A 57,671-nucleotide genomic window follows, 5' to 3' on the forward strand; every position below is an offset into this window, starting at 1 on the left:
CCCTTGTCTCCCCCTAACTATACGATTATCATTCTTACAACTCATTTCTCAAGTATGAAGTATATCTTGTCCTAAGTGTTTTTGAAGTATTTCGTGACCGTTTGGCTAAATTATCGTTCAAATCACAAGTTGCGACGTGACTCCTTCTAGCAAAATCAGGACTTACGCAAACAATAGCCGAAACCCTTATTTCACGTAGGGGCAATTCATGAATTGCCCCTGAGCGCGTGTACTTTTGCGTAAGTCCTAAAAATGTAGAAAATCGCGTTGAGGACTCCTTAGCGCTGTGCTATCCACCAGTCGCGCAGAATTTAATTCTAAATTCTGGCTCCTAAATTCTTTCTTGTTAAAGTAAAAAATATTGCCCATTTACTAACTACCTCTTTCTATGACACCTTCCACAAACCAGGTTTATCCCGTCATTTGGCACAACGACTCAGTGTCACTAATTGACCAAACCCGCTTACCCAACGAATATACATTTGTGAAAATTCACCGCAGTGAAGATATGGCGCGGGCGATTAAAACCATGATTGTTCGAGGTGCGCCTGCAATTGGTGTGGCTGCGGGGTATGGAATGTATCTTGGCGCAAGGGAAATTAAAACAAGCGATCGCCACGAATTTTTGCAACACTTAGATAAAGTAGCCCAGTTGTTGCGTTCTACTCGTCCAACGGCGGTGAATTTATTTTGGGCAATTAGCCGGATGATGAAAGCCGCCTACGAAACACTGGGAACGGTAGAAGATATCAAGCAAACCCTTTTCCAAACAGCCCAAGCAATTAACGCTGAAGATTTACAAACCTGTCACGCGATCGGCGACAATGGTTTAGCAGTCTTGCCCAATACTCCACAAAAGCTGACTTTACTTACTCACTGTAATGCTGGGGCGTTAGCTACGGCTGGTTATGGCACTGCCTTGGGTGTGGTGCGTTCCGCTTGGAGGGAAGGACGTTTAGAACGTTTATTTGCCGACGAAACCCGTCCCCGTTTGCAAGGCGCAAAACTCACCACTTGGGAATGTGTGCAAGAAGGTATTCCAGTTACATTAATTACTGATAATATGGCAGCCCATTGCATGAAACAGGGTTTGATTCATGCTGTAGTTGTGGGTGCTGATCGAATTGCTGCTAATGGCGACACTGCTAATAAAATTGGTACATATAGTGTTGCGATCGCCGCTAAAGCACATAATATCCCCTTCTTTGTAGCTGCACCCCTTTCCACCGTTGATTTTGAATTAGCCGATGGCAGCAAAATTCCCATTGAAGAACGCGATTCAACAGAAATCTATCAAGTTGGCGATACCATTCTCACACCTGCGGGTGTAGATTTTTACAACCCAGCTTTTGATGTGACTCCGGCAGAGTTGATTACAGCCATCATTACAGAGAATGGAGCGATCGCACCTGATAAATTAGCAAAATCACAGTTAAAGCAATTAGTGTAATTGAGTTCGACGAACCCCTCCCTGTTTTTAACTCTAACTTTTCACAGGATTTGGAAAAGGGAGCGGTTCAAATAATAGTTTAGCGGCTTGATTATTTGGGAACCTTCGGCGTTAGTTGGAATAGGGACTTCCAAGAAATAAATTACCCAAATAAACGAACCACAGAGACACAGAGAAGCCAGTGCGCCCTTGCGGTTCCCCGACTTGAAGCAACTGGCGCGACACAGAGGAATGAGGAGGAGAGAGCTTTTTCGTTAATTTTTGAGTATTTTTTTATTTGGAAGTCCCATATGGCAATGCGGATTGAACCTTACGAAACTCATCAACTTGATGCAGTCATTTGTCTTTCGCTTCGAGCATGGACTCCGGTCTTTGATTCGATTCAGAAAGTGATGGACTTTGAAGTTTACCGAGAATTCTATCCCGATTGGCGTGTGAGCCAGCAAAATGCTGTCAAGGGTGTCTGCGGTGCAGAGGACACAAATGTATGGGTTGCTATCAATGCTGATTCAATCGTGGGCTTTGTAGCCGTGAAACTAGACTCGGAGACGAGCATGGGTGAAATCTACATGGTCGCTGTCGATCCAGACTTTCAAGGTCACGGAATTGGCAGCGCTTTGACACAATTTGCTCTTGATTGGATGAAAGATGCTGGGATGTCTGTTGCTATGGTCGAGACCGGAGGCGATCCGGGTCATGCTCCAGCACGTCACACCTATGAAAAGCTCGGCTTCAGGTTGTTACCGATCGCCAGATACTTCAAGAAGCTCTAGGTACGCAGGGATTGAAACTGTCTAAGAGATTGTTTGAAAAGTGTTTCGCTGTGACTTTAGGCACTTTTAGATCCCCCTAACCCATGCCAATCGCTCATGGGGAGCCACTGCGGTGGACGGGTTCCCCGGCATAAAGCAAGTGGCGTGGAAACCCCCTTGGCGCTAGGGACTGTTTTCAAACTCGAAGATCCCCCCAACCCCCCTTAAAAAGGGGGGCTTTTAGAGTTTCTTTTCCCCCCTTTTTAAGGGGGGTAAGGGGGGATCTCCAAGACTCAGGTGCTTCAAGAAAGGTTTGAAAATACGCCCTAGCCTCTCCCAATGTGAGAAGACCGCGCTTAAAAAGGGGAGAAACGGAATCAAAAGTAAAAACTAAACAGCATTTATCAGCAATTTTTTCAATAATTTTATCTAAACTTCATATTTGGACTAAATTCAATAAGCAAAGTCCGCAATTACTTACTCAAAAGAAGCTTTGACTTATTCAAAACAAGCTTTTGCTTTCTCATTTTGGTGTTTTCCGCAAGTAAAAGAAGCTTTGACTTACTCAAAATAAGCTTTTGCTTTCTCATTTTGGTGTTTTCCGCAAGTAAAAGAAGCTTTGACTTATTCAAAACAAGCTTTTGCTTTCTCATTTTGGTGTTTTCCGCAAGTAAAAGAAGCTTTGACTTACTCAAAATGCCATTTGACTTTCTCAAACCCCAGTTTGCTTTCTGATTTTGGTGTTTTTTGCAATTGAAGAAGAATTCAGAAGTCAGAATTCAGGAGCGGAGCCGGAGACGCTCCGCCTCCGGTCAGAATAGCTGAATTCTTCTTCAATCGACTAATTAACCCTAGTAAACTTAACCAAAATGCTGAATAATCGCCTCGGCAAATTCAGAACATTTTAAGGGTTCAACAGGCGGTTCTAACAACCGGGCTAAATCGTAGGTGACTTGACTACTCGCGATCGCATCGCTTAAACCTTTCTTAACTAGGTCTGCGGCTTCTTGCCAACCCAGAAATTCCAGCATCATCACACCAGACAAAATCACTGAACCAGGATTAATCCGATCTAAACCGGCGTGTTTGGGTGCAGTGCCGTGGGTAGCTTCAAATATGGCACTAGAATCACCAATATTTGCCCCTGGCCCCATTCCCAAGCCCCCAACAATCGCAGCCGCCGCATCAGACAAATAATCGCCGTTCAAGTTCATCGTCGCCAAAATCGAATACTCATCCGGTCTGGTTTGGATTTGTTGAAAAATACTGTCAGCAATCCGGTCATTTACCAAAACTTTCTCTTTCCATTTGCCATCGCCGTGGGTTGCCCAAATTGTGTTAAGAACAGTTTCAACTTCCTTGACAATTTGCGATTTTTTCTCTTCGGTGAGAGCATCAAACCCAGGATCAATCTCGCGGGCGTTTTCTTCTAAGGAAATATTGGGATTTTTCTCCTTGTTACTCAAAATCCAAGATTCCCGTTCGGTGACAGTACAGGCGCGAAATTCACTGATTGCTAATTCATAACCCCAATCGCGGAAAGCGCCTTCGGTGTACTTCATAATGTTGCCCTTATGCACTAAAGTCACCTGTTGCTTGTGTTTGGGCAATAGCAAAGCGTGTTTGATAGCCCGTCTGACTAGGCGCTGGGAACCAGTTTTGCTGATGGGTTTGATGCCAATACCAGAATCAAGAGGAATGCGTTTTTTCCCATGTTCTGGGGTGGCGGGGATCAGTTCTTCATTGAGAATTTTAATTAAGCGATCGCCGATTTCGCTACCTTGTCGCCACTCAATGCCTAAATAAATATCTTCTGTATTCTCCCGATAAACAATTACATCCAGCTTTTCGGGATTTTTGTGGGGTGAGGGCGTACCTGCATAGTAACGGCAAGGACGCACGCAGGCATACAAGTCAAAAATTTGTCGCAATGCTACATTTAAAGAACGAATTCCCCCCCCAACGGGAGTAGTCAAAGGCCCTTTAATAGCTACACCATATTCTTCAATTGCCGTCAGAGTGTCTTGAGGTAAATACTGGTATGTGCCGTATAAATCACAAGCTTCGTCCCCAGCGTAAACCTTGAACCAACTAATTTGACGCTGACCCTTATATGCTTTGGCTACCGCAGCATCTAGCACCTTTTGGGTAGCAGGCCAGATGTCTATACCTGTACCATCGCCACGAATAAAGGGGATAATTGGATTGTCCGGTACGATTGGTTCACCATTTTTGAAGGTAATTTTTGCTCCGGCTGCGGGGGGGGTAATCTTTTCGTACATACTTCACACACTCCTAATCGATACGCTGCTATTCAAAAAAACCTTATGTGGCAGGCTTGTATATTTTGCTGTGTTTTTTGTTCACCAAGCCATAAGGCACAGATTTTCCCCCTATTCCCCTTGTACATTATTTGGGGATTAAGTGTGGGATTCAGTGAAGCGATCGCAATTTTGTACGATCAAAAATAGTAAACTACTTTTCGCTATCAATGCTTCACCTTGGAGAATGCCCGATAGCTTACCGCTCTTTCACTGACCGTTAACACAAGAATGGCATGACAGACCCAATGATTTTATCAGTCCCTGCAAATGACATCGACTCCCTCCGACAACCGTTAATCGCTGGGTCTGAAAAAGTCCAACAACAGATAATCCCACAATTAGCTGAGTTGGGTAATGAGGGATTAGACGTGTTGATGGAATTTTTACTGAAACGACGCGAAAACCCAGCTACTTGGATCGATGGCAAAGCTTACCAAGTCCTCTATAACTCCGATGCACCTCAAGCCAAAGAATTTCTGCGCTCTTGTTTTCCTGAAGGAATTGTACCTCTAAAATCAGAGTGCGGGATTAACTACAATTCTTTGCAACAGCTACTAGCTGTTCAAGACTTCCAAGCAGCCGATCGCGTCACCATAGAAAAAATGTGTGAACTATCAGGGCCAACGGCTGTACAACGAAAATGGTTGTACTTTACTGAGGTTGGAAATACCTCGACTGTTGACTTGCAAACCATTAATAACCTCTGGTTAGTCCACTCCGAAGGTAAATTTGGCTTTTCAGTGCAGCGAGAAATCTGGTTAAGTTTGGGTAAAAATTGGGAGAATTTCTGGCCGAAAATTGGCTGGAAAGCAGGTAATAACTGGACGCGATACCCTAACGAGTTTACCTGGGATTTGAGTGCGCCTAGAGGTCACTTACCCCTCTCTAATCAACTTCGGGGGGTACGAGTCTTTGCTTCTTTACTTTCTCATCCAGCTTGGTCGAAGAATCCAGAAAAATGATTTTGAGCCTACGTACAAATAAATTATGATCAATCCCAAGCCAAAACTATTTTCGATGATCCGCTCTATGTTGACTTCTATGATCCAGACCACTCTGATGATGAGGAGCGTTACCTTATTATTGGAGAGTCAAATCGGGGACGCTTACTAATCATGTCGTATACAGAGAGAGGAAATTCGATTCGTCTCATTAGCGCAAGAGAAGTAACGCCATCGGAGCGAAAAGCATATAAAGAAGGGTAAGCCAGAAATGGAAGACGAACTGCGATCAGAGTATGACTTAAACAGCCTAAGGGTCAGAAAGTTCGGCCCTGAACGAAAGAGCTTTGGGAAGACAACAATTCGTTTAGAACCTGATGTTGCAGAGGTTTTTCCCAATGCTGATGCCGTCAATGAGGCTCTAAGATTTCTGATTAGAGTTGTGCAGAACAACCAAGTTTCTGCACTTGCAAAGCAGCCTCACAGTTCCTCTGAGGAGGCGGATCAAACCTCCTAGTGCTTAGTTGGAAGTGCCGCAGATCCCAAACTGAAAATATCAAATCAGATAATGGCAAACGTTCGTCTAGAAGATATTAAACGTAGATTCAATAACGTCACCGCTATTGAGGATATTACCTTTGAAATTCCTGATGGCGAGTTTTGGGTTTTAGTTGGGCCATCGGGTTGTGGAAAGTCTACAATTTTGCGAACGATCGCTGGTTTAGAAACCGCTACATCTGGCAAACTCTTTATTGGCGATCGCTTGGTGAATAATATCCCAGCCAGACAACGGGATGTAGCGATGGTATTCCAAAATTACGCTCTCTATCCTCACATGAGTGTGGCGCAAAACATCGGCTTTGGCTTGCAAATGCGAAAGGTTGACTCGAAAATCATTCAAGAACGGGTGATGAATGTGGCGCGATCGCTTTCTCTGGATCATTTGCTGGATCGCAAGCCGAAACAACTTTCCGGGGGACAGCAACAACGAGTAGCATTAGGGAGAGCGATCGCTCGTGAACCACAAGTGTTTTTACTTGACGAACCTTTATCTAATTTAGATGCCCAATTGCGCGATGATACAAGGGCTGAATTGAAACAGTTACATCAACAGCTAGGCATTACAACTATTTACGTCACCCACGATCAAGTTGAAGCGATGACTTTGGCTGATAAAATCGTCGTGCTAAATCGCGGGCGGATTCAACAAATTGGCGATCCCCAAACTATTTATGCAAGTCCTGCTAATCAGATGGTGGCAAGTTTTTTAGGCAGTCCACCAATGAATATTTTGCCTGCAATCTATGAAAATAACGGTTTTGATGTAAGTGGACAGTTATTAAAAATTCCAGCAGTTGTGAAAGAAAAATTACAGTTGCGTCAGGGACACAGTTATGATTTGGGGATTCGTCCAGAGCATATTTTTATTAACGAACCGCCATCGCGTAGCGTCTCGCAGAGAAGTCACCAAGAAGGAAATGAGAGTCAGCTGATTGTAGAAGTTAAAGTGGTGGAACCTTTGGGAAGGGAAACTTTGATTCGTGCTGGTTTACCTGGTTCGCCGGTAGTGTTGAATATTCAGGTGGGCGGGGATGTGCGTCCGCGTCCAGGCGATCGCCTTTCTCTACAACTTGATTTAAATCAGTTATTTGTATTTGATCCCAAAACAGGGGACAGAATTTTATAAAGAGTTTCTTAAACTGCCAGAAATAATTGCAAATTCCCAATTTTTTGTAGCCAGAATCTAAGAGAATATAAACTGCAATAGAGACTTAATGGATTCCCTGCAAAAACTTATATGACTATTAATCGACGGTATTTCTTGTTTTTACTCACATCAGGTGCGGGTACTTTTGCATTAGATGCTTGTGCATTAGCAGAGAAATCTCCTGACGGAAACGCTGCAACACCAAATACAACAGCAAATACAACAGGGGTTATCCAACTACCGCCTTTACCTTACGCCTACGAAGCACTGGAACCACACATCGATGCCAAAACGATGCAATTTCACCACGATAAACACCACGCAACTTATGTAAAAAACCTGAATGCAGCGTTAGCTAAACATCCAGAACTCAAAGGTAAAAGCGTTGAAGAACTGTTGCAGAAACTTGACAATGTACCACAAGATATTCGCAATACAGTACGCAATAATGGCGGTGGTCATGTGAACCACTCAATGTTCTGGCAAATTATGAAGCCGAAAGGTGGGGGAGAACCAACAGGAAATATAGCCTCCGCGATTAATCAAAATTTTGGCTCTTTTGCAGCTTTCAAAAAACAGTTTAACGAAGCTGGTGCTGGTCGTTTTGGTAGTGGTTGGGTTTGGCTAGTGCGTAACAAAGGTGGCAAGTTGGAAGTGACAACTACAGCTAACCAAGATAGTCCCTTAAGTGCAGGTAAATATCCCATCCTGGGTAATGACGTATGGGAACATGCATATTATCTCAATTACCAAAATCGCCGCGCCGATTATTTAGATGCTTGGTGGAACGTAGTTAATTGGGATGAGATTAACAAGCGCTTTGCAGCAGCAACTAAATTTGCCTGAGCGAGGCAACAATTTAGAGTTATAGGCACTTATAAACTGGCAACAGAAACAATATTCTGCTGCCAGTTTTTTGATACCAGTCGTGTTGTCTAAAAGCCAATACAGTTCAGTTAAGCGTTTCTTTCTTCTCTCAGTGCCGCGCCAGTTGCTTCTCCCAAGGGGAGACGCTGCGCGAACAAGTCGGGGAACCGCAAGGGCGCACTGGCAACTCTATTGCCTCTGTGGTTCGTTAAAAAAATTAACTATGACAAAGAGTTTTAGCCTTAACCCAAGCGTATTGAGGTATAGCCCATTATCTCAGAAACTTAATATATTGTTACTCCCAAGCAGTAGAAATAATATTGGATTAAAAGATTAATCACCGAGATTAATTTGGGAATCCTATAAATAACAAATGATAATCGTCAGGATGTAAGGGGAGCCAATCTGAGGTGATGCTATCAAATAACAAAAATTCTCCTCCCAAGGGGAATCTACCGCTACGCTTAGTGCTTGTGCTTCCTTTCGTTTTGCAAATCTTCGCCGCAGTAGGACTGACAGGCTATTTATCTCTTCGCAACGGACAACAAGCAGTAAATGATTTAGCCAATCGATTGCAAAATGAAGTTAGCGATCGCATCGACCAGGATCTAGATAGTTACCTGAATACAGGTCGTCATCTAGCTGAAATTAACGGTGGTGCGATGGATATGGGATTACTTGACCCTAACAATCCACAGCAACTTGGGCAGTTTTTCTGGAAGCAACTCCAACTGCATAATATTGGCTATATTACTTTTTGCTTGAAGACCGGAGATTTTGCAGGTGCTGGACGCTTCTTTGAGGATGGTCGCGTTACAGTCGATGTTTCCCACAAGCGCAATGGCAACCAACATTGGTATCTCTACAACACAGATAAACAAGGGAATCGGGCTAACCTGGCGCTCGATAATGGCCCTTACATTCCTATGGAAGAAGCTTGGTGTGAGGAACCAGCAAAGACAGGCAAATCGATGTGGACGCTTTATCAATGGCAATCGCCACCTTACACGCTATCCGTATCTGCTAATCGCCCAGTCTATGACAAAAACAAGAATTTGATCGGTGTTATTGGAGTTGACCAGCGACTGACGCAGATTAGTGATTTTCTCCAGCAGTTAAAAGTCAGTCCATCTGGAAAAACTTTTATTTTGGAACGCAATGGATTGTTAATTGCAACTTCCAACAAAGAACAACCTTTTACACTTGTTAATGGCAAAGCTAAACGGCTTCAAGGTTCTGACAGTAAAGATCCACTGATTCAAGCTACTGCAAAACATTTAACTGAGTATTTTAATAATTTGTCAAACATCAAAGACAATCAGTCGCTGGAATTTCAACTCAACAATCAGCGCCATTTTATTCAGGTGGCACCTTGGCGGGATGAATGGGGTTTAGATTGGCTTGTGGTTGTAACGGTTCCAGAATCTGACTTTATGGGACAAATTAACGCCAACACGCACACGACAATTTTGTTGTGTTTGGGTGCATTAATATTAGCGACTATTTTAGGCTTCTACACCTCTGGCTGGATTGCTCGTCCAATTTTGCGCTTGAGTCAAGCATCAGAAGCAATTGCCGCAGGTGAGTTAAATCAACAGGTAGAAGTACCGTCAGTGCATGAATTGGGTAGATTGGCGCAGTCCTTTAACCGCATGGCGCAGCAGTTACGGGATTCTTTCACCACTATTGAGCAAACCAATCAACAATTAGCTAAAACCAACGAGGAATTAGAAAGTCGGGTAGAAGAACGCACCCACGAGTTAAAGGAAGCGAAACTTACCGCCGATGCTGCTAATCATGCCAAGAGCGATTTTCTCGCAAACATGAGCCACGAATTGCGAACACCGCTCAACGGAATTTTAGGCTATGCCCAAATTCTTGCCCGTACTGCATCTGACGAAAAACAACAGCGTGGCATTGATATTATCTATCAATGTGGTTCGCATTTACTGACTTTAATTAACGATATTCTCGACTTATCTAAAATCGAAGCTGGCAAACTAGAACTACATCTCGTCCCATTCTATCTACCTGCACTTCTACAAAGTGTTGTGGAAATCTGCCGCATTAAAGCCGAACAAAAGGGTATTGAGTTTATTTATCAGCCGCCGGAGAATTCAGCAATGGGTATTGTTGCTGATGAGAAGCGTCTGCGACAAGTTCTGATTAACTTACTGGGAAATGCCATTAAGTTTACCGACAAAGGCAGTGTCACATTTAAGGTGGAAGTGGTGTTAGGGGATATAACTAATCTTCGCTTCTATATTCAGGATACGGGCATCGGTATGAGTCCCCAGCAATTAGAGAAAATTTTCCTCCCCTTTGAGCAAGTCGGGGATAGCAAACGCCAAAGTGAAGGAACAGGATTAGGACTTGCTATCAGCCGGCGATTTGTTGAGTTGATGGCTAGTCAAATCCAGGTTGAAAGCCAATTAGGGGTTGGTAGTAAGTTTTTCTTTAATATTGACTGTGCGATCGCAACTGATTGGGTACAAGCAAATTCCGTTACACCATCTGGCAGAATTGTTGGATATTCTGGCGTTGGCGCAACCTCTGTGAAAGAGCATCGCAAAAAAATCCTAATTGTCGATGACCGTTGGGAAAATCGGTCAGTAATTGTCAATCTTTTGCAACCCCTTGGTTTTGAGGTTATCGAAGCCAACAACGGAGAAGAGGGTTTAGAAAAAATCACACGCGATCGCCCCGATATGATCATTTGTGATTTAGCCATGCCCATAATGGATGGCTGGGAAATGCTCAAACAATTGCGTCAGTCTGAAACTTTACGTGATGCCATTGTGATTGTCTCTTCTGCTAGCGTCTTTGAGATTGACCGCCAAAAGAGTTTAGCTGCTGGTGGTAACGATTTCTTGGCAAAACCCGTGCAAGCAGATGAACTTTATGCTGCATTAGCCAAGCAATTACAACTAAATTGGGTATATACAGATACTAATATAAAATATCCAATCGATATAGCCGCAAGCGCCAAAACCATTGTAATTCCAAGTATTTATGATTTAAAAAGGTTATTAGAACATGTGGAAACTGGGTACTTTAGAGGTATCCGAGAAGAATTGGATCAATTAGCTCAATTAGATGAACAATATCAACCCTTTATTCAAGAACTCAGGCAATTGGTTAAAGGCTTCAATATTCAGACAGTTCGTCATTTTCTCCAAGAGTCGATAAACCAATCTCAGGAATCAACAAAGATTTAGGTAGGAGATTGAAAAGTGATGGCAACTGATGGTAAAGGTCAAACAATTCTGATTATTGACGATCATCCAACTAATATCGAAGTGCTATATGATGCACTTGACCGAGCCGGTTATAAAGTCCTAGTAGAAATGGATGGTTGGCACGGCATCGAGACGGTAAAAAACTATCCCCCAGATTTAATTTTACTAGATGTAATGATGCCAGGAATTGATGGCTTTGAAACCTGTCGTCAATTAAAATCTCAACAGAATACCTGCGAAATTCCGATTATTTTCATGACTGCTCTTAATGATACAACCGATAAAGTCAAAGGTTTAGCATTAGGGGCTGTAGATTATATTACAAAACCATTTCAACAAGAAGAAGTACTTGCACGCATTGGGATTCATCTGAAACTGCGACAAGCAAATTTAGAATTAGCGCAACAAAAGCATATCTTAGAGCAACGGGTACAAGAACGCACCGCAGAGCTTTCGCAAGCGCTAGATAATTTTAAAAACGCACAATTGCAATTAGTCCAAAGTGAAAAAATGGCAACCTTGGGTAACTTAGTTGCAGGGGTAGCACACGAAATTAACAACCCCCTTGGATTTCTCAAAGGTAGCCTGAATAATACTGAAGAGTATATCCAAGATTTATTTAAGTATGTGCAATGCGTGCAGCAACATCATCCCCAGCTTGCACCTGCTGTCACCAACCTTGCCGAGAAAATTGACTTAGAATTCCTCAGTGAGGACTTACTAAAGCTGCTAGGTTCAATGAAAGTAGCGACAGAACGCATTACGGGCATTAGCACTAGTCTCCGTACCTTTTCTAGAGCCGATACATCTGAAAAAGTTGCTTGCAATCTGCATGAAGGAATTGAGAGTACACTGTTAATTTTGAAGTATCGCCTCAAACCGTCAGAGAAACGTCCGACAATTGAGGTAATTACAGATTATGGTAAATTACCGCCTGTTAAGTGCTTTTTAGGACAGTTAAATCAAGTATTTATGAACATTCTTGCTAATGCAATTGATGTATTAGATACAGAAAGCGTTGGGCGAACATTTGCCCAATTACAAGCTAATTCTCAGCAAATTATAATTCACACTGAAGTATCCAGCGACCAGAATACGGTAGTAATTCAAATCAAAGATAACGGACCGGGAATGCCAGAGGGTATTAAAGCACATATTTTTGACCACTTGTTTACCACTAAAGAGGTTGGCAAGGGAACGGGATTAGGATTAGCGATCGCTCGTCAAATTGTTGAAGAAACGCATAATGGTAAGTTGATCTGCAACTCCGTTTTGGGTAAGGGTACAGAATTTATCATTAAAATTCCAGTGTCTTAATAATAAATTATGTTCTTAATTACGAATTACGTTAGCGTAGCGTTAGCGACGTAGGAGCGTCATTACGAATTACGAATTACGAATTACGAATTACAATGACTTTTGAGTAGGTATACCAACAGCACGAGGAAAATTAGCTGGTGTGTTTGCTACCTTACGTAAATAAAGGCAATGACGGATGCTGTGACTCAAAGGTGTTGTAAATTTTTCGATTGATTCAATGACCCCACCCAACTGGTTAACAGCATTTTGCAAAGCAGTTGTTTCATCCTCCGTCCAATTACCGCGATAGATTATGGCTAAACCTCCCTGTTTGAGCAGTGGTAGGGTATATTCTGCACAGACAGAGGCTGCACCTACAGCACGGATCAATCCAATATCGTAAGCTTGTCGATGCTGCAGGTGATGACCGATTTCTTCAGCCCTACCAACAAGAGTTTTGGCATTGGTAAGGGCAAGTTCAGTTAATATATTGTCGAGAAAAGTAATTTTTTTCCGAGTGGAATCCAGAAGAGTAATTGTGCAATTAGGTACAGTAATTGTCACTGGAATACCCGGAAAACCCGCACCTGTACCAATATCGATGAGAGTAGGGGAAGTAGGGGAGAAATTTGTTGATAACAAGGGCGCAATTCCTCGCAAAGAATCCCAGAGATGTTTTTCCCAAAACTCTTGGGGGTCGGTGATCCGAGTTAAATTGAGTTGGCGATTACCTTCTAGGATTAACTCATAAAGCCTTTGGAATTGCGCTTGCTGTTGGACAGTTGGTTGCCAATTGAGAGTTTGCTGCCAGATTTCTGCCATCTCAGGCAATAGGTTTGTCATTTGTCATTTGTCATTAGTCATTAGTCATTGGTCATTGATCATTGGTCAAAAATCAATACTTCTTCTTCCCCTGCCTCCCCTGCCTCCCCTGCCTCCCCTGCCTCCCCTGCTCCCCTTGTCTCCTTGTCCCCTTGCTCTTTTCTTACACCGATGGTAGAGGTTCTTTGACTTTGGATTCTAGTGTTTTTGGGTCTACTGATTCTAATTCACCGTGGTTGAGTGTCCAGCAACGATCTGCGATCGCTAACAGATCCCCAGCATCGTGTGTCACTACCAACAGCGTCCAATCTTGTTTCAGTTTCGCTAATAAATTTACCAGTTGCCGACGCATTGACCAATCTAACCCAGCTGTGGGTTCATCCAATAACAGTAAATTTGGCTGGCGAATCAATTGCACAGCCAAAGCTAAACGTCGTTGCTGACCACCACTCAAAGCATGGGGGGCGGCAAAGAGCGATAAATGCTCTAATCCCACCTCAGTAAGGGCCTGTTTAACTCGTTCTGACCCTAACTCAGGATGTCCTAAACGCAATTCTTCTAAAATTGAACCACCGCAAAAGTGCCGTTCTGGAAACTGAAATACCAACCCAGCTAATTGTTGCAGCTGTTCGGCTATAAGTTCTTGTTCCCGCCAGAAGAGTGCGCCGCTAGTGGGTTCGGCTAGTCCCGACAAAATTTCTAGTAAGGTACTTTTACCCGAACCACTCGCGCCAATAATCAGACCTAGCTGCTGGGGTGCTAATTCCAAGTTAATCGATTTGAGAATCGCTGTTGGGCACGCTGTGGGATGATAATTTAGATTTCGGAGATAGAGCATTTGTTAAGATTACCAAAAAGTCAGCAAATTACTGATTAGCTACACTAAGAGCATCTGGAAAATTCCAAGAAAGGATTAACACCTTAATCTAGCAGCAAGAATCATCCACTTTTTCTCCATTGTGACAGACCCACCATTAAAACTTTGGCTATAACCAGCCTGGGAACATGGAAAAATTACCAAAGTCAACCTTTATATAAGAAAATTTTGGTTGAAGCAGAGGCAAGTTAACACTTCGACTTCGCTCAGTGTAAAAATTAACCATTTTTGCATTCTAAGTAACACATACAACTATTTCAACCGCAAATATTCTGAGGGTTAAAATGACTAAAAGGTTTTCTTCGCCTCGATTAGTAGTGTCTGCTAGACTCACTAACCTTGCTCAGACTGCTTTTGGCGCTGCGATCGCACTTAATTTGTGGGTAAATCCCTCCTTGGCTGGCGATCCGTTTCGCAATCGTGAACCTCATCAAATTGGCGACCAAACAGAAGCCGCTTTTAAAGCGATTTTCCAACAAGGCAACTATCCAGCCGCAGAGCGTTATCTGGAACAAGCAGTATCCAAAGAGCCAAATGAACCTCTAGCTTATGCTATGAAGGCATCTTTAGCATACGGAAATAAAGATTGGGCTAAATTAGACACCTACAGTCAGAAAACTCTAGAAGCCGGACAAAAATTAATTCCTAGCGATCCATTGCGTGGTAATTTATACACTGCTGTTGGTCATTTTTTAGAGGGTGCAGTAGTTCTCACCCGTGAGGGTACAGTCAACGGTGTACCCCAAGCTTTTAGTCGGTTGCGGCAAGTTTATGAATATTTAGACAAAGCCGAAGCAATTTCTGCCAACGACCCAGAACTGAATTTAATCAAGGGTTATATGGATTTATTATTGGCGGTTAATTTGCCTTTTGCTAGCCCAGATCAGGCAATTGGACGCTTAGAAAAAAATGCTGCTCCTGGGTATCTCGTGGATCGGGGTATTGCTCTTGCTTACCGCGATTTAAAACGGTATCCACAAGCACTAGAGTATGTAAACCGGGCGATCAAAACCACATCCGATAATCCAGAAATTTATTATCTAAAAGCCCAAATCCTGAAAGAACTGGGGCAAAAAGAAAAAAGCCAGCAGATGATCAAGGAAGCGATCGCTAATTTTGACAAAGCATTAACTAAAAAATCCCAACTCCCAGGCGATTTAGTCAAACAAATTGAGAGTGAACGCAAAAATGCTGTTACCCTAAAGAATCCTTAGCCCCCACTCCCCATTCCCCATTCCCCACTCCCTACTTTGATATGCTTATTTGCAGAACAGTAATTGAGATACTAGACCAAAATGGAGATTCAGTTCCGCGAAATTAATCCTTTTGATGTGTGGATTTGGCTGAAATTCAGCACAAATCCTTCTGCGCGTGAAAAGCAGTATGTAGAAGAAGTTTTCAATTCCTGGTTTTATCTGGGTAAATTGGGTGCATTTAATGCAGAGAATCTTCAGGTGCAGGACACTGGACTCGATATCAGCTACATGAATTATGATGAGCAAGGGTATGACAAAAGCCTGCTAGCACTGATGCACAACATTGGTGAGTTTGAATATGAGGGTCAGTGGGGGCGTTGTTGGTTTGACTTAGGAACCAGTGATGCGATCGCTCTGGATATTTTAATCAACGCCCTTAGCCAGCTAAGTCAGGAATATGTCACCATTGAAGAATTGTACATCGGTGGCGAAAATCCAGATTGGCCTATTGAGGGTAGCGAAAGTCGTCCTCAGTCTATTTACGATAATTAGTTACAAAAATGAATAAAGCAGGCGAAATTCGGGTAATAGCCTTGGGGCTAATTCGGGATGGCGAACGCATATTTCTTTCTGAAGGCTACGATCCCGTAAAGCAAGAAACATTTTATCGCGCTTTAGGCGGTGGTGTTGAATTTGGCGAAACCAGCCGCGCCGCCTTAGAACGGGAGTTTCAAGAGGAAATTCAGGCAGAGTTAACGAATATTAAATATCTAGGTTGTATAGAAAACCTGTTTACATTTAGTGGTAGGCAAGGTCATGAAATTATTCAGCTTTATCAATGTGACTTTGTTGATTCCAAATTTTATCAACTGGAAAGTTTAGTTTTTTCAGAATCACAAACTCATAAACATAGAGCCTTATGGATAGATATTTCTCGCTTGAAATCTGGGGAATTAAGATTAGTACCTGAAGTATTTTTTGAATATTTATAAAATCTCTGGCGATTTACTAAGATTGCTTTGCTCTTAATTATGTTACCGCACTCAGCAAAGACACAATATACTGGTTGAGACTAACGCCCTCCCGTTCAGAAGTCTCAGCTAAACGTTGATGTAAAGATTTTGGCATCCGTAGTAGTAGTTTACCGCTATAGCTATCATTATTACTTGGTAAGGGGATATCATCGCCGGCTTCATAAGCTGTTTCAATCCACAATTCCCGCGCCTCATTGAGATTTGCCATTGTCTCTTCAAGGGTTTCGCCTTGGGTAAGACATCCAGGTAAATCTTTAATTTGACCTACGTAACCTTCCTCTGGATCGGGGTAAAGTGTTAAAGGGTACTGAAGATTTAAATAATATTCTAAGGACGGCTTCTCAATCTGCTGGTTCTTCTGGTTCAGTGTCTTCATCAATCCACTCTTCTAAATTTAATAGTTCAACTATTTGCTGTACATAAACTCCTTTAACTTTTTGTCCTCCTGTTTTGGGTACAGTGATGGTTTTACCTTGGGAGTCTCGGAAGCTATGATGGCTACCCTTAGACCTTTTCTCTTGAAAGCCAAAAGCTTCCAATAGATAGTAAACTTCCTGAAACCGCACTTCTGGAGGTCGCTTTAGGAACTGATCTACTAATTTTCTTAACTTGCTCATTGAGAGATGATACTATATATGATATCAAAATTTTGAGATATAAAAAAGCGATCGCTCTAATTAACAGCAATCTACGTTAATTCTGCTTTAGATTTTGCCACCCTTCTTGCACGGTATTCAGCCATTGCCTCGGCTGCAAGTTTGGCAAGTATGTCTGGAGAACGGGCAAAAGCTTCATCCCAAAATTGTTCATCTTCTAGTTCTGCCAAAATCATCGCTGCTATCGCATCTTGTTCATTGGCAGGTAAATTTTTTAGTTTAGCGATCGCTTGTTCAAGTAGCTCAGTCATGGCTGTTAATCGTTACGAAAGTCATACTATAAATTATCTCTGCTTGCACTCTGTTGGGTGCGATCGCTTGGGGTGGAAGCAAAGCGCGATCGCTCTCAATAGCAGAACTAGTAGAGTTTGAGACAGTTCTACAATAAAAGCAAAGACGTTGAGGTTGAACTAACTTAATGGGTGTACCTGAAACAAACCCAAAGATACCAATGCTTTCACCAAGCCTCTACAAAACTGATTTTTACGCTTGGACACAGGAACAAGTAACTTTACTTCGCAATCAGCAGTGGAGTCAGATTGATCTGCAAAATCTGATTGAAGAGATTCAATCTTTGGGTAAACAGCAACGTCAATGATGACTGCCACTAATTCTTTGCAAAACCCAACCTTTTTGCTCCAAAATCTTACAAAGTTGCTTGCCAGAAATCGATTTCATACAGCAATTTCGACAACTTGATCTGTTGACTCAATTGCATTACGACTGTTGGCAACTTCAAGCCAACCTTCAATAGCGTCCTTTAAGTTAGTCATTACCTCTTCTATGGTGTCTCCTTCGGTAATACAACCGGGAAGCGCGGGAACCTCTGCCCAATAGCCGCCTTCTTCTGCTGGATGAATAATTGCTCTAATTTTCATAAACTTGTTGAGCTAGTTTGTGAGAATATGCTAACAAGCATAGCTGCCTCTGGAATCGCACCCTGCATTCTCCTAAAAGCATCAATCAAATTCTGTAATTGTTGAGCTGCCTTAAAAACTCCCAACCCGCGCACCGTAACTTTTCCAGGATAATACACAAAGCGCGTCTTGAGATTGTGGACTATGACTTCTACCCTGGTGAACCAAGCAAGTTAGTAGATGAATCAGAGCAGCAAATTGATGCTGAACACTGACAGATAAACTGTATCGTCCTTACCTACTCTCTGAAAGAGCTTTTTGTAAACTTTCATTTCTGCGATTGAGTTAGGTATCTAATGGCTGGCATAAGTAAGTCGGCATGATAAAACCCATGTATGTTTAGTTTTATAAAAACTCTGGAATGACCAATTTATAAGCTGTTTTCTGATTTTATATTTCGTCACATAGGTTGATTTTTTAAAACCGACTTACTTAGCAGTAGATAGACGAGTTTATCTAATTTAAATTTGCAAATTAGATGTGGAACAGCTTACTGGCAAAGATATCTTTACAGGTGGTGCGGGTGGCGTTGGCGTAGCCCACCGTACCCCTACGGGGAAGCAAGCTACGCGTAGCGTCTCGCAGAGAAGGTATCGCTTTGTTTTCAATACATACACAATCAAAATTTTTAAAAGTGATAAATAGTTGACTAGTATCCTAATATGCTGTAACTTGATGTCTTGTAAGTTAATCTGTGAAGTAAACAAGAAATCAACAAGCAAGACTCTCAATATTACTAGAGTTTCGATGAGATTTTCTTGCAATTCCAGCATTAACGATAAATGAAATATTTAAATTCGGAGAGTTGCGTTGACTACAGCATCTAAGCTTGCGTTAAAGACTTGTTTGCTCCCTCTCACACTCAGTGCTGCCCTCTTGCCAGCTATCATAGGCAAAGCCCAAAACCCTCCTCCACCGGAGGCTGCAAGTGGTCGAGTTGAGCGTGAAGCTGTTCGCACAAATAAGTATGTGGTAGTAGCTGCAAATCCACTAGCATCAGCAGCCGGACGCGATGTTCTACGTCGTGGAGGTAGTGCGATCGATGCTGCTATTGCAGTCCAAATGGTACTGACGTTGGTAGAGCCGCAATCTTCAGGTATTGGTGGTGGTGCTTTCCTTGTTCACTACGATGCCAAAACGAAGAAGTTGGTCACTTATGACGGTCGAGAAACTGCACCGGCTGCGGCGAAACCAGATCGCTTTCTCGATGCCAATGGCAAACCATTACAGTTTTATGATGCTGTTGTCGGAGGTAAATCTGTAGGTGTGCCTGGGGTGTTACGAATGCTAGAGTTGGCACACAAAAAATATGGCAAGTTACCTTGGTCGCAACTGTTTCAAGGAGCTATCCAACTGTCTGAACAAGGTTTCCCACTTTCACCACGTTTGTACACTCTGCTAAGTAGGGATCAATATCTATCTCGCAACGAGCCAGCTAAGAGCTATTTCTATCAACCCGATGGTACACCCAAGCCAGTTGGTACAAGATTGGTCAATCAGTCTTTGGCAGAGGTATTGCGTCAGATTGCCAAAGGAGGCGCTGATGCCTTTTATCAAGGAAATATTGCTAAAGACATAGTAGCTACGGTGAGCCAAGCTGCTGTATCAGGTGACTTAACCACCACTGATCTAGTGCAATATCAAGCTAAACTGCGAGAACCAGTTTGTGGCACTTATCGAATTTACAAAGTTTGCGGTATGGGGCCTCCAAGTTCTGGTGGTTTAACCGTACTGCAAATTTTAGGTATTCTTCAACAATTTAATCTGGCAGCTTTAAAGCCAGCTTCTTTAGAAGCAGTCCATTTATTTTCTGAAGCTGGACGTTTAGCCTATGCTGACAGAAATTTATATATAGCTGACACAGATTTTGTTTCAGTACCAGTCAAAGAATTAATTAACCCTAACTACCTGAAGTTACGGGCAGCAATAATCAATCCTGAACGTTCAATCGGTCAAGCCCAAGCAGGCAATCCATTGTTACAGCAAGTAAATCCCTTGGGTAAAGATCAATCTAGGGATTTGCCATCTACTAGTCATGTTTCAATTGTCGATGCGGCAGGTAACGCTATTTCAATGACTACTAGCATTGAAGATGCCTTTGGCTCAAGATTAATGGTACGAGGCTTTTTACTTAACAACCAACTGACAGATTTCTCTTTTTCGCCGACATCAGAAGGAAAGCCCGTTGCTAATCGCATAGAAGCCAAGAAACGCCCTAGAAGCTCAATGGCTCCCATGATGGTCTTTGATCGCAATGGCAAGCTAGTAATGGTAATTGGTTCAGCTGGTGGGCCGCAAATCATTAATTATGTCGCTAAAGCAATAGTAGCCCATCTGGACTGGGGATTGGACATTCAGCAAGCGCTATCTTTGCCAAATTTTGGTAGTCGTAATGGCCCAACTGAACTAGAAGAAAATACAGATGTTGCCAACCTCAAATCTGCTTTAGAAGCTAGGGGTCATACAATCAGCGTTATACAATTAACCAGTGGTTCCACCGGAATTGTACTGACTAATCAGGGGCTAGTTAGTGGTGCTGACCCACGTCGTGAAGGAGCGCCTTTGGGTGAATAACAGCTAGTGTTGAGCAAGTATTTTCTCTTTTTCAATATCAAAAATCCCTCAACAATTCTCTGGCACAAAACTATGAAATGGTTCCCAAAAATAGCACTTACAACTACTATTAGTATTTTCAGCTTGCTAGGAAGCTCAGTTAACCAAGTACAAGCTGCATTTCTGGACTACGCCTTTACACAATCAGGCTGGGAAGGAGGAGGTATCTTGTCTGGTTCATTTTCTGGTGTGGATCAGAATAATGATGGGTTAATTTACACAAGTGAGTTAAATACGTTTGATTTGATATTTTCTGGCAACTCCAAAGTTCCGCAAGAGAAATGGTTGGGTGTATCTAGTTTAAGTTCTTTTGGATTTAACTCTAGTAATTCTAAATTAACTTTCTCAACTTATGAAAATTTAGATGAGTATACTGCTAATATTGTTGGTTTGCCTTATCTTAATTATATTGGCAAGCCTTTTCTCACCAACTATATTACCTCTTCTGAAATTCAACCGCTTGTAGTTGCAAAATCGATTCCCGAACCTACCTTTGGATTTGCTAGTTTAGCTGTCTTGAGTTTTGGCCTATTACTTAAATTGAGCAACTCCAAATGATGGTTAACATCTGCGACTGTGCGAGATATCGTCATGACTTAGGCAAAAATTGCTAAAAAGCTTAATTTATCTAACCCCCTTTTCTGCGAGTTTCTAAAACGACGTGCAGCTTGTTTTCTGGTTTAATGCGACTAAATCCGAGTTTTTTCGCTAGCTGTTTGAGTTCCATGACTCGCAAAAGTTGATTTGCAGAGACTGGTAAAGTACCATAGCGATCGCCTTTAAATCCTAAACTCCACCTTCTAACTCCTCTAGAGCATCTACTGTCAGTGGTGCTTGGCCACTGTGGCGCACATACAATACATTAACTGTAGTACCTCGAATCGTAAAAAGTACTCGGTATACATTTTTGGCTTTCCCATAAAGGAGTTGACATACTTCTTCTGGAAAAATTTCATGTTCGACTGCTAAAGCACAACGTTGGGGCTTCTTTTGTAAGGTAGCAATAGCATTCATCAATCCTCGAAACCAACGATCAGCAAATTCAGGATTCCGCTCTCGATACCAGCGATAAGCTTGCTCAATCTGAGTTTCTGCGATTGGGGTAATCTCAACCTGAAATGCCATACTTTTGCTGCATTTCTTGGACGAAATCCCCAATGGGGCGAGTTTGACCAGCGTTGAGTTCCTCGAAACCTTGTCCAATACCAGCAATTGTCTCCAATTGATCAATCAGTTGGCGTAATTTGGTGGGGTCGATTTTGGCAGTGTCTAGAAAGGTGACAAGAACTTGAGAGCGATCGCTAATATCTTGCGGTAACTGGGTGAGGTGAATTTCTCCATCCTGATAAATGCCTTCGATAGTTTTTATCATGAGTTGAAGTTGGGTTAGTATTTCCTTTAATTCTACTAACTAGACTCAAAGGGCTGGGTCTAGAATTCCCGCCTGCTCAAAATGACATAGGTTTTCACTTGATGACTAATCTTTTTCTACTGATCAAACAATAGCCGCCTCTGGAATCGCACCTTGCATTTTCCCGAAAGCATCAATCAAATTCTGCAATTGTTGATCTGCTTTAAAAACTCCTAACCCGCGCACTGTAACTTTCCCAGGAGAATAGACAAAGCGCGTCTTTAGATTGTCTGGTAAATTCGCCGCCAATAAATTCCAAGCGGGTTCTTCCATTGGTGTTTCTAAAACGACGTGCTGCTTGTTTTCTGGTTTAATGCGGCTAAATCCGAGTTTTTTCGCTAGCTGTTTGAGTTCCATGACTCGCAAAAGTTGATTTGCAGAGACTGGTAAAGTACCATAGCGATCGCTCCACTCAGCAGCAATCTGCTTTAATTCTGATTTAGATTTAGCTGTCGCCACCGCCCGGTATGCACTCATCTTTTGATCCAAATCGGTAATGTAATCTGCTGGGATAAACGCCGTCAGGTTGAGGTCAATCTGGGTATCCTCCACTTGCGGAATTTCTTGTCCTCGGATTTCCCGAATTGCTTCTTCTAGCATTTCCATGTATAAATCAAAACCGATGGCATCCATTTGACCGGATTGTTCTGCACCTAGCAAGTTACCCACGCCTCTGATTTCCATATCGCGCATCGCTAGCTGATATCCAGAACCCAACTGAGTAAATTCCTGAATTGCTCGTAATCGTTGCCGTGCGGCATCAGATAATGCCCGTTGCTTCGGATAAAATAACCAAGCATGAGCTTGGATACCTGCACGTCCCACACGACCGCGTAATTGATACAGTTGTGCCAATCCAAAGCGATGAGCATCTTCAATCAAAATGGTGTTGACTCGCGGAATATCTAAGCCAGATTCAATAATTGTCGTACAAACGAGGATGTCTGCATCGCCATTACTGAAGGTGAGCATGGTTGATTCTAACTCGCTTTCATCCATTTGACCGTGAGCGATCACAAACCTAGCTCCCGGTATCACTTCTCGTAAATTGGCTGTTGTCTCTTCAATTCCGTCTACTCGTGGAACTACGTAAAATACCTGTCCGCCTCTATCTAATTCTTGCCGAATTGCAGTGCGGATACTTTCGGAATTTATTGGTGATAGATGGGTTTTAATCGGTCGTCTGGTTGGGGGTGGCGTGGTAATCAAACTCATTTCCCGAATTCCCGACAAGGACATATACAAAGTCCGGGGAATGGGAGTGGCGGAGAGGGTAAGCACATCAACCTGAGTTCTCAGGCTTTTAATTTTCTCTTTTTGATTCACCCCAAATCGCTGTTCTTCATCCACCACCAACAGTCCTAAATCCCGGAATGTCACGCCTTTACCTAAAAGTTGGTGCGTACCAACTACTACATCTAATTCACCCGTTGCCAATCGCTTTTGAATATCGCGGCGTTCTTCAGCCGAACGAAAACGGTTGAGCAAACCGACATTTACTGGGTAGGGAGCAAAACGTTCTTTGAGTGTATGGTAATGCTGCTGTGTTAAAATAGTCGTTGGCGCAAGGAGTGCCACTTGTTTACCGGCGGTGACTGCTTTAAAAACAGCACGAATCGCCACTTCCGTCTTCCCGAAACCGACATCGCCACAAACTAAGCGATCCATTGGGCGATCGCTTTCCATGTCGCGTTTCACATCTTGTACAGCTTTGAGTTGATCCGTCGTGGGTTGGTAGGGGAAAGAATCTTCCAATTCTTCCTGCCAAGGCATATCACCTGGGAAGCTGAAACCTTGTTGTTGCGATCGCGCTGCATACAGTTTCAACAAGTCCACTGCCAATTTTTTGATCGCTTTGCGGACTTTATTCTTGGTATTTTCCCAAGCTTTACCAGTCATCCTGTTGAGTTCCGGTGCTTTATCACCTGCGGCGCGGAACCGGGATAAAGCACCTACTTGATCGGCTGCAACTCTTAATAACCCATCAGCATACTGCACCACCAAATAATCACGGGTTTCATTATTAATCGTCAAACTTTCCAGCTTGACAAATTTGCCAACACCATGATTTCTATGAACCACATAATCGCCTGGACGCAGCTTATTGGGATCAACTTGTTTAGAAGTAGCTTTGTGGCGCTTGCGGATATAGCCGGGAGTCGCCAAAGAATGCTGCCCAAAAAATTCCCGATCTGTAACGATTACCACTCGATATGTCGGCAGAATAAAACCTTCTAGTTCCGCCAGACCAGAATATTTTAGGGCTATGGGAGTATGGTTGATTTGCAGCTTATCAATCGCTTGGTAGTCGCGGGGATTGGGGATAAACTGAGCCGGACAGTCATGTTCTTGCAACAGCGAGACAGAACGGGAAGGTTGAGCAGAAAGCAACCAGATAGAGAAATTGCGATCGCGTTCTTGGCGGATGGTTTCAGCTAGTTTAGCAAACTGGTGCGGCGTGACTGGAACAGGTCGGCTGGCAAGATTAATCCCATCATTTTCTTCTGACAGTTCCGATAAATATAAGGTTTTAAATTTGGCAACGTCAGCCAAACACTCATCAAACGACCGGTGAATTTTCGGCAATGTTAGGGGAATGGGGAGTAGGGAATGGGGAGTAGGGAATGGGGAAGAATCTACCCCCACTCCCCACTCCTTATTCCCTATTCCCCACTGTTCCTGGGCATTTTCTACCCAGCGATCGCTATGAGCATGACACTGTTCTGGCTCATCAATGGCAATCAGGGTATTTTCTGATAAATAGTTTAGCAGGGACGCTGGTTGCTCGAAAGCCAACCCCAAAAAGCGACGACTACCCTCCAAGAGTGATGAGTTCTCAGTGCTAAGTTCTGAGTCAGAATTTAACTCATAACTCATAACTCCTAACTCACCACTATTCTTCAGTGCCGCCATGACGATGGGAGCAAAGCTAGTGGGGGTAAGAATTAACTGATCAACTTTGTCGAGGGCGGAACGTTGGGTTGCTGGGTCAAATTCCCGCATTTGCTCGATTTCATCACCAAACCATTCCAGCCGGACTGGAAACTCAGATGAAACTGGGTACACATCAACAATATCGCCCCGTCGGCTCCACTGTCCTTCTGTTTCCACCAGAGGTACTCGTTCGTATCCCAGAATAGTTATTTTCTCACTGAAGGCATTCAAGTCTAATTCCATCCCCCGCTTTAAGGTAAGACAGAATTGCCCAAAAGCTTCTGGTGGTGGTAAGTGGGGTTGCAGTGCCCCTTGAGTAGCTACAATTGCCAAATTTGTCCTTTGTCCTTTGTCCTTTGTCATTTGTTCTTGGTTTGTTTCTAATGACATAGGCGCTTCGCCTTCCCGCAGGGTATGACTAATGACCAATGACTCTTGAACGGCAGTTGCTCCACTTGGGGAGACCCCAAGACCGCACTGCCTCCTCTTGAGCAAATCTGCCAATACCTGCATTTGCCCCCAACTCATCTCAGTTTCCGGGTCAAAAGGTTCGTAGGGAGAAGCCTCGGAGGTGGGGTAAAAATGTACTGTTTGCCATCCCATTGCCTCCAGTTGTGCGTAAACGCGTCCAGCTTCTTCCAGGGTGGCACAAACCACAAACAAATCCTTGCCCGTAGCCTGCGCCAATGCCGAAGCCACTAAACCCTTGGGTAGTCGAGGAATGCCATTTAACCGCAATTCTTGTTGTCGGTTTAACTTAGAAATAAATTCAGTGGTGAGCGGCGATCGCGCTAAGGCACGCACAATAGAAGAAAATGACATAAGTACTACTAGCGGTGGGAGTCTTTGTGGATTAGAAAATTTTGAGGCAGTTTATGTCAACTATTTTAAAAGGTTGACGGTTGACGGTTAACAGTCAACAGTCAACAGTCAACGTGAAAATAACTATTACTTTGTCTACAGTAAAAGCATTTATAGAAGCACCTTTAATACTAGATACTAGGTATTGAGCTACGTTCGCTCTGATAAGCGGCAATTTTAAACATGTCCTCCATAACTTTTGAAATTTTAATCATTTTGGTGCTAATTATTGCCAACGGTGTGTTTTCTATGTCTGAGATGGCGATTGTCTCAGCCCGGAAAGTTAGGCTACAACAGCTTGCTAATCAAGGAGATGTCAAGGCAAAGGCAGCACTGAAACTAGCTGAGTCTCCAAATCATTTTCTGTCAACTGTTCAAGTAGGTATTTCCCTGATCGGTATCCTGACTGGTGCTTTTGGAGGAGCAACAATTGCCAACCGATTGGCAATCTATGTAAAACTTATGCCCTTGTTAGCACCTTATAGTGAACCGCTATCTTTCGGAATAGTGGTTTTGCTTATTACCTATTTGTCACTCATTGTTGGCGAATTGGTACCGAAGCGTCTGGCATTAAACAACCCAGAAAGGATTGCATCGATTGTAGCGATTCCTATGCAAGCCTTGGCGGCGATCGGTTCTCCAGTAGTCTATCTCTTAAGCGCTTCTACAGATTTGATCCTGCGAGTGCTGGGAATTACAGCTTCTACCGAGCCGCAAGTTACCGAAGAAGAAATTAAAATTTTAATTGAGCAAGGCACCGAGGCGGGAACCTTTGAGGAAGCTGAACAGGATATGGTGGAGCGAGTCTTTCGTTTAGGCGATCGCCCTGTGAGCTACTTAATGACACCCCGTCCCGATATTGTCTGGCTGGACTTAGACGACTCTGCCGAAGAAAATCGCCAAAAAATGGTTGATAGTGCCTATTCTCGGTATCCAGTTTGTCAGGGGGGACTTGACAATGTGCTGGGTGTTATGCCAGTTACCGACTTATTAGCCAGGAGTTTCCGAGGAGAACCGCTAGATTTAACAGTGGGATTGCGACAGCCCGTATTCGTGCCAGAAAGCACCCGTGGTTTGAAAGTTTTGGAATTGTTTAAGCAAACCATCACTCACATGGCGCTAGTAGTCGATGAATATGGCGTAATTCAAGGATTAGTCACTCTCAACGACATTATGAGCGAAATCGTGGGTGATGTTCCTTCAACAGATGGGCAGGATCAACCACAAGCTGTGCAACGCGAAGATGGTTCCTGGCTTTTGGATGGGATGTTGCCTGTAGAGGAGTTTTTGGAACTTTTCGGTATGGAAGAGTGGAAATCTCAGGAGAGCGGCAGTTATCAAACCTTAGGTGGTTTTGTGATCACGCATTTAGGTCGTATTCCTGCCGCAGCAGATCATTTTGAATGGCAAAGTATGCGAATTGAAGTGATGGATATGGATGGTAACCGCGTTGATAAGGTGCTAGTCGTACCAAAGGGAAGTAAATCACCCGATACGGCAAAATCTGATTAGTATTGGGCATCGGAAATAGGGCATTGGGCATTGAAAATTATTGTTTACTATTTCCCATGCACCATTCCCCATGCCCCATTCCTACAATTTGTCAAGTCTTCGATAGACGTTGGATGGCCTCACCTGCCAACATTTGATGTGTTTGTTCCAAAACTTGAGGGATTTTATCGGCGTGGGGATTGCGGGCGAGACATTGCCGCAAGTCTAATTCGTTTAGCCGATCAGCTTTGTTACCAGGAAACCAATGGCTGGCATTACCAAGCAGGTTGTAACGCATTTTAGCGTAGTCTACCAGATCATAGGCGATCGCTAGATTTCGCAGCCACAAAATTACCCGAATATTTACCTGACCAGGGGTTTGGTCAAAGGTTGGTAGATTTGTCTGCCAGGATTTTACCCAATCTTCTCCCAAAGTAGCGATCGCTTCTTCTTCCAACCTTGCTAAAATCGGCGGTAAAATTTCTGATGCCCGATCTACTAATTCTAAAGTCTTCAGGTGTTCATCAAAATCTTCTGGTTTTGCTGCTCCCAAACTCAGAGTATGCACCTCTTGATGACTCAAACAAAACAAATCATTAAACACCATTGGACTCAAAGGGGCGCAAAGACTTACTAATTTTTGCGGTGGTTTATATAATAAACCTCCTTTATCAGATGGGCTAATAATAAATACCCCCATATCGTGGCGTTTAGCTGCTTCAATTGCTGCCCAATTCCATTGATTAATGTAGTACCAGTGCAGATTCACGTAATCAAATAAATTGGTATTAATTGTCTGCACAATCATATCTGTTGATCCGTGTGTGGAAAAGCCAATAAATCTAACTTTTCCCTCTGCTTGCAACTGCTGCGCTACTTCCAAACATCCACCGGGACGGATGCTGTCATTTAACGACTCAGCATGATTGATGCCATGCAACCCTAAAAGGTCAACATAATCTAGTTGGAGATTTTGCAATGATTGTTCAAATGTCTCGCGGAATTCTTTCGCATCTGCCTTTGGGCTGACTTTGGTCTGAACAATCAATTTTTCGCGGGGAAACTTGGGCAATATTCTCCCTAATTGCATTTCGGAAGTGCCATAACCACGAGCAGTTTCAATATGATTAATCCCAACCTCAACTGCCCTTCTAATAGTCGCTTCCAGATTCGCCTGGTTATCAGCAGGAATTTCATTATTGGGAACATCTTCCCATTTGAACTGATATCTCATGCCACCGCAGGAAAACACTGGCATCTGTAATTCTGTGCGTCCAAATCGTCTATATAGCATCAGTAAATTGTGGATTGCTTACCAACTTAAAATCTAAAACAACAGCCATTCAAGGCTACAGTGCCACAATAACTACCTCTGTTCAATCTGTGACACTAGCATGATTCATCGCATATTAAATTGGTCAGGTCTTTTGGTTATTGGACTGCGACCAGTATTCCAGTTCCACAAAATAATTATCTCATCCTAGTTAGCATTAGCAAGCATTTCTCTATTATTCTCCCAATTGGTGTTTAGGCTAAGTACAGCTTTGCGTAAATTCGTAGCGATTTGAGGGTTAAAATTTAAACGCAGAGGGGAGGCAGCGCGTTGCGGGGGTTCCCACGGCAGTCGCTCATGGGGGAAACCCCCAAGACCCAATACAGTTCAGTTAAGCATTTTTTCCTTCTCTCTGTGTTCTCTGCGCCTCTGTGGTTCGTTAAAAAATTTGATTTCACAAAGGGTTTTAGCCTTAACCCAAGCGTATTGCCCCAAAACCCGGCGAATAAATTCGCCTGCGGCTTGCCCCCATAAATAAATTTAGTTGCTCTGCACGCCGCGACTTATTTGGTCAGATTAATTCTTTGGAGACTGCGCTTGGATTAAGCAATTTCTCAATGTTTCGGCTAACACCTGTACATGCGGTTCATTAAGTTGGCCAAGGTGAGATCCAGGAACGTAATGGATATCTAATCCTCCAGCAACTACTTCGCCCCAGCCGAATTGAGGATCGTATTGTGTGCCTATAGCTTCGTCCCGATTTTGATCTTCTGTTCGCAAGAGGATAGCTCGACCAGGGTAAACTGGGAAAATATATTCATTAACGGCTTGAGTGTTAGCATCTATAATTTTTAAGTGCTTGTCACTTACAGGTATATCTAGTGCCACTTCCAAGTAACGGTCGTATGTATTCTGGAGATGAGACTTACGCCAATAACTCCATCTCACAACCCTTTGCCAAAGGTAGGCTGGCCCTTGTTGAACAATATTATTTAAATGCAAGAAAACTCGCTTGAGAAATGACGCCCGCCAGCTATAACCTCGACGACAACTATCAAGCATAATTAGAATACCAACTTGTTCGCCTTGCTCTTGGAGTTGCCGAGCCATCTCGAAAGCAACTACACCCCCAAAAGAATAACCTCCCAGAAAATAAGGGCCATTGGGTTGAAGGGTCTGAATTTCTTGAATGTAATGAGTTGCCATGTCTTCAACCCGTGTATGGAAAGGATGTTTTCCATCTAACCCTTGTGGTTGTAGTCCGTAGAATGGTTGGTCTGGCCCCAGATGCTGTGCCAATTCACGGAAACACAAGACTTCTCCACCTAGTCCGTGAATACAGAAAAAAGGTGGCTTGGAACCATTGGGTTGAATTTCTACCAAGGATGACCAAGTAGTTATTGATTCGTCTAAGGTATTTACTAAAGCCTTGTTTGCTGCTAAATCTTCTTGACAAATTATTTTGGCTAGAGCCTCTACAGTTCCTGACTGGAAGAGAATGGCAAGAGGCAGATTTTTATTAAATGTCTTCTCAATCTGCCAAAACAGTTTTACTGCTAAGATGGAGTGCCCTCCTAGCTCAAAGAAGTTATCGTTGACGCCAATGGGCTGGACACCTAAAGTTTGTTCCCAAATCTCTGTTAACTGGCGTTCCACCTCATTGCGGGGAGCAACAAACGTAGCTTCCGACCCTTGCCTTGATGAGTCGGGTGCAGGTAAGGCGCGGCGGTCTACCTTGCCGTTGGGGGTTAGAGGCATGGTGTCTAGCAAGACGAAAGCCGAAGGGAGCATGTACTGTGGGAGCTTTGTCAAGAGGAAGCTCCGTATCTCACTAATTGTGGATGCCCAGTCTTGATTCGGGATAATGTAAGCCACTAAACGTTTATCCCCAGGAACATCTTCACGGGCAATTACTACAGTTTGAAGTACATCTGGGTGTTGGGCTAACACCGTCTCAATTTCCCCTGGCTCAATGCGTATCCCACGGATCTTAACTTGATGATCTCGGCGACCGAGAATTGCTAGAGAGCCATCTGGACGATAGCATCCGCGATCGCCTGTATAATAAAGCCAATCTCGTTCGTCATTCCGATAAAGGTTTTTGACAAATCGAGAACGGTTTTCTTCTTGAGTATTTATATAACCCAAAGTGCGGAATGGCGTTCGTATAACGATCTCGCCTGGTTCACCTATGCCACACAGTTGGTTATTTGGTGTTAAAACTAGTGCTTGGGTTTCAGGAAGCGGCAATCCTACTGGCTGTACCCCAGGTTTACACTCAACAGGTATTTTGTAATAACACTTCGCCAAAGTTGTCTCTGTCGGCCCATAGAGATTGACAATTTCACCTGATTCGGGAAAAGCATCGCGCCACCGATATACCAGTGTCTCTTTGAGAGGTTCTCCAGCAAAGAACAACCAGCGTAAGTTACGTAGATAGACTCCTGACGGCACATTAGCTAACCATGATTGCGCCAGCGATGGAACTGTATGCAGCACAGAAATTTGCTCATGTTCCAAGTAATTTAGAATTTTAGTTGGTTCTAGGTTATGCCCTTCCTCTGGCAAACACAGGGTTGCACCACTAGTCAAAGGTAAGAAAATATCTCTGAGAACTACATCAAAGGAAAGACCTGTCAATTGGGCAACCCGGTCTTGCTGACCAATTTCAAATGTTTGCCTCTGCCAGTTGAGAAAATGCGCCATCCCTTTGTGACATCCCAGCACCCCTTTAGGTACGCCAGTGGTGCCAGAAGTAAAGAAAATATAAGCTGGATCATCGGCAGCGATTTCAGGCAATTTTATTGCTTTACTGCTATTTTGGGGTGAATTTATCGCTTCTCCTGTGTCTGGGTTTACACGTATAATAATTAAAGATTTGTATATTTCTTCATCTTCTGGATACTGACTATCAATATATAATATATATTTAGCTTTAGCTTCCTTTAACATGATCTGGTGGCGTTGGCATAGCCCACTAAAGGTATCGCTGGGAAGTTTCGGATCGAGAGTCAGTAGAACACCGCCACTCAAAAGTACAGCGTTCATACTCGAAATCAGTGCAAAGCTTCGTGTCCCGAACACGGCTACAACATCTCCCCGTTCCACTCCGTGAGACAACATCACCCGTGCTAAAGCTTGAGCGCTTTTGCCCAATTCGCCATAGTTCCAAGTGCGATATCCTTGACGAAGTGCCGAATGTTCTGGGGTGCCATTTACCCAAGAGGTAAACATTGTTGTTACTAATTCGTACCTCGGTTCTGGCAAAACCGCCCTTGCTTCTGGTAGCAAAGTTCGGGCTTCTAGTGTGACAAGAGAATACAAACTAATCTGGCATTCCGTTGCAGCAACAATTTGATTCAACAAATGATGGAATTGATGCAGCATTTCCATCATCCGCTCTGAAGTAAACAGATCAGTGTTGTAGACTAAATCAAGTTGGATTCCCTGGTTTTTTTCTGTTACATACAAAGTTAAGTCGAATTTGGAAGCTGTTTCTAACATCGAGATTGGTTCTACAGCCACCCCAGGTAGTTCCAGTTGGATATCTCTTAAGTTGAGCATATTAAACCACACTTGAAACAGTGGGTTACGGCTGGTATCTCGCTTTGGTTGCAGTTCTTCTACCAGTTTCTCGAAGGGCATGTCTTGATGGGCATAAGCACCTAATGCCATCTGGCGAACTCGACTCAGCACTGAACGAAAACTGGGGCTGCCGGAAAAATCAGCCCGTAAAACGACAGTATTAATAAAAAATCCGATTAACCCTTCAATTTCAGAACGGTTACGTCCAGCAATGGGAGAACCGATGAGAATATCTTCTTGCCCAGTGTAGCGGTGCAAGATTGTCCCAAAGGCTGCCAGCAAGGTCATGAATAGGGTGACACCTTCCTGACGCGAGAGTTCTAGAAGCGATGCACTCAGAGTCTGCGGTAGCATGAGGGATTCGGCCGCCCCCTGGTAAGTTTGCACTGGTGGACGTGGCCGGTCGGTAGGCAATTCCAGTACAGTATTAGCACCTGCTAACTGGGTTTTCCAGTAGTTTATTTGGCTGGAGAGGACTTCACCCGATAGGCATTGGTGCTGCCAAACAGCAAAATCGGCATACTGAATGGGTAATTTTGCCAGGGGAGAAGGCTTACCGCTCAATAAGGCTTCATAAAGGGATGCTAACTGCTGCCAGAGAATGCCCATTGACCAGCCATCTGAAGCGATGTGGTGCATCACTAACAAAAGTATCTGCTCCTGTTCGTCTATCTGGAGCAAGCTAGCTCGCAGCATTAAGTCAGATTCTAAGTTGAAGGGGCGTTGCGCCTCTTGATTTAGGAGAGATTGTACCTGCTCCTGGGTTACTTTAATTATCTTGAGTTCAACTGGCCGAGGCTTACGAATAACTTGTATGGGGCTACCATCCGGCGATGTAATAAAGTTTGTTCGCAGTGCCTCGTGATGAATAACGATCGCATCTAGTGCCTGTTGCAATATACTCGTGTTGAACTCGCCCGTTAAGCGCAGTGCATTGGAGATGATATAAGCTGGGCTGTTAGGTTCCAACTGCTCCAAAAACCACACTCGCTGCTGGGCAAAGGATAAAGGGATTGACTCCCGGTTGGCTATTGGGGAAATAATCTGGTTGTGGGGATCATTTTCTTGAATCTGGGTTTGAGCTATCGCTTGAGCTAAACTAGCGATCGTTGGATTTTCAAATAAGATTTGCAACGGCATTTCTATCTGAAAGGCTTGGCGAACCCTAGACATGACTTGAGTCGCCAGCAGTGAATGGCCTCCCAATTCAAAAAAATTGTTGTGAATGCCTACTTGTTCCAAACGCAAAACTTTTACCCAGATGTTAGCTAAGACCTCTTCTGTAGCATTTTGGGGTGGGACAAAGTTAGTTGACACAAGATCAGATGTATGCAGTGCAGGTAAAGCGTAGCGGTCTATTTTGCCGTTGGGGTTTAATGGCAAGGTGTCTAAAAATACAAAAGAGGCAGGCACCATATATTCAGGCAACCGACCTTGCAAAAAGCGACGCAATTCAACCTGACTAGGAATTTGCTCTGGGTTGGCAACAATATAGGCTACTAGTTGCTTGTTACCAGGAACATCCTCTCTAGCTATGACTAGAGTCTGTGTTAGTGACGGATGTTGTCCTAATATCGCTTCAATTTCTCCTAATTCAATTCGGAAGCCACGAATTTTCACTTGGTGGTCAATCCGACTAAGGAACTCGATATTACCGTCTGGTAGAAAACGTGCCAAATCCCCAGTTTTGTAAAGACGTGCCCCAACTTCAGAGCTAAAAGGGTTGAAAATGAACTTCTCTGTGGTTAATTCAGGACGGTTAAGATAGCCTCGCGCTAGACCAATGCCGCCAATGTGCAGTTCACCTGATTCACCAACAGGCACAGGCTGCAAATTTTCATCAAGGATGTAAATCTCTGCATTAGCAATAGGGCGACCAATGGGAGCAATGGTATAACTAGTGCCGCGCTGACAAGTCCAGAAGGTGGCATCAATAGAAGCTTCTGTGGGGCCATAGCAATTATGGAAAACATTGTCCAAATTCAGTTGGGCAAAGAAGTGGTCTATGAGTTCGCTAGGTAAAGCTTCACCACCGCAGGTAATATGCCTGAGAAATCGACAATTCTCAATTCCCTTCTCTTCCAGTAAGACACGCAGTATAGAAGGTACTAAGGCCAAGACAGTGATTTGCTGCTCAATAATCGCCTTCACAAGGTAAGCAGTATCTTGCTGTCCACCAGGGCGAGCCAGGATCAATTGCCCCCCAAAGCACAATGGCCAGAATATTTGCCACACTGAGGGGTCAAAGCTAAAAGAAATAGTCAGTAAAACTTTATCTGCTGGAGTTAATCTAAAGGTTGTTTGCCGCCAGTATAGTTGATTGCAGATACCACGATGAGGGATCATTACACCCTTGGGTTGTCCTGTAGAACCAGATGTGTAGATTACGTAGATGAGGTTATCAGCCATCGTTTGATTTACAGGATTTTCTTGATTGTTTTGGGTGTTACCTTGCCAGTTTGAGTCTAGACAAACCACTTGCGTCTGATGCGGTGGTAGGTTCTTGACCAATTTCTCTTGCGTTAATAACACTGGTATCTGGGTATCTGATAAGATGAAGGCTAAACGCTCTGGGGGATATGCCGGATCTAAAGGCACATAAGCACCTCCAGCTTTGAGAATACCCAGTATTCCTACGATCATCTCCAAGGAGCGCTCCAGGCAAATGCCCACAAGTACTTCAGGCCCAACTCCCAAAGTACGTAGGTAGTGCGCTAGTTGATTCGCCCGCTTATTTAACTGCTGATAAGTAAGTTGTATATCTTCAAATACTACAGCAATTGCATAAGGCGATCGCTCTACTTGCATCTCAAACATCTGATGGATGCACAGATCGTGATCAACTACTTGAGTGTCATTACATGCCTCTAGAATTTGAGTGCCGATGATGTGAGTTAAAGTATTTAACGGAATATTTTGCTTATACTCTGGAGTCTGGCTATTTATCTGCATTTTTTATATATCAACTCCATCAACAAATACGTTTGTTTTAATTTATTATTTATTGTAAATGTTTTTATACAAATTTTCTGTTAGTTTGCACATTAATGAATGCCCTCAGGATACAAGCCTAGCTAGGCTTAAGGGCAGTCTGGTGCGCGAAATGCTTCTGGTTTACAGTACCCAGGCTAATTATATGCATTTTCAAAGATAATTGATACTTAAAACTCTAGCTACTCGATTTTTCTCTAATATAATAATCACCAACTTTTTACCAAGCATTTTATTTTTAAACTAAAATTTTAAAAATGCATTTAAATTTAAAAAATTGCCTGATTGCATTGTTGAGGTACAGTCAGGGAGAAGGATTTAGTTTCCGAATTTACGTTTACTTTACAAATATTTTTTTTGCTTTTTTGTATAAATATATGGTTCAAACACAATCACTGAAAAGACTTTATCTTTTTTTCCGAAAATTTGCTGAAGGAAAAAATAATTATTACCGAATCTTCATTGTGTTTATTCAAATGTAAAAATACTGTAAAGCTAAAAAATTGATTCTCTCTCAGTAGGTAAAAATGTCTATAATGCAGAGATGACAAGGCTCACAGATATCAAACAGTGTTGATATTACTTTCTTTATAACCAAATTCTCTGGAGATGCCCATGAAACTTACTCAAGCTCAATCACGACAACAAGTTTTGTAAAGTTTTGTAACAATAATCAAATTTTTGATGCATTTTGTTCTATCTTATGTGTGTAAGTTTTATTAATCAGTAATTATGCGTAAACAAACAGAGAAGTTTTAAGCAAAGCTGAATTAGTCTAGCTAAACATGCTACAGTAATTTCCGAAGGCATATCATCTATATAGAAGTGGAAATCTGCAATCAAACTGTAGTAAATCAGTTCAAGTGTTACGCACCTTAAACATCCTTTCTAGTATTTTTACCTGACCTACTTGATTATTTACGTCAGGGATTTTATTCAACTATTAAGTTAACTCACCAAAAAATCCTTTTTTTGGCATCAAAGCTCAAAATTTCCAGCCTAAATTGGATTCTAGCCTGCAACAAAAGCTAAGTATCTGGGTAGTAACCGCACTCAAACCGACCCTGGAAGATGCTTTTGATCAAGAATTTAAAGAAAGTTAGTGCGAAGAAAATAAATGGTTAATAGTAGGCTACAAAGTCCAGGTTTTTTTGAAAAAAAAATGTGAGATACCCCATTTTTCTTACTTAAATATAAGCTTCCATCAAAGAAATTTTAACTACACCAAGTGTTTCTAAACTATGAGTAATCAAAGCATTACAACAAGTAAATTTAATGAAGTGCCTCTAGATTTACGTGCATCTTCATTTGCCAGGGTACGCAAGGGTTCGTGGTGGTTGAGATTAACAACATTATTTTTAGTAGACTATACTCTTTTATCCTTGGCTTGGGTTTTAGCTGGATATCAATCTTCTTATGGGCATTTGACTTCGTATATACAGAGTCATTATTTGCCGATTTTAATAACTATTGGGATTCAAATAGGCTCATTAGCTATCGAGGGTATTTATCGAGAAGGTCAAAAACGCTATGACTATTTCAACATTATAAAATCGCTAACTTTTGCTCATGGATTAATACTCCTAGTTTGTCTTTTATATAAGCCAGTTATTGATATTACACGTCCAAGATTAATATTATTATCTTGGTTGCTAAGTATATTATTTATTTGTACTGGTAGGTACACTATAAATATTACTTTGGAATATCTGCGGAAGCAGAAAAAAATAGTTCGTTCTTCTGTCTTCATTATTTGCGATCCTCAAGACCATGAGCAAATAGCTAGCTTTATAAAAAAAGAAAAACATTATATTGTATCTGGAACGGCTAATGCTAGCTCATTAGATAGATATAAACGTCAACAAACATTGAATCAACTTAATGAATTAGGTGTAACAGAAGTTTTTATATCTTGGGATGCTCTAAAAAATAGAATGTTTTTATGCTGGTTATTTCAAGCATCTGGCATCCAAGTACATATTTTGCCGATGGAATTAAAACCAATTTATAAAAACATAGAATTTAATAAAATAGGGGGAATGCCTTGTTTGAGTTTGGATTGTCCGATAATTACAGGGAAAGATTTTTGGATAAAGCGCAGTTCTGATTTTTTCTTCGCGACTTTATTTGTAATGTTATCATTTCCTATTTATATAGCTATAGCTATAGCTATCAAATTGGACTCTCCCGGCACAGTATTTTACAGACAAACTCGCATAGGTTTACATGGGCAACAGTTTAAAGTATGGAAATTCAGAACGATGAGGTCTGATGCAGAAAAATTCCAGAAAGAATTAGAAGCATTAAATGAAACTAAAGATGGGATTATCTTTAAAATTAAAGACGATCCTCGCATTACCCGTGTTGGAAAATTCCTTCGACGTTACAGCTTAGACGAATTACCTCAACTATTTAACGTTATCCTTGGAGAAATGAGTATAGTAGGACCTCGCCCTTTACCTATTAGAGATGTAGATAAGTTTTCTGAACATCATTTTATTCGCCATGAAGTTCTACCTGGTATTACAGGTCTTTGGCAAGTCTCAGGTCGCTCGGATATTTTAGATTTTGAGCAAGTGATAAATCTTGATCTTAACTACATCGAAAATTGGTCGCTTCGGTTAGACTTTGAAATTCTCCTCAAAACAGTTATGGTAGTTTTGAAAAAAGAAGGTGCCTACTAATTAGATTTTCTACTTTGCTGAGTGATTAACTACCTACTTAAGGGCGATAAAAGGTTTTGCGTTAACTACTCAAGCTTCTAACGATATATCCGAAAAAAATTCCAGTTATGAGATATATAGGTATTGGCGATTCAAAATGAGCGAATTAAGGTGAATTAATAATTTAAGAATGGTAGAAAAGTACAAATTCATAAGTAATTCTCTCTCAATGATAGTCAATCGGTTAGCGCAAAGCATAACAGCTTTTGTATTAACCGCCGCTATTGCTCGTAATCTAGGAGCTGAAGCTATAGGTCAGTATCTACTAGCCTATAGCTACTACTTTATCTTTGTGGGCATTGCTTCACAGGGACTAAAGATATTGTTTACAAGAGAACTAGCCTGCGAACCACAAAAAACATCAGTTTATTTGATGAGTGGTACCTGCCTACAGTTAATATTTAGTTTGCTCAGTTATGGGGCGTTGGTGATTGTAGTATTTTTACTTCCCTATAGTTCCAAAACCTCGACTCTTTGCTACATAATGGGCTTAACGATAATTCCCTTTGCACTTTCCAACGTAACAGAGGCAATTTTCCAAGCTAAAGAGAAGATGCATTTGATTGCCATTGCTACAGTGCCAGTGTATGTATTACGCCTAATAATAATGATCTGGGCAATGCACCTGAAGTATGGAATTGAAAGTCTGGGAGGGATACTATTTTGTTCGGAAACATTAATTCTCGTAATTGAATGGATTATAATCACACAATTAGTCAAAATACAATGGCAAATTGATAAAGAGTTTGTATGGAATACAATTAAAATCTCACGGACATTTTTTGCTATTGAAGCAATAGCTGTAATCAGTAGTAGAATCGAAATCTTGATTCTTTCATTGTTAGGAAATGAATTTTTAGTAGGTCTTTTCGGTGCAATCCTACAATTACTACAACCATTTTTAATTATTGCCAACAGTATAACTGTAGCAATGTTTCCAAGGCTCTCAAAAGTAGTAGATCAAGGACGGGAAAAGCAGCAGCAAATCACTGAAAGCTTTATTGAAATTTTACTAACGATGGGATTACCCTTATTCATTGGATTGTTATTTTTTGGTAAAGATTTACTGATTTTTATTTATGATTCTAGCTTTGCTCAAGCAAGTTTAGCTCTTAGTATAAGCGCTATGTCACTGCTTTTGTTGCCCTTCACACGCACACTTTGCTCTCTACTTGTAGCCAACCACTTTGAGATAGTGAACCTGCGTGAACTGGTTATTACAACTACATTAGGAAGTTTGGGAGGTGTAGCATTAGTTTCTCGATATCAGTTAGTAGGTGCAGCTATAATGGCATTGCTAATGACTATTATTGCCTTTAGCCAGTATGTTTACTTCACTTATACTCTCCTATTTCCATTAAATTTATGGCGAGTTATTCGCCGTCCTGTTATAATAAGCACTTTGATGCTATTTGTATTCTTAATTTTAAAAACAATCAATTTAGACTTTTTATTCACTCTAATTATTGCGATTTTCTCCTATATTTTATTTGTTATTTTTCTGAGCATTCATGTTTTAGGCGGAATTCATATTGTAAGGAAAAAAATTGTAAAAATGATGAAGTTTTAATAGCCCAACCTGCTTATAAAACAGGAAAGCATAACAGATAACAAAAGCAATGAATATTGAATATCTTCAATCAAAAAAATCAACAAACCAGAAATTAACAATGGTCAATGAAAGTAACCAAACAATAGTCAGCGTCGTGATTCCTACACGCAATAGACCACAGATTGTTGCGAGGGGTGTCAGAACTGCATTAACTCAAACGCTGCAATCAATTGAAGTGATTGTTATAATAGACGGCCCCGATCAGGAAACAGTTAATGTACTATCTCAGATAACCGATCCCAGATTGAGAGTGATAGAACTATCAAAAAATATTGGCCCATCAGGGGCCAGAAATACTGGTGTGAGGGAAGCTAAAGGCACTTGGATAGCCTTTTTAGATGATGATGATGAGTGGCTTCCACAAAAATTGGAGCGTCAACTTGAAGTAGCAAATAATTCCCATTATGATTTTCCAGTTGTCGCTAGTCGTTTCATTTCCCAGACTCAAAAAGGTGATTTTATTCGTCCGACAAGGCTACCTAACCTCTCTGAACCTCTAAGTGAATATCTTTTTGCACGTAACTCCTTTTTTAAAGAAGAGGGCTGCATACAAACCTCAACTATTTTCGTGAAAAAAGAGTTAGTCCAAAAAATGCCTCTGGAAGAAAAATTTTACAGACATGAGGATTGGGAATGGTTACTTCGGGTTACTGCTATGGAAGGTGTAGGAGTAGAGTTTGTGCCTGAGCCTATGGCAATCTGGCATTCAGAAGTGGGAATCAAGCGCTTAAGCAATATCAACGACTGGAAATATTCCTTGGATTGGATTCGTTCCACCCGCAATTTAGTAACACCAAAAGCTTATTCAGGTTTTATTGCAACAATGATTACTCCTTCTGCGTCCTCAGTAGGTGATTGGAAAGCCTTTTTTCCTTTGTTGTGGGAAGCTATACGCTGGGGTAAGCCGCGCCCGATTGATATATGCTTGTACTTGATTATGTGGCTGTTTCCTCAGGAACTGAGGCAGCAAGTTAGCTCTGTTTTGACTAAGAAGTCCAAAAAATAAGAGGCTTTTTATACAAGAAATGCAAAAGGCAGAAAATAAAAATAATTACAAAAAACCTTGAAGTGTGAATTTAAAGACCACCAAAAAAAAGCAATCTTTAGCAATAGCCATAGCGCTATATACAAAACGTCTGTGGTTAAATTATCTGCTTGGAAACTTAGCTTACTTCTGTCTTCGGTTTGAATTAAAAAATGCTAATTCAAAAAATCCAGCCATCTAAAAATGAGTGAATAGATATAAGCAGTAAGACAAAATTAATTATACAAATTTTGACATGAAAGCTTTATCCAGTCTAAAAGGTCATGTGTAAATATTTTTTTCCGATTACTTAGTAAAGTATTTTTCCAAATTAACGGGGACTAGTAATCACAACTTTGTAACTTGTTAAATATATATACGATGATATTGACACATGATAAAAAATGAGAAAATTTCTACTTTTCGCTGAAGAATTATTTACAATCGCTTCTTTGATGATCTATTCAGGAACTCCACTAGATCCGTTGATGACCAATGGCTTTACCATCAAAGAAGGTGATAGACTAATAGCTCGATTGCTTTTCACTCTTACATATATAGTTAGCCTTTCCTTAATTGGTTTACGTTGGAAGAAGGTTGCTTACGTCTTTAACAGAGATAAACTTATTTGGATATTGCTCGGAGTTTGTGCAATTTCTAGTTTTTGGTCTTTAAATTCAGATATTACTATACGTCGTGTTGTAGGTCTGGCGGGAACAATGTTCTTTGGGCTTTATTTCGCTTCACGCTACACCTTAAAAGAACAACTGAAGTTATGTGCATACATGCTTGGTATCTCAGCATTTATGTCTATCTTATTTGTTGTACTAATTCCACAGTACGGAATGGGAAGCGCTGGAGAACCAACAGCTTGGCGAGGAATATATCCACAAAAGAATCTTCTTGGCAAGAGATTTGTACTTAGTGGAGCAATATTTTTCTTCCTTGCCATGACTAATCGAGAAAATCGTTGGGTTTTATGGCTTGGTTATGTTACTTCTGGATTACTTGTATTATTATCAAAATCAGCAACATCTTTAGGTAATTTTATTATTATTACAGTTGCTTTTCTTATATATTATCGAATTTTACATTTAAAGTATAAAGTAATGATACCTGTTGTGACGTTTATCTCAACACTTGGCATAGCTTTTTATACTTTGGTTATCTCTGAAGCTGATACAATTCTAGGTTCAGTAGGTAAGGACACAACACTCACTGGACGTGCAGAACTATGGCCTGCTGTGTTGCAAATGGTTGCGAAAAGACCGTGGCTAGGATATGGCTATGGAGCATTCTGGCAGAATAGTAGTGAGTCTTCTATTGTTATACAAACCGTACAATGGGATGCTCCTAATGCTCACAATGGTTTTTTGGATCTTTGGCTAGCGTTGGGTCTACTAGGAGTTTTGGTTTTTGCAATTGGGTTCATTATTAATCTATTAAGAGTGATATATTTAATCCGATGGAATCAAACATCTGAAAATTTATGGCTTTTAGTTTATTTTACCTATATTATTTTTTCAAATCTAACTGAAACTACATTATTAGAGCAAAATAGTTTGGAATGGATACTTTATGTATCAGCGATATTATCAAGCAAACTTTCTACACGTGCAAATCTGTAAAAATAAAATCAATAGGCTGACTCGACCTCAGGATAAAGCTAGGGAGCGTTTTGAATCTGGTAAAATAAATCAAACTTAACTTGTGATTCTTTCGCTGATATATTAATCAAAGATAGACCAATTATTCAAAAATTGCAGCTAAGGTCTAGAATTAATAGTCTCAAGATTATCACATTAAGTTCTAGCTTACTCAGCAGAGTGGTATTTCCGGTTATGAGAAACTGTCATGGCTGAACCATAGAGAATTGATTATCTTCTGAGATAGGAGCCGAGGGGCGAAGCAGAATGAAAAAGATACTTGAGTGGCAATATCAAGCTCCGAAACTGTTAGAGGCTTATGATAAAATTTGGCAAAGCTAGTAGTTACTTTAAATTTTGGATGGAAACTAAATTTGTAACTTAGATAGTCTATACTATTCTCATATTGTCAAATAGATCAGTCTTGTCAATTGTAGTTGTTTGTGCATTCTCTAAGTCAAATTTTAGTTTCTTGCTTAAAACCTGTACTCTTGAAGATTTATGTCAGAAAAATCTATGGAATCTAGGGAATCTATTGATTTAGACCTTAGTCGTTACTTATTGATATTAAAACGATGGTGGCTACCTGCTACTGCGATATTTGCAGCTACAGTTATGCTAAGTGCTATAGCTACACAATTTATGAAACCATCCTATGAAGCCGAAGGAAAACTGTTATTTAGAATTCCTTCTTTTAAAGTAGTAGGCTCCAATCTTTTTCCTACTAACGCTGAAGGAGGAGATCCAGGAGATTTAAAATCCCTGCTAGCAACTCAAAATCCTATAAACACTCAAATAGAAGTTATTTCCTCACCTAGTCTATTGCAGCGAACAATAGACAAACTACAGCTTAAAGACGAAGAAGGTAAACCTCTGGAAGTAGAGAAACTAGAAAAGTCTCTCCAACTGAAAATTGTTAACGGCACAGATGTATTGCGAATTAGCTATACCAGCCGTGACCCTGAACAATCAGCGGCAGTGGTCAACACAATCATGAGTCTTTATTTAGAAAATGATATTTTGACAAATCGCTCTGAGGCAGCAGCAACTCGTCAATTTATGGCCAAGCAGCTTCCTAAAACTCAAGAGGCTGTTAATAATGCAGAAGTAGCGCTACGTATATTTAAACAGAAGCATCAGATAGCAAATCTATCAGAGGAAACAAGGTCAGCCGTTGAAACTATTGGAAATCTCGACAATGAGATGAATACTGTTAGGGCTCAACTGGATGAGGTAAATGCCCAAACCAATGAACTGCGCCAGAAAGTAGAGCTAAATTCTCAGGAAGCGATCGCTGTGAGTGCCCTCAGTCAGTCGCCAGCAGTGCAGGGAGTTCTTACACAACTTCAAGATACCGACCGACAGTTAGCGATTGAGCGTAGCCGTTTCCTAGATGACAACCCCGTAATTATTAACTTAGAAGCAAAGAAAGCTAGCTTAAAATCCCTCCTGCAACAGCAAATTGGTCAGACTGTTGGTAATCAAACACAAATTCCGCAGAGCTTATTGCAGATTGGAGAACTCAGACAAAACCTGATCCAAAATTTTCTACAATCAGAAATACAGCGCCTTGGTTTAGCTAAAAGACTCTCCTCTCTATCTAATTCCCGCTCTACCTACGAGCAGCGAGTGAAAATCATACCCCAGTTAGCACAAAATCAGCGAGAGTTAGAACGGAAAGTTGAAGTTGCAGAATCGACATATCAAACTCTTTTGAAAAAGGTTCAAGAATTACAGTTAGTTGAGAATACAAATACAGCCAGTTCGCGGATTATTGCTCAGGCTTTAGTGCCCAAAGATCCAGTAGTAGGCAAAAAAATTATTGTTTTACTGTTAGGAGTGATGTTCGGTTTATTTTTGGCCACTACAACTATTCTTTTCCTAAGCATGAGAGATAGATCTTTAAAAACACTTAAGGAAGTCAGAGATGTATTTAGATATACCTTGCTGGGAATTATTCCTTTGTCTGTTAAAAAGGTTCGCTCTCGTTATTCAAATGTAGAATCAATAACTCAAAAAATTGCTGTTAGAGATACGCCTTACTCTTTAACTAGCGAAATGTACCGAATGATTCAAGCCAATCTGAAATTCCTGAGTTCAGATAAAGTGCTCAAAACTATCGTGGTAACTAGCGCAGTTCCTAAAGAAGGCAAGTCTACAGTTTCAGCTAATTTGGCAGCAGCGATCGCTCAACTAGGGCGTAAAGTTTTATTAATTGATGCAGATATGCGAGTTCCTTCTCAGCATCATCTTTGGCAGCTAACGAATGCAGTTGGTTTGAGTGAGGTTCTTGTAGGTCAGGCTGAATTTGACGTTACTGTATCTAAGGTAATGGATAATCTTGATGTCTTAACTGCTGGGGTTAGACCTCCCAACCCACTTGCTTTGCTTGACTCGAAACGGATGGCATCATTAATTGAAAATTTCTCATCTCAACATAACTATGATTTTGTAATTATTGATGCTCCTCCCCTCCTTTTGGCAGCCGATGCTTTGACTTTAAGCCAAATGACTGACGGGATTTTGTTAGTAGCTCGACCTGGGGTAATCGATTCTAACAGTGCTAACGCTGCTCAAGAGATATTAGAAAGATCCAATTACAACGTACTAGGCTTAGTCGTGAATGGAATCATTGATAAAAATGAATCTAGTAGTTATTTATATCATGATCATGAATATTTTAAACCAACAAAGTTGGCAAAAGAGTTTCAGGGGCTTGCAAAAAAATAAAACCTTCAAAGGTTAGGAACTACTCCAATACATCTTAATAAACCATGATCCTAATTCATGTGACATGGCGAATGTAGGTTAAAACTTACAGTTCGCCCATTTTATTTTTATTAGAGTTAGGAAAAATTAGAAATTTAGTTTTAATCGGGGATTGAATCTAGATAAATGTATTGCCGTTGAAGCAACAGCTAGGTTTAGCACAATACGGTTCATTTAAGGCTAAAACTGTTTGCCAAAGTCAATTTTTTTAACGTAGACGCAAAGCGGTGAAGCAGCGCGGTCTTCTCACATTGGGAGACGATGCCGCGCATAGCGCAGCGTAAAGCCTTCTCTTCTTAGGCTGCGCCAACGGCATGGCAACGCTATGAGCGAGTCCGCGAGCGTCTGGGGGTTTCCTCCATGAGCGACTGCTGTTAGCGCAGCGAAAGCGTTCGCGAGTGCGTCTCGTAGAGAGGTACAAGCGTCACCCGGAGGGCTTGCCGCAGGCTACCGTCATCGCGCAGCGTCTCGCAGAGAAGGAAGAAATACTTAACTGAACTGTATTGAGGTTTAGCACGCAATTACCTATGCATTAGCGTAGCTTGATATAGGTATTAACTATCTTTGCAAACGCTAAAACCCTGATTATTTACCACCACACTTTTTCTTAATTGCGATGAGCGAACAGTGTGTTAAAAAAAACGGGTTGTAGACAAAAACGCTGGATAAATCAGGATTTTGCCATACAACCCAATTCCATAGTGATAAAGGATGTTTGAAAAGTATTTGGCTGTGATTTTAGACACTTATTGATCCCCCCTAACCCATGCTAGTCGCTCGACTTTGGGAGACCCCATCGCTCTTAACCTCTCCCAAAGTGAGAGGCTAGCACCTTATCTGCGAAAGGCTTCCGCCAAGGTGGAGCTTCTCGTAGAGAAGGGGTTTCCCCCATGAGCAAGTGGCCTGGATTTAGGAGGAGCTAGAACGTTTTGATACCTACAACAAGACTTTTAAAACATCCTCTTAACTACTACCGCATTTCGTGTGCCCCTCTATCGGATCGTGAACCCTTCACACGAGGGTCGCCTAAAAAATCGGTTGTCACATTATTGAACTTCATACCACTATTGATTGCCGGACTCGTCGACTTGAGCCTAAAATCACCAGCCGAGGCATTTATAAACTGTGGATCTGCAATTATATCACTAGGCCCGGAAAGTTTTATCAAGGTACTATTGCCGTTGAGGTTGTAGTCAAACCTGACGTTGCTACTACCACCGTATTTTATGTTTATCGGTTTCCCACGCTCAGAATAAAGGATATTATTGAGAACGTTGACATTATTTGAAGCATTAATCGAGATTTGCCCAGATGAAATTTCCGGACTCTGGTTATTCAGATAACTAGTGTTGTAGACAATATCGATATTCTCACTTTGGAATGTATGAATGCCGCCACCACCATTTTTATATGAAATGTTGCTGGCAATCAAAGTACGTCCTCGATACGGACTCAATTTTGATCCAATTTGCTTATTCATTCCACGATCAACAATAATGCCATTACCGTCTTGGATCTTGTTAGTAACATACCAGGGAACAAGCATTTTATTGTTGTAGACCTTGTTTCTGGTAATAAACATCTTATAGTTTTGGTTGTTGTCAGAATTCCAATTATTGAGCAGCGAAATGCCACTACAGCCGTGAACTGAGTACCAGGCATTATTGAATACTTCGTTATTATCCACTGTTATATAGTCTGATTCAATGGCTGCAATGCCTATGCCTCCACAATCATGTATCTTGTTGTTGAGAATACGTATATGGTGAGGGCGACCATTTTGTCTTCCATCTATGCTGATGCAGTTTCCATTCGTCAGCGGGTTGTCGTCGTTATACCTCTGACTCAGCGCATACTTACGGCTTATCTTGCCATTGTTCCCTACAACCTCCAGCCCGTTCACCTCAATATATGATGCTCCATTGTAAATCAAAATTCCATTCCATCCATTGTGCTGAATTTTCGGTCGATGTCCAGGATATGCTTTATACGTAATCCATGCATTTGCCCTTCCAGAGCGTTTAATCTCTAATACCGTTCCTTTTGGGTGTGCATTATTGTATTCCCCGTTCATAATAAGCACCGTGTCCCCAGGTTTGGTCAGGTCTGCCGCCCTTTGAATTGTCCTAAAAGCGGATGAGGTAGTGAGTCCGCTATTTCTATCATTTCCTTTACCACTAACATAATATTTTGTCGCAGTTGAAATAGCACTGATCAGCTTGCGGTTAGGTAGTGGCATTTCTTGATCAGTGGATGACTGACGAACATCTTTAACTAAAGACTCTGTTATTCTCTGTCCTTGAACCAGACCTGTTAATGCCCAGGGAAGTACAAGAGATGCGCTCAAACTGAGAAAACCTAAACCATGAATCATCATAGGGAAAAAATAGGGTATGTTGCAAAAACTGATTCGTCAACGGTCAGTAGCTCTAGCCTTAGTCAGTAACTCAGTATTGGATACAGTGGTGTAACTGCCATTGGTAAGTTTATACAGCATTTATGAGGTTTTCACCTGAGAATTCCCACGTAAATATGCCTGAAAAGCCTTTTTAGCTTGTCTTCCAAAAAATAGCAACTATATAGTAAAATTACTGAAATAAAATGATTCAGTATCGAGAGTTACTTCATTAATGGACACCAAGCAACTGTACAAATGGCGTCATTTCCAATTTGAGATTATTGTACTGTGTATACATGATATCTAAGGTTAAGATACTATATCTGTCATCAATTAATTAATTTACTTAAATAATTCTTATGATAATAAGAATCAAGTAATAGCCAAAAGGCTGTGAAGGCTATATTTACGTCAATAAATTGCAAAATATTATCATTATCATTACCATAAAAATTAGAGTAACTAAAACAAAGTTCAAAAAGCCTATCAATAGCAGATTAATAATCTTCAGTGAAAACTTTAGGTCTATAGTATTTGTAAAGAAGTAATACTACCTAAAAAGATCCTAAAATTGGGATAAAAAATGCAATTTGCGAGGAAGCGATCGCTAAAGGCAAGCCAGTTGCTAAAGAGCGGGAACGCTAAGAGCGTAGCAAGATCCCCATAGGGGTACAAGTTGGGAAACTGCAAGGGCGCACTGCCTTCTCTGTGCCTCTGCGGTTAAATAAATTACTTTTAAACCGCAGAGGCACAGAGAGCACTGAGAAAAACAATCTTATTTTACCAGTCACCTTGAAAGGGCTAGTCCTAAATTTAATACTGCTATCATGAGTCTATAGTTGTTTTCTATAGTATAGCAATCCAAATTAAATTGTGAAAAAATACGGAGATAAAAATACTTATTTAGGACTTACGCACTGTACAAATGCATCGTGATGTCCATTACCTAAAATAGGAAGTTTTCAGGCTTTTCTTAATTATCCTGCGATCGTAAATAGACCATGCTGTAGGGGCACAGCATTGCTGTGCCCTTACAAAAGATATGGTTTTTAACCTTAATCCATATTTGGTATTCATTGTCAATGCGTAAGTCCTATTATTTATAAGCTTTTCAGCTTTTTTTCTCTCACAAATTATTAAGTAGGGCTATATTAACTCTTGACTATTGAGCTTGACTGATACATAGTGCAATTCTGGGGACGAAGAGGGTTGATCAACGTCCCCTATTTACAACCGTATTTTAAACTAGATTCCGAACAACCTCAGAATATTAAAAATAACGCCTAGAGGCCCAGTTATAGTGTTTGTGGTATCGCCAGTCTTAGCTAAACCAGATCGGTTGACTACCACAACATCATTATTGCGGAGTATGGGATTAGTTTGCTCATTAATCCCAGCGGAGAAATCCACTTTTACTATACGTTTAGTCACAGAACCATTAGGGTTCAGGCGAATCAAATCAACAGCATCACTACTAGCTCTGGCATCATTAAATCCTCCAGCAGCGAGTATAGCTTGATTTAAAGAGCTATTTGGCTGAACGTCTGTTAACCCTGGGTTTTTAACTTCACCTACCACACCAACTTGAATGCGTGCAGGAGACAAAGTAGTGGTAGCTAATTGAGTGGCTTCTGCGGGAATGATTTCAGTTGCCGTTGGAATCACAATCGTATCTCCGTCTTGCACGATTATATCTTGATTGGCGTCACCACTCTGCAATAATTGCCAAAGATTGATATCTATAGCTTGTTCTGAACCAGCTCTTGTAAGTCGGCGTAGTTTGAGATTACGAATATCAGCCTGTGCTGTAATTCCCCCGGCTAGTTGAATTACCCGCGTCACATTTGGTAGACCATTGGGAGTGGTAGTACCACTATTAGTGGTTGCGCCTCCCCCCTGTGCATCTGTGCTAGCTGGGGTGACAAGATAGGAACCGGGACGGTTAATTTCACCGATAATTGTTACCGTGCGGGGTGTGGTTTGGCTAGCGGCAAAGTTAGATGCAAATATATTGCGGGATTCTGCCACGTTGAAGTTAGTTGCAGTTGGTACAACTATAGTGTCTCCATCCCGCAAGGTAATATCCTGTGATAACCTGCCTGTTTGGATGAGTTCCTTCAAATTGATACTGACGGTTTGCTCTGAGGAGCGCCCTATTTTACGCCGTAATTGAACTTGAGTCACATCCGCAGCCAAGGTTACCCCCTGTGCTGTTGTCAGTGCGGCTAATACAGTGGGGTATTGTACGCCGGGATTGTCTCCTGCGCCTCCGCTCAAGCTCAGGGTGTAAGCGCCTGGACGTGTCACCTCTCCGGCAACGAAAATATTAATCGGACGAGACGATAACAAATTGACTGAGATTAAGGGACGTTTCAGGAAGCGAGCATATCTTCTAGCAATTTCGTCAGCAGCCTGTTCAGTTGTTAGACCGAGGACTGACACACTGCCAATTAAAGGTAGGTTGATTGCTCCACCTGGGGGAATTTGATATTCACCTGTATATTCAGGTACTTCAAATACATTTACACGGATGCGATCGCCGCCTCCTAATGAATAATTAGTATCTAATTGTGTTGGTGTGGTTGGTGTTTGTGTAGTTGGTGGTAATGGTTGTCCCTGAGCTAGACTGGCAGATGGCACAGCGGCATTGACAGCAGTTAACAAAGCCACACCCACAACTGGCCGAGTTAGGAATTTAAACAAAGTTGTGTTAAGCATATTTACCTGAGACTCTGAAACTACAATCAATAAAGTACTGTCTAAACATTTTTATTTTGACTATACCTAAGTATTCATGTTCCCCAACACTCTTATTTTCCTCGAAAAGTGCCATTTTCCGGAGGAAATTTGTCTATTTAATTTGAATTTTTAGTGAAGTTAATTTAAAGTTAAGCAAATTTGAATATAGAAATTATCAAAAATATTAGGACTTACGCAAATAAACGCAGTTTATACAATAATTTCTTTGTTAATCAATAAAGTACTTACGAATAAAATTTTCTTCTCAAAGTCAATTTTACGACATTTAAACTGTGAGTTTAAATCTGCTAGGGCTACCAAAATTATGAACAAGTTCATTAAATAAATACAAATAACCTTAAAAAAAGATCGGAATTTTATTTTTAGTCGGTTTGCTTCAGAAAGATGAACTCAAAAAGGCAGAAATTTTGGGTTTTGTTGCTCAAGGCAACCCAAAATTTACTATTTGGCAACAAGATTAATTCAGCGAGTCACTTTTTCTTTGGATTTGTTGAATAAAAAACTCTTCTAGGGAGTAACGCGACAAATTCATGGCAATAATTTTACCCTCCATGAGACGAAGACTGGCAAGAAAATCATAGTAATCGTCTTGTAGTGTACCTTGCCAGGAACCATCGGGTTCAAATCTGAGAGTGGGTATCCATTTTTTAAGAATTTCCCAGTCACCACCTTGACCTTTGACGTGATAGGTGTTGTTTATGCCTAAGAGTTCATTGAGGGAACCAGAGCAAATTAATTCACCTTGAGCGAGGATGGCAATGCGATCGCAAATCTGTTCTACTTCACTAAGAACGTGGCTGTTGAAAAAAATCGTCTTACCAGCAGCTTTTAGCGCCAGGATAATTTCCCGTATTTGGTAGCGTCCCACCGGATCAAGACCAGACATCGGTTCATCCAAAAAGACCAAATCTGGCTCGTTAATTAGTGCCTGTGCCATACCGACACGCTGTAGCATTCCTTTAGAATAGCGACGCAGCAGCTTTTTGCGGGCATCGGCTTGGGATAAACCCACTAATTCCAGGAGTTGGGGAATGCGTTGGCGTTGGACACTTTGGGGAATTTGGAATAGTCCGGCGGCTAGCTGCAAAAATTCCCAGCCAGTGAGATAGTCATACAAATAGGGATTTTCCGGCAGATAGCCGATATGTTGCTTGATAGTGCGATCGCCTATTGGCTTACCCAATAATAGTCCCCGTCCAGAGCTAGGGCGAATAATTCCTAGCAACAATTTTAAAAGGGTGGTTTTCCCAGCACCGTTTGGCCCCAACAACCCAAAGGTTTCGCCTTTATAAACTCTTAAAGAACAGTTTTTGAGAGATACGACTTTTTGATTTAGCCAAAAACCAGTGCGATAGACTTTTCGCAACTCAGAAGTCAGGACTACTGGCGGAGTGTCTGTCGTATTAAGTTGAGAATCAGGGTCATCTGCAACAGACTTCATCTCGGTTCAATTACTAATTACCAGCTTGGCACTAATTACAAGTTACCCGATAGGCTGATAATAACCATCACTAACCTGTGTGTCAATTATCGCAAACAGAGTAGCTGAATGAACCCTATAAATGTCAGCCCTGGCAAGTAATTCTGGCTAGTACAGCACGGCGGAAATAAACTTACCATTTCATTACAGCGAGAAAGCCCAAAATTAAAACATGTGTCACTATTGAATTTTGACTTTTGCCTTGCGGTACTAGCTTTATAAAACGCCTTTAGAACTGGGAATTAGACCAGCACGGCGAGGGTCAATTTCCACCGCCAGCCGTGTTGCCCTCGCAAACGCCTTAAATGTCGCTTCAATAATGTGATGGGAATTAATGCCATCCAGTTGCCGAATGTGCAGTGTCATTTGGCTATGGTTCACGAGTGCCACAAAGAATTCGCGCACGAGTTGGGTGTCATAGGTTCCTACACGCTGAGTAGGAATTTGTAAGCCGTAACTGAGGTGAGGGCGTCCAGAAAAGTCTAGCGCTACCTGAACTAAGGCTTCATCCAGTGGCGCAAGAAAATTACCAAAGCGGACAATGCCTTTTCTGTCGCCTAGTGCTTGGTTCAAAGCTTGGCCCAAGGTAATACCTACATCTTCGTTGGTGTGATGGTCATCAATTTCCCAGTCTCCCTTGGCTTGAACATCTATATCAATCAGCCCGTGGGAAGCAATTTGATGCAACATGTGATCCAAAAACGGAACACCTGTGGCTGCCGTGCAAGTTCCTCTACCATCCAGATTGATGGTAACTTGCACATTGGTTTCACCAGTGGTGCGGTGAACAGTGGCAATCCGAGGGGTTTTAGTTGACTGGTCGTAGTTTGAATTAACTTGGCGATTGGTTGTTTGCATGGGGAGTGGGAGTGGGGACTGGGGAATGGGGAATGGGGAATGGGGAATGGGGAATCGGTAAGAATAATTCTTCACTTACTCCCCCTACTCCCCACTCCTACTCCCCACTCCCCAAATTATCTTACATTCCCATAATTTCATATCCTGCATCTACATACAGCACTTGTCCGGTAATGCCGCTAGACAAATCACTACATAAGAAAGCGGCAGCGTTGCCCACTTCTAGCTGAGTGACGGTGCGTCGTAGGGGAGCTACTTCTTCTACATGATGAATCATATCCAAAATACCACCCACTGCTGAAGATGCCAAAGTGCGGATGGGGCCTGCGGAGATGGCATTGACGCGGATATTTTGCGGCCCTAGTTCGGCGGCTAGGTAACGTACACTAATTTCTAACCCCGCCTTGGCAACTCCCATAACGTTGTAGTTAGGGATTGCTCTGACACCGCCTAAATACGTCAATGTAACGATACTACCTCCCTCTGTCATCAAAGGTTTAGCTGCACCACTTAAATGCACCAGCGAGTAGGTACTGATTTCTAAGGCGGTGTTGAAGCCAGAACGAGAAGTTTGACTAAAATCTCCAGTCAAATCATCTTTGCTGGCAAAGGCAAGACAATGGATGAGGATGTCTAGCTTCCCCCACTGTTCACGGATTGTCTCAAAGGTAGATTGAATCTGTTCATCATTTTGGACATTACAGGGAAGAAATAAGCTGGGGTTGAGGGGTTCTACCAATTCTGCAACTTTTTTCTCCATCTTGCCGCGTTCATCAGGCAGGTAGGTAATACCCAGGTTTGCTCCGGCTTTATGCAGCTGTTGGGCGATGCCCCAAGCGATCGAACGGTTATTGGCAATACCTGTAACAAGAGCATTTTTTCCAGTCAGATTTAGCATATAAATTGTTAATGCGATCGATCATCTAGGAGCATACTAGAATCTGAGGCACGTTTTGTCTTTGTTTTATACAGGAGTTGCAAAAATGAATATTGGTAAGAGTGTTTGCTGTGACAAAAATCTTGATTTTTCCTAAAGATATTCCCAAAATAACTTTATTTGTTCTTTAAAAAACCCTTTTTAATACAGCTATTGGAAGTACTTATCAACAATTAGTAGCTTAAAGGATCAAGAATTATGTATCATTATAAACAAAGAGTTATGAAGAGATTAGTTTGAGTATAGGAAAGTACAGAAAGGTTGACGGTGCTTTATTCATTTTTCGGGTGTATTCTTAGGTAATCAGTTTTTGTTTTTCCGGCATTGGGTAGGGGAAGGGAGATGATCGTGACACAAGATAAAGCCCTAGCAAATGTATTTCGTCAGATGGCGACCGGGGCGTTTCCGCCAGTTGTGGAAACGTTTGAACGCAATAAAACGATCTTTTTTCCTGGCGATCCTGCCGAACGAGTTTATTTTCTTTTGAAAGGTGCTGTTAAACTTTCCAGGGTGTACGAGGCAGGAGAGGAAATAACGGTAGCGCTGTTGCGGGAAAATAGTGTTTTTGGTGTATTGTCATTGCTGACGGGAAATAAGTCGGATCGGTTTTACCATGCGGTTGCATTTACGCCTGCGGAATTACTGTCAGCACCAATTGAACAAGTGGAGCAAGCACTCAAGGAAAATCCAGAATTATCAATGTTAATGCTGCGAGGTCTGTCTTCGCGCATTTTACAGACAGAGATGATGATTGAAACTCTCGCTCACCGAGATATGGGTTCTAGGTTAGTAAGTTTTTTGCTGATTCTTTGTCGGGATTTTGGGGTTCCTTGTGCAGATGGGATCACAATTGATCTGAAGTTATCTCATCAAGCGATCGCAGAGGCAATTGGTTCAACTCGTGTTACCGTTACTAGGCTACTAGGGGATTTGCGTGAAAAAAAGATGATTTCTATCCACAAAAAGAAAATTACTGTGCATAAACCTGTTACCTTAAGTAGGCAATTCACATAAATGCAATTGGAAAAAGGGGAATCGGCGCGTGTTGTATTTTGAAAAATGACACTAATAGCTAGAGGTAAATCTAAAATTGAGTAATTTCAGCTATTGCCAATTTCCACTTCTTTCCAGACAATGCTTAAAAGTAGTAGGCTGTATCTGGAAGGATTTCGGTAGCTAAAGATGACCACCGGATACATCCTCATCGCAGCAATTTTAATTCTGGGAGGCGTAATTGCAACCGTGGGCGATCGCATCGGCACACGAGTTGGCAAAGCCCGCCTCTCACTTTTTAACCTACGTCCGAAAAATACTGCTGTACTGGTAACTATTTTTACGGGCGGTTTGATTTCAGCATCAACCTTAGGAATTTTATTCGCTGCCGACGAAGGCTTGCGAAAGGGAGTCTTTGAATTAGAAGATATTCAAACAGACCTCAGACAGAAGCGGGAACAGCTAAAAACCGCAGAAACTCAGAAAAGTCAGGTAGAGAGTGAGCTAAATCAAGCAAGAATTGCCCAAGCAAAAGCACAACAAGACTTGCAGGTAATTAATCAATATTTGCAGGCGGCGAATGCCAAACAACGCCAAACACAAGCTCAGTTGAACCGCACCATTAGTCAACAAGCTCAAACTCAAACTCAACTCCAACGCACTCAAGGCCAGCTAGGACAAGTTGTAACTCAGTACCAAAAAGCTATAGCTGAATTGCAAAGCGTTTACAATCAGAGAAAGGAGCTACAAGCGGCAGTTGAACTACTGAAGACAGAACGTCAACGACTGTACGCTGAAGCTAAAAAAGCTATTGACGAAGCCAAAACAGCGATTGAAAAACGCGATCGCGAACTTGCTAATCGCCAAGAAGCCATAGAAGTGCGCGATCAAAAAATCTCCCAACTCGATCAATTGATTCAAAAGCGTAATGTAGAAGTTGCAGCGCGAGAGCAAGTGATTGCCACACGGGAATCGCGCCTCAAAGAATTGGAAGGACAACAGGAGCAACTAGAACTGGAAGTTGCAAGGCTGGAAAAATATTATCAGTCTTACCGCGACCTGCGTCTGGGTAAGCTAGCCATAGTTCGCGGTCAAGTTCTGTCTGCTGGTGTAGTTCGTGTTACCCAACCTGCTGCTGGTCGCCAGGTAGTGGTAAAACTTTTACAACAAGCCAATCGCAACGCCAACCTCGAATTAAGTGAGCCTGGTGGAAATCCTGCAAATGTAGAGCTACTGCGCGTTACCCAGGATAGGGTTGAGCAATTGAGCAAGCAGATTGGCGATGGTCAAGAATACGTGGTGCGAATTTTCTCGGCTGGTAATTACGTCAGGGGAGAAAAGCAGATAGAATTTTTCGCCGATACAGCCCGAAATCAATTGGTTTTTTCGGGAGGCGCAGTGCTGGCCACAACTACTGCCGATTCCAAAACCATGACATCCTATCAGTTACAGCAGCGACTGGAAATACTGATTTCTGCTTCCCAATTTCGTGCCCGTAATGCCGGAATTGTCGAAGATGTGCAAGTAGAAGGGACTTTTTTGCGCTTTGTCAGCCAATTAAGACAGTACAATCAACCATTGGAGATTAAAGCGATCGCAGCAGAGGACACTTATACAGCCGGCCCATTGAGAGTAAAATTAGTGGCAATAGTCAACGGACAAATTATTTTTAGTACTTAAAACATTATTTGCACACTCTTATTAGTAAGATTTAAACATATCGAACAGCAGTCAAAATAGTTGCTGTGATTGCATTTATTCATTTCTAATTCTTAATTTTTAATTTTCAATTTATTATGGCTTTCCGTGAATTTTCACCAACGCAACCAGTCATATTAGGGTTTGATCCAGGTCGAGATAAGTGTGGTTTAGCGGTGATGGGACTGGATCGGCAATTGTATTATCATCAGGTCGTCTTAGCAAAAGAGGCGATCGCTACCATTGAGACACTGCGTCAAAGGTTTCCGATCTCCTTGATGGTGATGGGCGACCAAACTACAGCCAAGCAGTGGAGACAGACATTATATCAGGAATTGACAGAACCGTTGAGTATTATTTTAGTGGATGAGCGCTACACAACCTTAGAAGCACGCGATCGCTATTGGCAAATGTTCCCACCCAAAGGGCTAATAAAGCTGTTGCCACAAGGTCTGCGACAGCCACCAAGACCGATAGATGACATTGTTGCCATCCTCTTAATCGAAAGATACTTAAATCGTCTCACGGAATCAGCAGTCAGCCAATTTTAGATTTTAGATTTTTTCTTCAATCCAAAATCCAAAATCGTTCGACTGAGCGTAGCCGAAGTCTAAAATCCAAAATTGAATGGCTCTTAACTTTTAAAGTTCCGCCCGAATAGTAAAAGCATAATCTCCTCCAGGCTCTAGCTGGTAATCTTGTTGCTCCAAGAATCGACCGAGGGGTTCTTTGATTAAGGCGCGGCCTTGGCAAGGCTTGACGGCAAGTTCTCCCCGGCGAAAATGCCACTGGAAATGCCACTCAAACTCACCCGCATTCACTTCGCCTTCAAGGAAGCCGTGTTGCCAGGATTGGCGGGTAATTCTGACATGGGCAATGGTTTCTGGCAGACGTTTTGCACTCACAATGCTTTGTGTCAAGTGTGGAATAACAGCCGATCATGTGGGCTACTTATTTTATTTACCAAACATAGCTTAATTAAACAAACTGACAAAGTGGGTATTTGTAGTTGACTAGATTGTGTTAAGGAGCAAAACGACTTCAGAATACTGGAGTCGTTGCAATACGGTTCGGATAAGACTTGATCCCCCCAACCCACACCAGTCGCTCCACTTGGGGTCTCCCCAAGTGGAGCGCTGGCTCATAGTTGATATCGCACTTTTCTAAAGAAGTAACAGTTGCTGTACAGCAACTTTAGCGTACATCGAAATCGGTAATCAGGTTTTTATTTTTTATCAGAGTTTATATAGTTTCACTTTTGCACACAATTAATAAAGATTTGGCACACAACAATGTTCTGCCTCAACGCAGAATATGTATTTCATTACAATCTTTTAAATCCCTCGCTTTTCATCCTGCCACTACTATAATCTATGATTTTTATGAACAGAGCATTTCGATTTCAGTACAAACGCAAAATTAGCAATTATTTTATCTGTACAACTACGGTTTTATATTTAATTTATTTTTCTACCTAATATCCTAATAAAATATATTTCTTTAATATTATTCTCTCCTTTAGTCCACAGCAA

43 protein-coding genes and 2 pseudogenes are annotated in these 57,671 nt (G+C 41.7%); 24 read left to right on the forward strand and 21 right to left on the reverse strand.

Annotation, left to right across the window (positions count from 1 at the left end):
• Positions 1–388 precede the first annotated feature (388 nt).
• Positions 389–1,450 carry an S-methyl-5-thioribose-1-phosphate isomerase gene (gene mtnA, locus LC653_RS12275; protein ID WP_229494740.1) on the forward strand — a complete coding sequence of 354 codons (1,062 nt, stop codon included), beginning with the start codon at positions 389–391 and terminating at the stop codon, positions 1,448–1,450.
• 95 nt (positions 1,451–1,545) lie between these two features.
• Complete coding sequence (locus LC653_RS12280) at positions 1,546–2,223, forward strand: GNAT family N-acetyltransferase (RefSeq protein WP_229494741.1); 678 nt, start codon at positions 1,546–1,548, stop codon at positions 2,221–2,223.
• Between the two features lie 839 nt (positions 2,224–3,062).
• Here the strand turns inward: LC653_RS12280 and LC653_RS12285 are convergent.
• A complete protein-coding gene (locus LC653_RS12285; RefSeq protein WP_229494742.1) occupies positions 3,063–4,484 on the reverse strand; it encodes an NADP-dependent isocitrate dehydrogenase in 1,422 nt (473 codons plus the stop codon).
• Between the two features lie 275 nt (positions 4,485–4,759).
• On the opposite strand from LC653_RS12285, the gene LC653_RS12290 reads away from it, so the two are divergent.
• The 7 genes from LC653_RS12290 to LC653_RS12320 all read left to right on the forward strand — a co-directional run bounded on the left by LC653_RS12290 (position 4,760) and on the right by LC653_RS12320 (position 12,598).
• Positions 4,760–5,488 carry a GUN4 domain-containing protein gene (locus LC653_RS12290; RefSeq protein ID WP_229494743.1) on the forward strand — a complete coding sequence of 243 codons (729 nt, stop codon included), beginning with the start codon at positions 4,760–4,762 and terminating at the stop codon, positions 5,486–5,488.
• 18 nt (positions 5,489–5,506) lie between these two features.
• Positions 5,507–5,731 carry a BrnT family toxin gene (locus LC653_RS12295; protein ID WP_308189079.1) on the forward strand — a complete coding sequence of 75 codons (225 nt, stop codon included), beginning with the start codon at positions 5,507–5,509 and terminating at the stop codon, positions 5,729–5,731.
• Positions 5,732–5,738: 7 nt separating this feature from the next.
• Complete coding sequence (locus LC653_RS12300; protein ID WP_229494744.1) at positions 5,739–5,984, forward strand: hypothetical protein; 246 nt, start codon at positions 5,739–5,741, stop codon at positions 5,982–5,984.
• Between the two features lie 51 nt (positions 5,985–6,035).
• A complete protein-coding gene (locus LC653_RS12305; RefSeq protein WP_229494745.1) occupies positions 6,036–7,154 on the forward strand; it encodes an ABC transporter ATP-binding protein in 1,119 nt (372 codons plus the stop codon).
• Positions 7,155–7,265: 111 nt separating this feature from the next.
• On the forward strand, positions 7,266–8,021 hold the full coding sequence (locus tag LC653_RS12310) for a superoxide dismutase (RefSeq protein WP_229494746.1): 756 nt from the start codon (positions 7,266–7,268) through the stop codon (positions 8,019–8,021).
• Positions 8,022–8,455: 434 nt separating this feature from the next.
• Positions 8,456–11,260 carry a hybrid sensor histidine kinase/response regulator gene (locus tag LC653_RS12315; protein WP_229494747.1) on the forward strand — a complete coding sequence of 935 codons (2,805 nt, stop codon included), beginning with the start codon at positions 8,456–8,458 and terminating at the stop codon, positions 11,258–11,260.
• Between the two features lie 18 nt (positions 11,261–11,278).
• A complete protein-coding gene (locus LC653_RS12320; RefSeq protein ID WP_229494836.1) occupies positions 11,279–12,598 on the forward strand; it encodes a hybrid sensor histidine kinase/response regulator in 1,320 nt (439 codons plus the stop codon).
• Between the two features lie 90 nt (positions 12,599–12,688).
• Here LC653_RS12320 and rsmG read toward each other — a convergent pair whose 3' ends face one another.
• Positions 12,689–13,423 (reverse strand): 16S rRNA (guanine(527)-N(7))-methyltransferase RsmG, encoded by a 735-nt coding sequence (gene rsmG / locus LC653_RS12325; RefSeq protein WP_229494748.1) that lies wholly within the window; start codon positions 13,421–13,423, stop codon positions 12,689–12,691.
• Between the two features lie 142 nt (positions 13,424–13,565).
• The gene (locus tag LC653_RS12330) at positions 13,566–14,240 is read right to left on the reverse strand and encodes an ABC transporter ATP-binding protein (protein ID WP_229494749.1); all 675 of its coding nucleotides are present in this window, start codon (positions 14,238–14,240) and stop codon (positions 13,566–13,568) included.
• A gap of 323 nt (positions 14,241–14,563) precedes the next feature.
• Here LC653_RS12330 and LC653_RS12335 point away from each other — a divergent pair, with 323 nt between their 5' ends.
• The 3 genes from LC653_RS12335 to LC653_RS12345 all read left to right on the forward strand — a co-directional run bounded on the left by LC653_RS12335 (position 14,564) and on the right by LC653_RS12345 (position 16,467).
• Positions 14,564–15,493, forward strand: coding sequence for a Sll0314/Alr1548 family TPR repeat-containing protein (locus LC653_RS12335; protein ID WP_229494750.1), 930 nt, complete (start codon positions 14,564–14,566; stop codon positions 15,491–15,493).
• 81 nt (positions 15,494–15,574) lie between these two features.
• Positions 15,575–16,027: a DUF3531 family protein gene (locus LC653_RS12340; protein WP_100898442.1), complete on the forward strand. Its 453-nt coding sequence runs from the start codon at positions 15,575–15,577 to the stop codon at positions 16,025–16,027.
• 8 nt (positions 16,028–16,035) lie between these two features.
• Complete coding sequence (locus LC653_RS12345; protein ID WP_229494751.1) at positions 16,036–16,467, forward strand: NUDIX hydrolase; 432 nt, start codon at positions 16,036–16,038, stop codon at positions 16,465–16,467.
• A gap of 37 nt (positions 16,468–16,504) precedes the next feature.
• Here LC653_RS12345 and LC653_RS12350 read toward each other — a convergent pair whose 3' ends face one another.
• From LC653_RS12350 to LC653_RS12360, 3 genes are all read right to left on the reverse strand, one after another.
• Complete coding sequence (locus tag LC653_RS12350; RefSeq protein WP_229494752.1) at positions 16,505–16,885, reverse strand: type II toxin-antitoxin system HicB family antitoxin; 381 nt, start codon at positions 16,883–16,885, stop codon at positions 16,505–16,507.
• A complete protein-coding gene (locus LC653_RS12355; protein ID WP_229494753.1) occupies positions 16,851–17,126 on the reverse strand; it encodes a type II toxin-antitoxin system HicA family toxin in 276 nt (91 codons plus the stop codon). The genes LC653_RS12350 and LC653_RS12355 overlap by 35 nt, the downstream gene beginning before the upstream one ends.
• A gap of 71 nt (positions 17,127–17,197) precedes the next feature.
• On the reverse strand, positions 17,198–17,416 hold the full coding sequence (locus LC653_RS12360) for a hypothetical protein (protein ID WP_229494754.1): 219 nt from the start codon (positions 17,414–17,416) through the stop codon (positions 17,198–17,200).
• A gap of 167 nt (positions 17,417–17,583) precedes the next feature.
• On the opposite strand from LC653_RS12360, the gene LC653_RS12365 reads away from it, so the two are divergent.
• Entirely contained in the window at positions 17,584–17,763 is a 180-nt protein-coding gene (locus LC653_RS12365) for a DUF29 family protein (RefSeq protein WP_308189078.1), read from the forward strand.
• On the opposite strand, the gene LC653_RS47295 is transcribed toward LC653_RS12365, so the two are convergent.
• The 3 genes and pseudogenes from LC653_RS47295 to LC653_RS47300 all read right to left on the reverse strand — a co-directional run.
• Positions 17,757–17,843 (reverse strand): type II toxin-antitoxin system HicA family toxin, encoded by an 87-nt coding sequence (locus tag LC653_RS47295; RefSeq protein ID WP_372478173.1) that lies wholly within the window; start codon positions 17,841–17,843, stop codon positions 17,757–17,759. The two genes, LC653_RS12365 and LC653_RS47295, sit on opposite strands and share 7 nt — an antisense overlap.
• The gene (locus tag LC653_RS12370; RefSeq protein WP_229494755.1) at positions 17,840–18,043 is read right to left on the reverse strand and encodes a type II toxin-antitoxin system HicB family antitoxin; all 204 of its coding nucleotides are present in this window, start codon (positions 18,041–18,043) and stop codon (positions 17,840–17,842) included. The genes LC653_RS47295 and LC653_RS12370 overlap by 4 nt, the downstream gene beginning before the upstream one ends.
• Positions 18,040–18,222, reverse strand: a pseudogene (locus LC653_RS47300) (hypothetical protein); the annotation flags it as partial. The pseudogene LC653_RS47300 and the gene LC653_RS12370, both read right to left, overlap by 4 nt.
• Before the next feature lie 670 nt (positions 18,223–18,892).
• Here LC653_RS47300 and ggt point away from each other — a divergent pair.
• Positions 18,893–20,656, forward strand: coding sequence for a gamma-glutamyltransferase (ggt, locus tag LC653_RS12375; RefSeq protein ID WP_229494756.1), 1,764 nt, complete (start codon positions 18,893–18,895; stop codon positions 20,654–20,656).
• 72 nt (positions 20,657–20,728) lie between these two features.
• A complete protein-coding gene (locus tag LC653_RS12380; protein WP_229494757.1) occupies positions 20,729–21,253 on the forward strand; it encodes a hypothetical protein in 525 nt (174 codons plus the stop codon).
• Between the two features lie 88 nt (positions 21,254–21,341).
• Here the strand turns inward: LC653_RS12380 and LC653_RS47305 are convergent.
• The 4 genes and pseudogenes from LC653_RS47305 to mfd all read right to left on the reverse strand — a co-directional run.
• Positions 21,342–21,470 (reverse strand): annotated as a pseudogene (locus tag LC653_RS47305) (TRCF domain-containing protein); the annotation flags it as partial.
• 11 nt (positions 21,471–21,481) lie between these two features.
• Positions 21,482–21,820 (reverse strand): type II toxin-antitoxin system RelE/ParE family toxin, encoded by a 339-nt coding sequence (locus tag LC653_RS12385; protein WP_229494758.1) that lies wholly within the window; start codon positions 21,818–21,820, stop codon positions 21,482–21,484.
• Complete coding sequence (locus LC653_RS12390; protein ID WP_229494759.1) at positions 21,804–22,067, reverse strand: hypothetical protein; 264 nt, start codon at positions 22,065–22,067, stop codon at positions 21,804–21,806. Before LC653_RS12390 ends, LC653_RS12385 begins: the two co-directional genes overlap by 17 nt.
• Before the next feature lie 123 nt (positions 22,068–22,190).
• Positions 22,191–25,862 carry a transcription-repair coupling factor gene (gene mfd / locus LC653_RS12395; protein WP_229494760.1) on the reverse strand — a complete coding sequence of 1,224 codons (3,672 nt, stop codon included), beginning with the start codon at positions 25,860–25,862 and terminating at the stop codon, positions 22,191–22,193.
• Positions 25,863–26,084: 222 nt separating this feature from the next.
• Here mfd and LC653_RS12400 point away from each other — a divergent pair, with 222 nt between their 5' ends.
• Positions 26,085–27,413 carry a hemolysin family protein gene (locus LC653_RS12400; protein ID WP_229494761.1) on the forward strand — a complete coding sequence of 443 codons (1,329 nt, stop codon included), beginning with the start codon at positions 26,085–26,087 and terminating at the stop codon, positions 27,411–27,413.
• 91 nt (positions 27,414–27,504) lie between these two features.
• Here the strand turns inward: LC653_RS12400 and LC653_RS12405 are convergent, their stop codons facing one another.
• Positions 27,505–28,686, reverse strand: a complete 1,182-nt coding sequence (locus LC653_RS12405) for an aldo/keto reductase (protein WP_229494762.1) — start codon at positions 28,684–28,686, stop codon at positions 27,505–27,507.
• Between the two features lie 555 nt (positions 28,687–29,241).
• On the reverse strand, positions 29,242–35,202 hold the full coding sequence (locus LC653_RS12410) for a non-ribosomal peptide synthetase (RefSeq protein ID WP_229494763.1): 5,961 nt from the start codon (positions 35,200–35,202) through the stop codon (positions 29,242–29,244).
• A gap of 1,280 nt (positions 35,203–36,482) precedes the next feature.
• Here LC653_RS12410 and LC653_RS12415 point away from each other — a divergent pair.
• From LC653_RS12415 to LC653_RS12435, 5 genes are all read left to right on the forward strand, one after another.
• Positions 36,483–37,925 (forward strand): sugar transferase, encoded by a 1,443-nt coding sequence (locus LC653_RS12415; protein ID WP_229494764.1) that lies wholly within the window; start codon positions 36,483–36,485, stop codon positions 37,923–37,925.
• 169 nt (positions 37,926–38,094) lie between these two features.
• Complete coding sequence (locus LC653_RS12420; RefSeq protein WP_229494765.1) at positions 38,095–39,534, forward strand: oligosaccharide flippase family protein; 1,440 nt, start codon at positions 38,095–38,097, stop codon at positions 39,532–39,534.
• Between the two features lie 100 nt (positions 39,535–39,634).
• On the forward strand, positions 39,635–40,582 hold the full coding sequence (locus tag LC653_RS12425) for a glycosyltransferase family 2 protein (RefSeq protein ID WP_229494766.1): 948 nt from the start codon (positions 39,635–39,637) through the stop codon (positions 40,580–40,582).
• A 422-nt stretch (positions 40,583–41,004) separates the two neighbouring features.
• A complete protein-coding gene (locus LC653_RS12430) occupies positions 41,005–42,228 on the forward strand; it encodes an O-antigen ligase family protein (RefSeq protein ID WP_229494767.1) in 1,224 nt (407 codons plus the stop codon).
• Positions 42,229–42,747: 519 nt separating this feature from the next.
• Positions 42,748–44,976 carry a GumC family protein gene (locus tag LC653_RS12435; RefSeq protein WP_229494768.1) on the forward strand — a complete coding sequence of 743 codons (2,229 nt, stop codon included), beginning with the start codon at positions 42,748–42,750 and terminating at the stop codon, positions 44,974–44,976.
• A gap of 1,009 nt (positions 44,977–45,985) precedes the next feature.
• On the opposite strand, the gene LC653_RS12440 is transcribed toward LC653_RS12435, so the two are convergent.
• The 5 genes from LC653_RS12440 to fabI all read right to left on the reverse strand — a co-directional run bounded on the left by LC653_RS12440 (position 45,986) and on the right by fabI (position 53,409).
• Positions 45,986–47,392: a right-handed parallel beta-helix repeat-containing protein gene (locus LC653_RS12440; RefSeq protein ID WP_229494769.1), complete on the reverse strand. Its 1,407-nt coding sequence runs from the start codon at positions 47,390–47,392 to the stop codon at positions 45,986–45,988.
• 1,266 nt (positions 47,393–48,658) lie between these two features.
• Positions 48,659–50,131: a polysaccharide biosynthesis/export family protein gene (locus LC653_RS12445; protein WP_229494770.1), complete on the reverse strand. Its 1,473-nt coding sequence runs from the start codon at positions 50,129–50,131 to the stop codon at positions 48,659–48,661.
• Positions 50,132–50,630: 499 nt separating this feature from the next.
• Complete coding sequence (locus LC653_RS12450) at positions 50,631–51,614, reverse strand: ABC transporter ATP-binding protein (protein ID WP_229494771.1); 984 nt, start codon at positions 51,612–51,614, stop codon at positions 50,631–50,633.
• 255 nt (positions 51,615–51,869) lie between these two features.
• Entirely contained in the window at positions 51,870–52,511 is a 642-nt protein-coding gene (hisB, locus tag LC653_RS12455; RefSeq protein WP_229494837.1) for an imidazoleglycerol-phosphate dehydratase HisB, read from the reverse strand.
• 121 nt (positions 52,512–52,632) lie between these two features.
• Positions 52,633–53,409 (reverse strand): enoyl-ACP reductase FabI, encoded by a 777-nt coding sequence (gene fabI, locus LC653_RS12460; protein ID WP_229494772.1) that lies wholly within the window; start codon positions 53,407–53,409, stop codon positions 52,633–52,635.
• A gap of 381 nt (positions 53,410–53,790) precedes the next feature.
• Between fabI and ntcA the strand changes: the two genes are divergently transcribed.
• The 3 genes from ntcA to LC653_RS12475 all read left to right on the forward strand — a co-directional run bounded on the left by ntcA (position 53,791) and on the right by LC653_RS12475 (position 56,690).
• On the forward strand, positions 53,791–54,462 hold the full coding sequence (gene ntcA / locus LC653_RS12465) for a global nitrogen regulator NtcA (RefSeq protein WP_017652326.1): 672 nt from the start codon (positions 53,791–53,793) through the stop codon (positions 54,460–54,462).
• A gap of 168 nt (positions 54,463–54,630) precedes the next feature.
• On the forward strand, positions 54,631–56,121 hold the full coding sequence (locus tag LC653_RS12470; RefSeq protein WP_229494773.1) for a DUF3084 family protein: 1,491 nt from the start codon (positions 54,631–54,633) through the stop codon (positions 56,119–56,121).
• 116 nt (positions 56,122–56,237) lie between these two features.
• A complete protein-coding gene (locus LC653_RS12475) occupies positions 56,238–56,690 on the forward strand; it encodes a RuvC family protein (RefSeq protein ID WP_229494774.1) in 453 nt (150 codons plus the stop codon).
• Between the two features lie 90 nt (positions 56,691–56,780).
• On the opposite strand, the gene LC653_RS12480 is transcribed toward LC653_RS12475, so the two are convergent.
• Positions 56,781–57,044 (reverse strand): DUF3146 family protein, encoded by a 264-nt coding sequence (locus LC653_RS12480; protein ID WP_229494775.1) that lies wholly within the window; start codon positions 57,042–57,044, stop codon positions 56,781–56,783.
• Positions 57,045–57,671 lie beyond the last annotated feature (627 nt).

It is taken from the genome of Nostoc mirabile CHAB5784 (genome assembly GCF_020829645.1).
In the GTDB taxonomy this organism is placed as follows: Bacteria; Cyanobacteriota; Cyanobacteriia; order Cyanobacteriales; family Nostocaceae; genus Nostoc; species Nostoc mirabile.

Bases quoted from the DNA above. Each gene is read 5' to 3' on its own strand.
- LC653_RS12340 (WP_100898442.1), top strand. From the start codon at position 15,575: ATGGAGATTCAGTTCCGCGAAATTAATCCTTTTGATGTGTGGATTTGG.
- LC653_RS12385 (WP_229494758.1), bottom strand. From the start codon at position 21,820: ATGGCATTTCAGGTTGAGATTACCCCAATCGCAGAAACTCAGATTGAG.
- LC653_RS12425 (WP_229494766.1), top strand. From the start codon at position 39,635: ATGGTCAATGAAAGTAACCAAACAATAGTCAGCGTCGTGATTCCTACA.
- LC653_RS12430 (WP_229494767.1), top strand. From the start codon at position 41,005: ATGAGAAAATTTCTACTTTTCGCTGAAGAATTATTTACAATCGCTTCT.
- rsmG (WP_229494748.1), bottom strand. From the start codon at position 13,423: ATGACAAACCTATTGCCTGAGATGGCAGAAATCTGGCAGCAAACTCTC.
- LC653_RS12305 (WP_229494745.1), top strand. From the start codon at position 6,036: ATGGCAAACGTTCGTCTAGAAGATATTAAACGTAGATTCAATAACGTC.
- mfd (WP_229494760.1), bottom strand. From the start codon at position 25,862: ATGTCATTTTCTTCTATTGTGCGTGCCTTAGCGCGATCGCCGCTCACC.
- LC653_RS12360 (WP_229494754.1), bottom strand. From the start codon at position 17,416: ATGACTGAGCTACTTGAACAAGCGATCGCTAAACTAAAAAATTTACCT.
- LC653_RS12330 (WP_229494749.1), bottom strand. From the start codon at position 14,240: ATGCTCTATCTCCGAAATCTAAATTATCATCCCACAGCGTGCCCAACA.
- LC653_RS12335 (WP_229494750.1), top strand. From the start codon at position 14,564: ATGACTAAAAGGTTTTCTTCGCCTCGATTAGTAGTGTCTGCTAGACTC.
- LC653_RS12315 (WP_229494747.1), top strand. From the start codon at position 8,456: ATGCTATCAAATAACAAAAATTCTCCTCCCAAGGGGAATCTACCGCTA.
- LC653_RS12440 (WP_229494769.1), bottom strand. From the start codon at position 47,392: ATGATGATTCATGGTTTAGGTTTTCTCAGTTTGAGCGCATCTCTTGTA.
- LC653_RS12435 (WP_229494768.1), top strand. From the start codon at position 42,748: ATGTCAGAAAAATCTATGGAATCTAGGGAATCTATTGATTTAGACCTT.
- LC653_RS12445 (WP_229494770.1), bottom strand. From the start codon at position 50,131: ATGCTTAACACAACTTTGTTTAAATTCCTAACTCGGCCAGTTGTGGGT.
- LC653_RS12390 (WP_229494759.1), bottom strand. From the start codon at position 22,067: ATGATAAAAACTATCGAAGGCATTTATCAGGATGGAGAAATTCACCTC.
- LC653_RS12405 (WP_229494762.1), bottom strand. From the start codon at position 28,686: ATGCTATATAGACGATTTGGACGCACAGAATTACAGATGCCAGTGTTT.
- LC653_RS12475 (WP_229494774.1), top strand. From the start codon at position 56,238: ATGGCTTTCCGTGAATTTTCACCAACGCAACCAGTCATATTAGGGTTT.
- LC653_RS47295 (WP_372478173.1), bottom strand. From the start codon at position 17,843: ATGAAATCGATTTCTGGCAAGCAACTTTGTAAGATTTTGGAGCAAAAA.
- fabI (WP_229494772.1), bottom strand. From the start codon at position 53,409: ATGCTAAATCTGACTGGAAAAAATGCTCTTGTTACAGGTATTGCCAAT.
- LC653_RS12350 (WP_229494752.1), bottom strand. From the start codon at position 16,885: ATGAAGACACTGAACCAGAAGAACCAGCAGATTGAGAAGCCGTCCTTA.
- LC653_RS12355 (WP_229494753.1), bottom strand. From the start codon at position 17,126: ATGAGCAAGTTAAGAAAATTAGTAGATCAGTTCCTAAAGCGACCTCCA.
- LC653_RS12290 (WP_229494743.1), top strand. From the start codon at position 4,760: ATGACAGACCCAATGATTTTATCAGTCCCTGCAAATGACATCGACTCC.
- LC653_RS12450 (WP_229494771.1), bottom strand. From the start codon at position 51,614: ATGAAGTCTGTTGCAGATGACCCTGATTCTCAACTTAATACGACAGAC.
- LC653_RS12420 (WP_229494765.1), top strand. From the start codon at position 38,095: ATGGTAGAAAAGTACAAATTCATAAGTAATTCTCTCTCAATGATAGTC.
- LC653_RS12415 (WP_229494764.1), top strand. From the start codon at position 36,483: ATGAGTAATCAAAGCATTACAACAAGTAAATTTAATGAAGTGCCTCTA.
- LC653_RS12470 (WP_229494773.1), top strand. From the start codon at position 54,631: ATGACCACCGGATACATCCTCATCGCAGCAATTTTAATTCTGGGAGGC.
- LC653_RS12345 (WP_229494751.1), top strand. From the start codon at position 16,036: ATGAATAAAGCAGGCGAAATTCGGGTAATAGCCTTGGGGCTAATTCGG.
- LC653_RS12370 (WP_229494755.1), bottom strand. From the start codon at position 18,043: ATGAAAATTAGAGCAATTATTCATCCAGCAGAAGAAGGCGGCTATTGG.
- LC653_RS12310 (WP_229494746.1), top strand. From the start codon at position 7,266: ATGACTATTAATCGACGGTATTTCTTGTTTTTACTCACATCAGGTGCG.
- ntcA (WP_017652326.1), top strand. From the start codon at position 53,791: ATGATCGTGACACAAGATAAAGCCCTAGCAAATGTATTTCGTCAGATG.
- mtnA (WP_229494740.1), top strand. From the start codon at position 389: ATGACACCTTCCACAAACCAGGTTTATCCCGTCATTTGGCACAACGAC.
- LC653_RS12365 (WP_308189078.1), top strand. From the start codon at position 17,584: ATGGGTGTACCTGAAACAAACCCAAAGATACCAATGCTTTCACCAAGC.
- hisB (WP_229494837.1), bottom strand. From the start codon at position 52,511: ATGCAAACAACCAATCGCCAAGTTAATTCAAACTACGACCAGTCAACT.
- LC653_RS12300 (WP_229494744.1), top strand. From the start codon at position 5,739: ATGGAAGACGAACTGCGATCAGAGTATGACTTAAACAGCCTAAGGGTC.
- LC653_RS12400 (WP_229494761.1), top strand. From the start codon at position 26,085: ATGTCCTCCATAACTTTTGAAATTTTAATCATTTTGGTGCTAATTATT.
- LC653_RS12320 (WP_229494836.1), top strand. From the start codon at position 11,279: ATGGCAACTGATGGTAAAGGTCAAACAATTCTGATTATTGACGATCAT.
- LC653_RS12410 (WP_229494763.1), bottom strand. From the start codon at position 35,202: ATGCAGATAAATAGCCAGACTCCAGAGTATAAGCAAAATATTCCGTTA.
- LC653_RS12380 (WP_229494757.1), top strand. From the start codon at position 20,729: ATGAAATGGTTCCCAAAAATAGCACTTACAACTACTATTAGTATTTTC.
- LC653_RS12285 (WP_229494742.1), bottom strand. From the start codon at position 4,484: ATGTACGAAAAGATTACCCCCCCCGCAGCCGGAGCAAAAATTACCTTC.